The 52,881-nt window shown below is 68.1% G+C and carries 64 protein-coding genes, 1 tRNA gene, 1 other RNA gene and 1 riboswitch (2 of these 67 only partly in view); of the genes, 36 read left to right on the top strand and 30 right to left on the bottom strand.

The genetic code is table 11. The annotated features are described in order from the left end of the window. The 5 genes from ACS5Q7_RS18570 to ACS5Q7_RS18550 all read left to right on the top strand — a co-directional run. Positions 1–405: the 3' portion of a MotA/TolQ/ExbB proton channel family protein gene (locus ACS5Q7_RS18570; RefSeq protein WP_478340742.1), read on the top strand. The gene continues 285 nt to the left of window position 1, outside the view; only the last 405 of its 690 coding nucleotides appear in the window; its start codon lies beyond the left edge, outside the window; its stop codon occupies positions 403–405. A gap of 43 nt (positions 406–448) precedes the next feature. Next, entirely contained in the window at positions 449–925 is a 477-nt protein-coding gene (locus tag ACS5Q7_RS18565; RefSeq protein ID WP_478340741.1) for an ExbD/TolR family protein, read from the top strand. A gap of 4 nt (positions 926–929) precedes the next feature. Further along, positions 930–1,922: a cell envelope integrity protein TolA gene (gene tolA / locus ACS5Q7_RS18560; RefSeq protein WP_478340740.1), complete on the top strand. Its 993-nt coding sequence runs from the start codon at positions 930–932 to the stop codon at positions 1,920–1,922. Positions 1,923–2,132: 210 nt separating this feature from the next. Further along, a complete protein-coding gene (locus ACS5Q7_RS18555) occupies positions 2,133–2,459 on the top strand; it encodes a hypothetical protein (protein ID WP_478340739.1) in 327 nt (108 codons plus the stop codon). Positions 2,460–2,467: 8 nt separating this feature from the next. Continuing rightward, positions 2,468–2,716, top strand: coding sequence for a BrnA antitoxin family protein (locus ACS5Q7_RS18550; protein ID WP_478340738.1), 249 nt, complete (start codon positions 2,468–2,470; stop codon positions 2,714–2,716). 14 nt (positions 2,717–2,730) lie between these two features. Here the strand turns inward: ACS5Q7_RS18550 and ACS5Q7_RS18545 are convergent, their stop codons facing one another. Then, positions 2,731–3,810 carry an adenylate/guanylate cyclase domain-containing protein gene (locus ACS5Q7_RS18545; RefSeq protein WP_478340737.1) on the bottom strand — a complete coding sequence of 360 codons (1,080 nt, stop codon included), beginning with the start codon at positions 3,808–3,810 and terminating at the stop codon, positions 2,731–2,733. A gap of 165 nt (positions 3,811–3,975) precedes the next feature. Here ACS5Q7_RS18545 and ACS5Q7_RS18540 point away from each other — a divergent pair, with 165 nt between their 5' ends. Further along, complete coding sequence (locus ACS5Q7_RS18540; RefSeq protein WP_478340736.1) at positions 3,976–4,815, top strand: aldo/keto reductase; 840 nt, start codon at positions 3,976–3,978, stop codon at positions 4,813–4,815. A 7-nt stretch (positions 4,816–4,822) separates the two neighbouring features. Here ACS5Q7_RS18540 and ACS5Q7_RS18535 read toward each other — a convergent pair whose 3' ends face one another. Then, positions 4,823–7,015, bottom strand: coding sequence for a transglycosylase domain-containing protein (locus ACS5Q7_RS18535; protein WP_478340735.1), 2,193 nt, complete (start codon positions 7,013–7,015; stop codon positions 4,823–4,825). Positions 7,016–7,281: 266 nt separating this feature from the next. On the opposite strand from ACS5Q7_RS18535, the gene ACS5Q7_RS18530 reads away from it, so the two are divergent. Together ACS5Q7_RS18530 and ACS5Q7_RS18525 are read left to right on the top strand one after the other, a co-directional pair. Further along, on the top strand, positions 7,282–7,779 hold the full coding sequence (locus ACS5Q7_RS18530; protein WP_478340734.1) for a hypothetical protein: 498 nt from the start codon (positions 7,282–7,284) through the stop codon (positions 7,777–7,779). 36 nt (positions 7,780–7,815) lie between these two features. Then, positions 7,816–8,061, top strand: coding sequence for a pilus assembly protein PilZ (locus tag ACS5Q7_RS18525; protein WP_478340733.1), 246 nt, complete (start codon positions 7,816–7,818; stop codon positions 8,059–8,061). A gap of 6 nt (positions 8,062–8,067) precedes the next feature. On the opposite strand, the gene ACS5Q7_RS18520 is transcribed toward ACS5Q7_RS18525, so the two are convergent. Then, positions 8,068–8,439 carry an HNH endonuclease family protein gene (locus tag ACS5Q7_RS18520; RefSeq protein ID WP_478340732.1) on the bottom strand — a complete coding sequence of 124 codons (372 nt, stop codon included), beginning with the start codon at positions 8,437–8,439 and terminating at the stop codon, positions 8,068–8,070. 202 nt (positions 8,440–8,641) lie between these two features. Beyond that, positions 8,642–8,746: riboswitch (TPP riboswitch) on the top strand. Positions 8,747–8,815: 69 nt separating this feature from the next. On the opposite strand from ACS5Q7_RS18520, the gene thiC reads away from it, so the two are divergent. Then, positions 8,816–10,705 (top strand): phosphomethylpyrimidine synthase ThiC, encoded by a 1,890-nt coding sequence (gene thiC / locus ACS5Q7_RS18515; protein ID WP_478340731.1) that lies wholly within the window; start codon positions 8,816–8,818, stop codon positions 10,703–10,705. A 22-nt stretch (positions 10,706–10,727) separates the two neighbouring features. Here thiC and ACS5Q7_RS18510 read toward each other — a convergent pair whose 3' ends face one another. Then, positions 10,728–11,177, bottom strand: a complete 450-nt coding sequence (locus ACS5Q7_RS18510) for a TY-Chap domain-containing protein (RefSeq protein WP_478340730.1) — start codon at positions 11,175–11,177, stop codon at positions 10,728–10,730. A 418-nt stretch (positions 11,178–11,595) separates the two neighbouring features. On the opposite strand from ACS5Q7_RS18510, the gene ACS5Q7_RS18505 reads away from it, so the two are divergent. After that, a complete protein-coding gene (locus ACS5Q7_RS18505; protein ID WP_478340729.1) occupies positions 11,596–11,928 on the top strand; it encodes a hypothetical protein in 333 nt (110 codons plus the stop codon). 24 nt (positions 11,929–11,952) lie between these two features. Here ACS5Q7_RS18505 and ACS5Q7_RS18500 read toward each other — a convergent pair whose 3' ends face one another. The 3 genes from ACS5Q7_RS18500 to ACS5Q7_RS18490 form a co-directional block, all read right to left on the bottom strand. Further along, on the bottom strand, positions 11,953–13,086 hold the full coding sequence (locus ACS5Q7_RS18500; protein ID WP_478340728.1) for a glycosyltransferase family 2 protein: 1,134 nt from the start codon (positions 13,084–13,086) through the stop codon (positions 11,953–11,955). 81 nt (positions 13,087–13,167) lie between these two features. Further along, a complete protein-coding gene (locus ACS5Q7_RS18495; RefSeq protein WP_478340727.1) occupies positions 13,168–13,557 on the bottom strand; it encodes a thioredoxin family protein in 390 nt (129 codons plus the stop codon). Between the two features lie 73 nt (positions 13,558–13,630). Next, positions 13,631–13,924, bottom strand: a complete 294-nt coding sequence (locus tag ACS5Q7_RS18490) for a hypothetical protein (protein ID WP_478340726.1) — start codon at positions 13,922–13,924, stop codon at positions 13,631–13,633. A 248-nt stretch (positions 13,925–14,172) separates the two neighbouring features. Between ACS5Q7_RS18490 and ACS5Q7_RS18485 the strand changes: the two genes are divergently transcribed. The 5 genes from ACS5Q7_RS18485 (at position 14,173) to ACS5Q7_RS18465 (ending at position 17,604) form a co-directional block, all read left to right on the top strand. Beyond that, on the top strand, positions 14,173–14,793 hold the full coding sequence (locus ACS5Q7_RS18485) for a TetR/AcrR family transcriptional regulator (protein WP_478340725.1): 621 nt from the start codon (positions 14,173–14,175) through the stop codon (positions 14,791–14,793). 81 nt (positions 14,794–14,874) lie between these two features. After that, positions 14,875–15,345, top strand: coding sequence for a DUF2852 domain-containing protein (locus ACS5Q7_RS18480; protein WP_478340724.1), 471 nt, complete (start codon positions 14,875–14,877; stop codon positions 15,343–15,345). Positions 15,346–15,480: 135 nt separating this feature from the next. Continuing rightward, positions 15,481–16,116: a uracil phosphoribosyltransferase gene (gene upp, locus ACS5Q7_RS18475; protein WP_478340723.1), complete on the top strand. Its 636-nt coding sequence runs from the start codon at positions 15,481–15,483 to the stop codon at positions 16,114–16,116. Positions 16,117–16,179: 63 nt separating this feature from the next. Next, a complete protein-coding gene (locus tag ACS5Q7_RS18470) occupies positions 16,180–17,193 on the top strand; it encodes an NAD(P)H-quinone oxidoreductase (RefSeq protein WP_478340722.1) in 1,014 nt (337 codons plus the stop codon). Positions 17,194–17,301: 108 nt separating this feature from the next. Next, positions 17,302–17,604 (top strand): hypothetical protein, encoded by a 303-nt coding sequence (locus tag ACS5Q7_RS18465; protein WP_478340721.1) that lies wholly within the window; start codon positions 17,302–17,304, stop codon positions 17,602–17,604. A gap of 7 nt (positions 17,605–17,611) precedes the next feature. Here the strand turns inward: ACS5Q7_RS18465 and ACS5Q7_RS18460 are convergent, their stop codons facing one another. From ACS5Q7_RS18460 to ACS5Q7_RS18430, 7 genes are all read right to left on the bottom strand, one after another. After that, positions 17,612–18,493: a 3-hydroxybutyryl-CoA dehydrogenase gene (locus ACS5Q7_RS18460; RefSeq protein ID WP_478340720.1), complete on the bottom strand. Its 882-nt coding sequence runs from the start codon at positions 18,491–18,493 to the stop codon at positions 17,612–17,614. Positions 18,494–18,691: 198 nt separating this feature from the next. Further along, on the bottom strand, positions 18,692–19,636 hold the full coding sequence (locus tag ACS5Q7_RS18455; RefSeq protein WP_478340719.1) for an electron transfer flavoprotein subunit alpha/FixB family protein: 945 nt from the start codon (positions 19,634–19,636) through the stop codon (positions 18,692–18,694). 73 nt (positions 19,637–19,709) lie between these two features. Continuing rightward, the gene (locus ACS5Q7_RS18450) at positions 19,710–20,459 is read right to left on the bottom strand and encodes an electron transfer flavoprotein subunit beta/FixA family protein (RefSeq protein ID WP_478340718.1); all 750 of its coding nucleotides are present in this window, start codon (positions 20,457–20,459) and stop codon (positions 19,710–19,712) included. 167 nt (positions 20,460–20,626) lie between these two features. Next, positions 20,627–21,199, bottom strand: a complete 573-nt coding sequence (locus ACS5Q7_RS18445; RefSeq protein WP_478340717.1) for a cob(I)yrinic acid a,c-diamide adenosyltransferase — start codon at positions 21,197–21,199, stop codon at positions 20,627–20,629. Positions 21,200–21,241: 42 nt separating this feature from the next. Continuing rightward, positions 21,242–21,874: an acyloxyacyl hydrolase gene (locus ACS5Q7_RS18440; protein ID WP_478340716.1), complete on the bottom strand. Its 633-nt coding sequence runs from the start codon at positions 21,872–21,874 to the stop codon at positions 21,242–21,244. A gap of 129 nt (positions 21,875–22,003) precedes the next feature. After that, positions 22,004–22,189 (bottom strand): twin transmembrane helix small protein, encoded by a 186-nt coding sequence (locus tag ACS5Q7_RS18435; RefSeq protein WP_243929391.1) that lies wholly within the window; start codon positions 22,187–22,189, stop codon positions 22,004–22,006. A 104-nt stretch (positions 22,190–22,293) separates the two neighbouring features. After that, positions 22,294–23,070, bottom strand: a complete 777-nt coding sequence (locus ACS5Q7_RS18430) for a zinc-ribbon domain-containing protein (RefSeq protein WP_478340715.1) — start codon at positions 23,068–23,070, stop codon at positions 22,294–22,296. Positions 23,071–23,271: 201 nt separating this feature from the next. Between ACS5Q7_RS18430 and ftsE the strand changes: the two genes are divergently transcribed. From ftsE to ACS5Q7_RS18415, 3 genes are all read left to right on the top strand, one after another. After that, entirely contained in the window at positions 23,272–23,964 is a 693-nt protein-coding gene (ftsE, locus tag ACS5Q7_RS18425) for a cell division ATP-binding protein FtsE (RefSeq protein ID WP_243951864.1), read from the top strand. Then, complete coding sequence (locus ACS5Q7_RS18420; protein WP_478340714.1) at positions 23,961–24,923, top strand: cell division protein FtsX; 963 nt, start codon at positions 23,961–23,963, stop codon at positions 24,921–24,923. The genes ftsE and ACS5Q7_RS18420 overlap by 4 nt, the downstream gene beginning before the upstream one ends. Positions 24,924–25,077: 154 nt before the next feature. Next, entirely contained in the window at positions 25,078–25,875 is a 798-nt protein-coding gene (locus ACS5Q7_RS18415; RefSeq protein WP_478340713.1) for a YdcF family protein, read from the top strand. A 62-nt stretch (positions 25,876–25,937) separates the two neighbouring features. Here ACS5Q7_RS18415 and ACS5Q7_RS18410 read toward each other — a convergent pair whose 3' ends face one another. The 4 genes from ACS5Q7_RS18410 to ACS5Q7_RS18395 form a co-directional block, all read right to left on the bottom strand. Next, positions 25,938–26,219, bottom strand: coding sequence for a hypothetical protein (locus tag ACS5Q7_RS18410; RefSeq protein ID WP_478340832.1), 282 nt, complete (start codon positions 26,217–26,219; stop codon positions 25,938–25,940). 50 nt (positions 26,220–26,269) lie between these two features. Beyond that, positions 26,270–26,737, bottom strand: coding sequence for a PTS IIA-like nitrogen regulatory protein PtsN (ptsN, locus tag ACS5Q7_RS18405; RefSeq protein ID WP_478340712.1), 468 nt, complete (start codon positions 26,735–26,737; stop codon positions 26,270–26,272). A 143-nt stretch (positions 26,738–26,880) separates the two neighbouring features. Continuing rightward, complete coding sequence (locus tag ACS5Q7_RS18400) at positions 26,881–27,477, bottom strand: ribosome hibernation promotion factor (protein ID WP_478340711.1); 597 nt, start codon at positions 27,475–27,477, stop codon at positions 26,881–26,883. 134 nt (positions 27,478–27,611) lie between these two features. Continuing rightward, positions 27,612–28,307 carry a hypothetical protein gene (locus tag ACS5Q7_RS18395; protein WP_478340710.1) on the bottom strand — a complete coding sequence of 232 codons (696 nt, stop codon included), beginning with the start codon at positions 28,305–28,307 and terminating at the stop codon, positions 27,612–27,614. A 329-nt stretch (positions 28,308–28,636) separates the two neighbouring features. On the opposite strand from ACS5Q7_RS18395, the gene ACS5Q7_RS18390 reads away from it, so the two are divergent. From ACS5Q7_RS18390 to ACS5Q7_RS18370, 5 genes are all read left to right on the top strand, one after another. Next, positions 28,637–29,677 (top strand): ABC transporter substrate-binding protein, encoded by a 1,041-nt coding sequence (locus tag ACS5Q7_RS18390; protein ID WP_478340709.1) that lies wholly within the window; start codon positions 28,637–28,639, stop codon positions 29,675–29,677. A gap of 12 nt (positions 29,678–29,689) precedes the next feature. Further along, complete coding sequence (locus tag ACS5Q7_RS18385) at positions 29,690–30,430, top strand: ABC transporter permease (protein ID WP_478340708.1); 741 nt, start codon at positions 29,690–29,692, stop codon at positions 30,428–30,430. After that, entirely contained in the window at positions 30,418–31,176 is a 759-nt protein-coding gene (locus tag ACS5Q7_RS18380; RefSeq protein WP_478340707.1) for an ABC transporter ATP-binding protein, read from the top strand. Before ACS5Q7_RS18385 ends, ACS5Q7_RS18380 begins: the two co-directional genes overlap by 13 nt. A 40-nt stretch (positions 31,177–31,216) precedes the next feature. Continuing rightward, positions 31,217–31,648 (top strand): protein tyrosine phosphatase family protein, encoded by a 432-nt coding sequence (locus tag ACS5Q7_RS18375; protein WP_478340706.1) that lies wholly within the window; start codon positions 31,217–31,219, stop codon positions 31,646–31,648. A gap of 284 nt (positions 31,649–31,932) precedes the next feature. After that, positions 31,933–33,315 carry a family 16 glycosylhydrolase gene (locus ACS5Q7_RS18370; protein WP_478340705.1) on the top strand — a complete coding sequence of 461 codons (1,383 nt, stop codon included), beginning with the start codon at positions 31,933–31,935 and terminating at the stop codon, positions 33,313–33,315. A 9-nt stretch (positions 33,316–33,324) separates the two neighbouring features. On the opposite strand, the gene ACS5Q7_RS18365 is transcribed toward ACS5Q7_RS18370, so the two are convergent. Together ACS5Q7_RS18365 and ACS5Q7_RS18360 are read right to left on the bottom strand one after the other, a co-directional pair. Continuing rightward, a complete protein-coding gene (locus ACS5Q7_RS18365) occupies positions 33,325–33,543 on the bottom strand; it encodes a hypothetical protein (RefSeq protein ID WP_478340704.1) in 219 nt (72 codons plus the stop codon). 56 nt (positions 33,544–33,599) lie between these two features. Beyond that, positions 33,600–33,818: a hypothetical protein gene (locus tag ACS5Q7_RS18360; RefSeq protein WP_478340703.1), complete on the bottom strand. Its 219-nt coding sequence runs from the start codon at positions 33,816–33,818 to the stop codon at positions 33,600–33,602. Positions 33,819–34,062: 244 nt separating this feature from the next. Here ACS5Q7_RS18360 and ACS5Q7_RS18355 point away from each other — a divergent pair, with 244 nt between their 5' ends. Further along, entirely contained in the window at positions 34,063–34,476 is a 414-nt protein-coding gene (locus tag ACS5Q7_RS18355; RefSeq protein WP_478340702.1) for a GFA family protein, read from the top strand. 714 nt (positions 34,477–35,190) lie between these two features. On the opposite strand, the gene ssrA is transcribed toward ACS5Q7_RS18355, so the two are convergent. Both ssrA and ACS5Q7_RS18345 read right to left on the bottom strand, forming a co-directional pair. Then, positions 35,191–35,362, bottom strand: a transfer-messenger RNA (tmRNA) gene (ssrA, locus tag ACS5Q7_RS18350). A gap of 782 nt (positions 35,363–36,144) precedes the next feature. Continuing rightward, positions 36,145–36,858, bottom strand: coding sequence for a hypothetical protein (locus ACS5Q7_RS18345; RefSeq protein ID WP_478340701.1), 714 nt, complete (start codon positions 36,856–36,858; stop codon positions 36,145–36,147). A gap of 315 nt (positions 36,859–37,173) precedes the next feature. Between ACS5Q7_RS18345 and ACS5Q7_RS18340 the strand changes: the two genes are divergently transcribed. The 9 genes from ACS5Q7_RS18340 (at position 37,174) to ACS5Q7_RS18300 (ending at position 42,461) form a co-directional block, all read left to right on the top strand. Beyond that, positions 37,174–38,058: a hypothetical protein gene (locus tag ACS5Q7_RS18340; protein ID WP_478340700.1), complete on the top strand. Its 885-nt coding sequence runs from the start codon at positions 37,174–37,176 to the stop codon at positions 38,056–38,058. Positions 38,059–38,063: 5 nt separating this feature from the next. After that, positions 38,064–38,249 carry a hypothetical protein gene (locus ACS5Q7_RS18335; RefSeq protein ID WP_478340699.1) on the top strand — a complete coding sequence of 62 codons (186 nt, stop codon included), beginning with the start codon at positions 38,064–38,066 and terminating at the stop codon, positions 38,247–38,249. A gap of 39 nt (positions 38,250–38,288) precedes the next feature. Next, positions 38,289–38,456 (top strand): hypothetical protein, encoded by a 168-nt coding sequence (locus ACS5Q7_RS18330; RefSeq protein WP_478340698.1) that lies wholly within the window; start codon positions 38,289–38,291, stop codon positions 38,454–38,456. An 8-nt stretch (positions 38,457–38,464) separates the two neighbouring features. Beyond that, on the top strand, positions 38,465–38,824 hold the full coding sequence (locus tag ACS5Q7_RS18325) for an ATP-binding protein (protein ID WP_478340697.1): 360 nt from the start codon (positions 38,465–38,467) through the stop codon (positions 38,822–38,824). Positions 38,825–38,832: 8 nt separating this feature from the next. Beyond that, positions 38,833–40,551, top strand: coding sequence for a hypothetical protein (locus ACS5Q7_RS18320; protein ID WP_478340696.1), 1,719 nt, complete (start codon positions 38,833–38,835; stop codon positions 40,549–40,551). An 86-nt stretch (positions 40,552–40,637) separates the two neighbouring features. Next, a complete protein-coding gene (locus ACS5Q7_RS18315; protein WP_478340695.1) occupies positions 40,638–41,483 on the top strand; it encodes a hypothetical protein in 846 nt (281 codons plus the stop codon). 6 nt (positions 41,484–41,489) lie between these two features. Then, a complete protein-coding gene (locus ACS5Q7_RS18310; protein ID WP_478340694.1) occupies positions 41,490–41,618 on the top strand; it encodes a hypothetical protein in 129 nt (42 codons plus the stop codon). Between the two features lie 138 nt (positions 41,619–41,756). Next, positions 41,757–42,056 (top strand): hypothetical protein, encoded by a 300-nt coding sequence (locus ACS5Q7_RS18305; protein ID WP_478340693.1) that lies wholly within the window; start codon positions 41,757–41,759, stop codon positions 42,054–42,056. Between the two features lie 48 nt (positions 42,057–42,104). Beyond that, positions 42,105–42,461, top strand: coding sequence for a hypothetical protein (locus ACS5Q7_RS18300; protein WP_478340692.1), 357 nt, complete (start codon positions 42,105–42,107; stop codon positions 42,459–42,461). Positions 42,462–42,888: 427 nt separating this feature from the next. Here the strand turns inward: ACS5Q7_RS18300 and ACS5Q7_RS18295 are convergent, their stop codons facing one another. The 5 genes from ACS5Q7_RS18295 to ACS5Q7_RS18275 form a co-directional block, all read right to left on the bottom strand. After that, positions 42,889–43,956 carry a putative sugar O-methyltransferase gene (locus ACS5Q7_RS18295; RefSeq protein ID WP_478340691.1) on the bottom strand — a complete coding sequence of 356 codons (1,068 nt, stop codon included), beginning with the start codon at positions 43,954–43,956 and terminating at the stop codon, positions 42,889–42,891. A 40-nt stretch (positions 43,957–43,996) separates the two neighbouring features. Next, on the bottom strand, positions 43,997–44,209 hold the full coding sequence (locus ACS5Q7_RS18290; protein ID WP_478340690.1) for a hypothetical protein: 213 nt from the start codon (positions 44,207–44,209) through the stop codon (positions 43,997–43,999). A 220-nt stretch (positions 44,210–44,429) separates the two neighbouring features. After that, entirely contained in the window at positions 44,430–44,699 is a 270-nt protein-coding gene (locus ACS5Q7_RS18285) for a hypothetical protein (protein WP_478340689.1), read from the bottom strand. Positions 44,700–44,827: 128 nt separating this feature from the next. Then, positions 44,828–44,904 (bottom strand) — tRNA-Pro (locus tag ACS5Q7_RS18280). 78 nt (positions 44,905–44,982) lie between these two features. Then, on the bottom strand, positions 44,983–45,687 hold the full coding sequence (locus tag ACS5Q7_RS18275) for a 4'-phosphopantetheinyl transferase family protein (protein WP_478340688.1): 705 nt from the start codon (positions 45,685–45,687) through the stop codon (positions 44,983–44,985). A 47-nt stretch (positions 45,688–45,734) separates the two neighbouring features. Here ACS5Q7_RS18275 and ligA point away from each other — a divergent pair, with 47 nt between their 5' ends. Both ligA and ACS5Q7_RS18265 read left to right on the top strand, forming a co-directional pair. Next, complete coding sequence (gene ligA, locus ACS5Q7_RS18270) at positions 45,735–48,155, top strand: NAD-dependent DNA ligase LigA (protein ID WP_478340687.1); 2,421 nt, start codon at positions 45,735–45,737, stop codon at positions 48,153–48,155. Positions 48,156–48,171: 16 nt separating this feature from the next. Beyond that, complete coding sequence (locus ACS5Q7_RS18265) at positions 48,172–49,026, top strand: 3'-5' exonuclease (RefSeq protein ID WP_478340686.1); 855 nt, start codon at positions 48,172–48,174, stop codon at positions 49,024–49,026. A gap of 4 nt (positions 49,027–49,030) precedes the next feature. On the opposite strand, the gene ACS5Q7_RS18260 is transcribed toward ACS5Q7_RS18265, so the two are convergent. Beyond that, positions 49,031–51,229, bottom strand: coding sequence for a 3-hydroxyacyl-CoA dehydrogenase NAD-binding domain-containing protein (locus ACS5Q7_RS18260; protein WP_478340685.1), 2,199 nt, complete (start codon positions 51,227–51,229; stop codon positions 49,031–49,033). Positions 51,230–51,344: 115 nt separating this feature from the next. Here ACS5Q7_RS18260 and ACS5Q7_RS18255 point away from each other — a divergent pair, with 115 nt between their 5' ends. Then, positions 51,345–52,124: an EAL domain-containing protein gene (locus ACS5Q7_RS18255; RefSeq protein ID WP_478340684.1), complete on the top strand. Its 780-nt coding sequence runs from the start codon at positions 51,345–51,347 to the stop codon at positions 52,122–52,124. 43 nt (positions 52,125–52,167) lie between these two features. On the opposite strand, the gene ACS5Q7_RS18250 is transcribed toward ACS5Q7_RS18255, so the two are convergent. Then, on the bottom strand, positions 52,168–52,668 hold the full coding sequence (locus ACS5Q7_RS18250; RefSeq protein ID WP_478340683.1) for a DUF2059 domain-containing protein: 501 nt from the start codon (positions 52,666–52,668) through the stop codon (positions 52,168–52,170). 113 nt (positions 52,669–52,781) lie between these two features. Beyond that, positions 52,782–52,881: the end of an acetyl-CoA C-acetyltransferase gene (locus ACS5Q7_RS18245; protein ID WP_478340682.1), read on the bottom strand. Its footprint extends 1,109 nt past the window's final position; the window shows 100 of its 1,209 coding nt (coding positions 1,110–1,209); the start codon falls outside the window, past its right edge — the gene reads right to left on this strand; the stop codon is at positions 52,782–52,784.

Genomic DNA, 52,881 nt, shown 5'->3' with positions numbered 1-52,881 from the left:
GCGAGCGAGACCCGCGCCGAGCGCCGCGAGCGCATAGAGCGAGCGATGCGCGGGGCGCTGGGCATCGAGATGAAGCGCCTGCGCACCGGCCTGTCGCTTCTGGCGACCTCCGGGTCGACGGCGCCGTTCGTGGGCCTGTTCGGCACCGTCTGGGGCATCATGAACTCGTTCTCGTCCATCGCCCGCAGCCAGGACACGTCGCTGGCCGTCGTGGCCCCGGGCATCGCGGAGGCGTTGTTCGCCACCGCCATCGGCCTCGTCGTCGCGATCCCGGCGGTGATGGCCTACAATAAGCTCACCGCCGACGTGGGCGGAATCCAGAGCGCCTTCGGCTCCAGCATCTCGATCCTCGGCAACCGCCTCGCCCGTGACCGGGCGGGCCAGCACCGCGCCGCCGCCGAATAGGCTGGGCCGTGCGACGCAGGACGGGAGCGAAGGAGAGAATCCCATGGCGATGGTGACGAGCCGGGCGAGCGACGGCGCGGACGAGGACGGCCTCGACGAGGCGCCGATGGCGGACATCAACGTCACGCCGATGGTCGACGTGATGCTGGTGCTGCTGATCATCTTCATGGTCGCGGCACCGCTGATGACGACCGGCGTGCCGGTGCAACTGCCCAAGACCACGGCGTCGAAGGTGGCGCAGGCGAAGAAGCCGCTGGAGATCACCGTCGACAAGGACGGCAACCCGTCCATCGCGAAGGAGGTCTTCACGATGGAGAGCATCGTGCCGCGCCTGCGCGAGATGGCCGCCGACAACAAGGACCAGGTGATGCTGGTCCGCGGCGACCGCGACGTGCCCTACGGCAAGGTCATGGAAGTGATGGGCCTCGTTGGGCAGGCGGGATTCTCCAAGGTCTCGCTCATCGCCCAGTCGCCGGGCGCCGCCCCCGCCGCGCCCGCATCCGCCCCCGCCGCTCGCTGAGCCGATGACCGCGCTGACCTCGACGTATCTGCCCCCGCGCCGCCCGTCCGGGCTCGTCGCGGCCTTCCTCGTGGCCCTGGGGCTGCACGCCCTCGCCCTGGTGGCGGTGATGTTCTTGCGGCTGACGCCCCCGGCGCCCCCCGGCGAGCAGCAGGTCACGGTCGACCTCGCTCCGTTGATGACCGAGGCGCCGACCCAGGCCCCCGCCGAGCAGCAGGCCGTCCAGGAAACGCCGCCCGAAGCCAAGCCGGTCGAACAGCCGGTCGAGGAGGCGACGCAGCCTCCCCCGCCCCCGGAGATGACCGAGATCGCCCCCGAGGAGGCGCCTCCCGTCGCCGCGACGGAGGTCGCGCCGGTCCAGCCGCAGGATCAGGTCGTCACCTCGACCGCCGAGCAGGCCGAGCCCCTGGCCGCCCCGCCGGAGCAGGTCGCCAAGCCGGTCGAGGAGAAGCCCGTCGAGCCCGAGAAGCCGAAGGTCGACCTCGCCAAGTTGAAGGCCGAGAAGGAGGCCCGCCTGCGCAAGATCCGCGAGGAGAAGCGCAAGGAGGAGGAACGCCAGGAGCGCCTGGAAGAGATCCGCGAGGCCAAGGAAGCGAAGCTGAAGGCCGCCCGCGAGGCCAAGGCGCGGGAAGTGAAGGCTCGCCAGGGCGCGGAGCGCGCCTCCGCCTCGGCATCGCGGCAGAACGAGGCGGGCCGGGCGGCGGCGGGCAGCGATCCCAGCGCGCTCCGGCAGTGGACGGGCGCCATCAGCGCCGCGATCCATGGTCGCATGAATCCCGGCGCCGCCGTCGGAACGTCGGGCGGAACGGCCGTGGTCCGCTTCACGGTGATGCGCTCGGGCTCCGTCACCGGCGCTGGCCTCGCCCGGTCGAGCGGGGTCGGGCAGATCGACAGCGCGGCCCTCGCCGCGGTGCGCGGCGGGCTCCCGGCGGCGCCGGCCGGCGTCACGCAGCCGAGCCTATCCGTGACGATCCCGCTGAATTACCGGGTGCGTTGAGCAGTCTTCGGGGCTGGCGGATTCGCCAGACCCGGTTCCGGCATGCTAAAGGCCTTAACATTCTGGCTTGAACGGGCCGCCACCCGGCGGTTCGATCCGGCCGGGACATCCGGCCCTTCCTCTGCCCTCCTCGAACCGGCCGGACCCGCCCCGACCTCCGCGTCTTCGCCGATGCGGCCGGCAGCGCCGGCGCGGGACGAAAGGGAAACAATGAGCGACGACATCGAAACCGACCTCGACGAGGCGGAAGAGGTCCGCGCCGCGGAGACCGAAGCTCGTCTGAAGGCCGAGAACAAGGCGGAGCGGGCCGAGCGGGCCGAACGCATGGCGCGCGAGGGCGCCCAAGCGATGGCCGAGCATCTGGCCGCCCAGGTCGCTGTGGACGAGCGCACGAAGCGCCTGCGCTCCCTGCGTCTCGCCAAGGAGGCGTCCGACGCCCAGGCTGCCGCCACCGCCAAGCAGGAGGCCGACGAGGCCAAGGCGGCCAAGGATCGCGCCCGCAAGTCGGCCGCGCGCAAGACCGCCAAGAAGGATTGAGCCCCGCCATGGTGGACACCCGCGACCGCCGCCGTCCCACGGATGCCCGCGCGAACGCCGAGGCGGCGTTCCGCAAGGCGACCACCAAGCCGGTTGCGCCCGCGCCCGTGGCGGCTCCCGCTGCGGCGCCGGGCGTGCGCGAGAGTGTGACCCTGCGCCTCGACAGCGCCGTGCTGGCGCATTTCCAGAAGGACGGCCCCGGCTGGCAGGACCGCATCAACGCGGCCCTCAAGGACCTCGTCGCGCGCCAGGGCTGAGGGCGAGGCGGCGCCTACCGCGCCCCCGCCACCCGCAGGCCCGCCGGTGACGGGGCGTTCGCCGGCTCTCCCACCACGATCCCCCGTTCGAGGGTCGCGACCGCCAACGTCGCGCCGCGACCCCGCAGGGCGTGCGAGCCGAGCGAGCGGGCCCGGATCCCGGCCGGCAGGTGCCCGAGGCGATCCAGCAGATCCTGTGAGATCAGGATACCGACCCCGAGCGGACGGCAGAGCGCCTCGATGCGCGAGGTGACGTTCACGGCATCGCCGAAATACGCGATCTTGTGCCGGTCGACCCCGACTTCCGCCGTCACCACCGAACCGCCATGCAGCGCGGCGCGGAGGCGCGGCACCGTGCCGAACCGGGCCATCCACGCCTCGGCATCGGCCTCGATCCGGTCGAGCACGGCGAAGAGGCAGGCGACGCATTTGGCATCCGCCAAGCCACGGTCCATCGGCCACGTGATCATGGCGAGGTCGCCGATGTAATCGTCCACGGAGCCGCTGTGGCGCCGCACCGGCTCGGCCAGCGCGGCGAAGACGGCGCCGAGATATTCCTGCGCCCGCAGGTCGCCATGGGCCTCGGCGAAGGCGGTGGAGCCGACCACGTCGAGGAACAGGAAGATACGTTCTTCCTCCACCGGCCGGTGGTATCGGCCGATCATGAAGTTCACGAACACCTCGCCGCCGATCAGGTCGCGCATGCGGATCACGAAGACCAGCAACGCCGAGACGCCGAGCGAATAGGCCAGCACGCGCGGCGTCAGCCGTGTCGCCGTGGAGAGGTTGTCCTCCGTGAGGCCCAGCGCCCACACGACCGCGCCGCCGAGGGCGCAGCCGGCCGCGATCATCAGCACGTAGGCCGCCTCGGCGGCCGGAACGTAGGCCCAGGCGGGCCAGCGGCGGATCTTGGCCTGCAACCCGGCGAGGATCAGCCCCCGGTCGAAGGCGAGCACGGCCACGCCCATGCACAGGCCGTAGGTGAGGCCGGCGAGCGGCGAGGCCCCCGCCGCGAAGATGAAATTGTAGAGCAGCCCGGCCGCGCCGGCCGCAAGCACGATGAGCACCCAGAACAGGCGATGAGGCGGCAGCATCAACGCACCTCGCGATTCGCGTCGAGCGCAGGGGACACGGGCACGAGCCTAGCCTAAAGTCTACGAACGCGCGTGGCGTCGGGGTCTTGCTCACCCGGCCATGATGGCGCGAGTAAGGCGTACGGCGAGCCGCCAGCTGAGCGGTAGGACCGGGGAGGCGGCGGTATGCACGCGAGGGGCTTCGGGGCGGCGCGCGTGGCGGTGCCGGTCATCGGCCAGGGCACGTGGCGGATCGACAGCGGCGAGCGGGCCGAGGCCGTTCGCGCTCTGCGGGCCGGGATCGATGCCGGCATGACCCATATCGACACCGCCGAGATGTACGGAGAGGCGGAAACCCTCGTCGGCGAGGCCATTGCCGATTGCCGGGAGGAGATTTTCCTCGTCTCCAAGGTGGTGCCGAGCAACGCCACGCGGCGCGGCGTGGTGCGGGCCTGCGAGGCCTCCCTGCGCCGCCTGCGCACCGACCGGCTCGAATGCTACCTGCTTCACTGGCCGGGCAGCCACCCCCTCGCGGAGACGGTGGCGGGGTTCGAGGATCTGCGCCGGGACGGCAAGATCCTGTCCTGGGGCGTGAGCAATTTCGATGTCGACGACCTCGAACGCCTGCTCGCCATCGCGGGGCCGGACCGCATCGCCTGCAACCAGGTCTATTATTGCCCGACCGAGCGCGCGATCGAGCATGCGGTGCTGCCCTGGTGCACGGCGCATGGGGTGGCGCTGGTGGGCTATTCGCCCTTCGGCAGCGGAGATTTCCCGGAGCCGGCGAGCCCCGGCGGGCGTGTCCTCCAGGGCATCGCCGAGGCGCACGGCACGTCGCCCTATGCGATCGTGCTCGCCTTCCTGCTGCGCCTGCCGAACGTCTTCACCATCCCGAAGACGATACGGGCCGAGCGCGCGGTGGAGAACGCGGCGGCGGCCGAGATCCGTCTCAACGCGGCCGAGATCGCCCTGATCGAGAGCCATTTCCCGCGCGGGCCGCGCCCGCGCATCCTGCCGATGCTGTAGCGGGCGGCTACTCGCCAATCCCGAACAGTTTCTCCAGGAAGTTCGGCTCGGCTCGCTGCTCGCGCCTGCGGCGGACGGGGGCCTCGGCCTGCGGCGCCGGGGTGAGCCCATCGATGATCTGGTTCAGCACCTCGCCGGGGCCTCCGGTGGCGACCGATGCGGTCGTCTCCGGCGCCCGGCGCCAGCGATTCAGGTTGGGCAGCGGGACCGGGTTCTGGCCCTTGAGGGCCTGGGTCATGTAGCTCTTCCAAACCTCCGCCGGCAGGCCGCCGCCGGTCACCTTCTTGGTGAGTTCGCCGTCGTCGTTGCCGAGCCAGACGCCGGTGACGAGGCTTCCCGAGAAGCCGATGAACCACGCATCCTTGTAATCCTGGGTGGTGCCGGTCTTGCCCGCGAGCTCCCAGCCGGGGATGTCGGCCTTCTTGGCGGTGCCGCTCACGAAGGTCTCGTGCATCATCGCGTTCATCATGCCGTCGGCGTCGGGGCTGATGACCCTTCCGAGCCCGCTGTCGGCGCGCTTGTAGAGGAACTTCCCGTCCGACCCCTTCACCGAGGCCACGACGTAGGGGATCACCCCCGTGCCCCCATTGGCGAAGGCGCCGTAGGCTCCGACCATCTCGAGCAGCGTCACCTCGGAGGTGCCGAGCGCGATGGAGCCGTTGGCCTGCAGCGGCGAGGTGATGCCGAGCTTCTGGGCGGTCTGCACGACGGCCTTCGGGCCGACCTCCTGCCCGAGGCGCACCGCCACGGTGTTGAGCGAATGGGCCAGCGCGTTGCGTAGGGTCACGGGACCTTCGTAGCGGTGGGAATAGTTCTCCGGCGCCCAGGTGCCGATCTTGATCGGCGCATCGTCGCGCACCGTGTCGGGGGTCAGGCCCCGCTCGACGGCGGCGAGGTAGACGAAGGGCTTGAACGACGAGCCGGGCTGGCGCTTCGCGGTGGTCGCGCGGTTGAACTGGCTCTGCGCGTAGTCGCGTCCGCCGATCAGCGCGCGGATCGCGCCGTCCGGGCGCATCGAGACCAGGGCGCCCTGGCCGACATTGAAGCGCGCGCCCTGCTTGTTCAGCTCATCGACCAGCGCCCGCTCGGCCGTCGCCTGAAGCGAGGTATCGACGGTGGTCTGGACGGTGATGTCCTGCTCGAACTTGCCGACGTAATCGTCGAGCACGTCCATCACGAGGTCGGCGACGTAGTTGGCCGAGCCGCCGCCCCGGATGCTCGCCGGCCGGGCCGGCTGGGCGAGAGCGACCTTCACGTCCTGCGCCTGCGCGAAGCCCAGCTCCTGCATCGCCGCCAGCACCTGCGCCGCGCGGGCCTGGGCCGCCGGCAGGTTGCGGTTCGGCGCCAGCCGCGAGGGCGCCTGCACGAGGCCGCCGAGCATCGCGGCCTGCGCGAGGCTCACGTCCTTGGCGGGCTTGCCGAAATAGCGCTGCGCCGCAGCTTCTACGCCGTAGGCGCCCGCGCCGAAATAGACCCGGTTGAGGTAGAGTTCGAGGATCTCGTCCTTCGTGTACTTGTGCTCCAGCCACAGGGCGAGGATCGCCTCCTGGATCTTGCGCGAGGCCGAGCGCTCCGGCGTCAGGAACAGGTTCTTGGCGAGCTGTTGCGTCAGCGTCGAGCCGCCCTGGGCGACGCCGCGCCGGGTCAGGTTCTGGCCGATGGCGCGCAGGATGCCGACCGGATCGACGCCGAAATGCTGGTAGAACCGCCTGTCCTCGATGGCGACGAAGGCGCGCGGCAGGTAGGGCGGCAATTCCTTGATCGAGACCACCCGGCCGCCGGTCTCGCCCCGGTTGGCCAGGAGCGAGCCGTCGCTCGCCAGGATCGCGATGTTCGGCGGCCGCTTCGGCACGGCGAGCTGGTCGATCGGCGGCAATTGCGAGGCGTGATAGGCGATGAGCCCGGCCAAGCCGATGACGCACCACAGGCCGAGCACCACGCCGCCATAGACGATGCGGCCGAGCCAGGAGCGCCGCCTCTTGGCGCCGCGGCCACGGCCGGACGAGCCCCTGCCCCCGGAGGATCCGCGGGACGGGGAGGAACGCTTCGCCGTCTGCCTGCTCACGCGTCCGTCGCTCCTTGCCTCGGCGCCGCCGGCCCGGTCCTCTCGCGAGAGGCGCAGGTCGAGGTCGCCGCGCTGGCCGATGCGCCCTTCCGGCACATCGAAATTCGGCTCGGCCCTGCCACGCTTCTGCGCCATCGACACCCGTCACGAAGCTGTTCGCCCGCGCGCGAGGCCGCGCAACCAGACGTTGAAATGACGTCTCGGCGGCCCTGCGGACGCGTTCTGAGACGCTGTAAATGCGGCGGTTTAAGGGGCCGTTAAGATACACGGCACCACACCTTAGCCAGAACACCTCGCCAGGACGCGAGGGTGGCCCCAAAGCACTATTTCCGCCTTTCGCCCCTGGTTTCGGCGGGGGTCCATCCGTAAGGTGCCGGCCGATTCTGGGGGAGAATACGATCGTGCGGGTAGCCATTCTCGTCGCGGCGGCCGGGTTCGGCTTCGGGAGCGTTTCGGCAAGGGCCGAGATCCGGCTCGATACGGTCAATACCGTCGCCTGTGCCGAGGAAGGTGGCATCTGCCGGATGCCCTATCCCACGAACGTGTATTTCGGCGTGCCGGGCAAGACTCACGGCCGCCCCTTCCCGCAGGGCGGCGCGATCCCCTGCAACGTCCAGAGCTTCGGGGATCCGGCGCCCAACCAGCGCAAGGCTTGCTGGTACGCACCGCGCATCACCGGCAATGACGGTGGCGGATACCGCGACCGCTCGCGTCGCGATGACGGGGATGGATATCGCCCGCGCGGCGATGATCGCTACCGCGACGATGATCGTGCCCGCCGCGACGTGGACCGCGACTACGACCGTCCGCGCCGGGACGATTACGACCGTCCCCGCCGCGATTACGACGATGACCGGTCGGAGCGCCGCCGCTACCGCAGCGTTCCTGACGACGAATAGGCCGGCACGCCGATTGTGGGTTGAGAGGGACACGGCATGTCCGAGGACCGGCGCGGCGCCTATCGCCGCAATGCCTTCACCTTCGGGGCCGTCGAGACCGAAGAGGGGGAGGTCGGCTGTCTCGTCTGGGACGTGAACGAGACCGGCGCCCTGATCGAGATCGAGCAAGCCGTGGACTTGCCGAAGCGGTTCCGGCTGCGCCTTGCGCCGGAGGCCGCGATGCGCGAGGCGAGCCTCGCATGGCAGCGGGGCAAGCGCGCGGGGATCGCCTTTCCGCCCTGAAGCGCCTCACTCCTTGCGCCGGCCCGTCCGTCGGTCCCGGGTCATGCGCGTCGGGGCATGGAAATCGTCGGGCTTGGTGCGGACCCAGGCCACGAACCGGGCCAGTTCGGGGTCGGCTCGCAGGGCCTCCACGTCGGCGAGGCGCCGGGCGATCTCGGCCTCGCTGTAGCGGGCGTGGATCGCCGAGTGGCAGACCTGATGCAGCCGCACCGTGCCGCGATGGGTGCCGCCCTTCAGCTTGGGCGTCAGATGGTGCAGGCTCGATTTCGCGCCTCGTGGAATCGGGCGCTCGCAGAGCGGGCAAATGACCGGCGGCGCGGCCTGAGGGCCATGAGTCGCCGGATCGTCATCGCGCCACAGGCGCTCGCGTCTGCCCAAGCCAAGCCTCCACCTCTATCGGGCCGTCTTCGTCATTGCGAGCAAAGCGAAGCAATCCAGGGATCCGCCATACCCAGGCATGTCTCGCCGCGCTGGATTGTTTCGCTTCGTCCGAAATGACCGATGTGTGGCGAGTTTCTACCGGTTGTTGCTGCGTCACGTTTCCCGGCATTGACAACTTCCGGCAAACAACAGAGGCTTCGTCCGTTCCGAGGGGGGCCCGACGCGGGCTGAGATTGGGCGTAATGCCCTGACCCTTGAACCTGATCCGGTTCGTACCGGCGGAGGGACGGGAACCTGCGGCTTTCTTCGGGAGCCGTGTCTTTCGCCCATCGTCGTCGCGCAATTGGACCGCTCCAGCGCCAGGAGAGGCCAGATGAACGCACCCGTGCTGCCCAAGGATGTGAAGGGAAGCCCCGAGACCGTGACCACGGGACCGGTCAGCGGCTCGCGGAAGGTCTACGCGACCGTCGGCGGCCGGGAGGACATCCGCGTCCCGTTCCGCGAGATCGTGCTGACCGACCCCAAGGAAGAGCCGGTGCGGGTCTACGATCCGTCGGGTCCCTATACCGAGACCGACGCCCAGATCGACCTGTCGGCGGGCCTGCCGCAGATCCGCGCCCCCTGGATCGCCGCACGCGGCTACGAGGCCACCGAACCCCGCGCCGTGAAGCCCGAGGACAACGGTTTCGCCTCGGCGGATAAGCTCGTCGCCCCCTGCCCCGCCGCGCGCACGCTCCGCAAGGCCGCCCCCGGCCAGATGGTGACGCAGTACGAGTTCGCCCGCGCCGGGATCATCACCGAGGAGATGATCTACGTCGCCCACCGCGAAAACCTCTGCCGCGAGCAGATGCTGGAGCGCGCCGAGGCGGCCCTGGCGGACGGCCAGAATTTCGGCGCGGCCGTGCCGGCCTTCATCACCCCCGAATTCGTCCGTGACGAGATCGCCCGCGGCCGGGCGATCATCCCCGCCAACATCAACCACACCGAAGTGGAGCCGATGGCGATCGGCCGGAACTTCCTCGTGAAGATCAACGCCAATATCGGCAACTCGGCGGTGACGTCTTCGGCCGCCGAAGAGGTCGAGAAGCTGGTCTGGTCGATCCGCTGGGGCGCGGACACGGTCATGGACCTGTCCACCGGCCGCAACATCCACAACATCCGCTCTTGGATCATCCGCAACTCGCCGGTCCCGATCGGGACCGTTCCGATCTATCAGGCGCTGGAGAAGGTCGGCGGCGATCCGCTCAAGCTCGATTGGGAGGTGTTCAAGGACACGCTCATCGAGCAGGCCGAACAGGGCGTCGATTACTTCACCATCCATGCCGGCGTACGCCTCGCCCACGTGCCGCTGACCGCGCGGCGCGTCACCGGCATCGTCTCGCGCGGCGGCTCGATCATGGCGCGCTGGTGCCTCGCCGGGCACCGCGAATCGTTTCTCTACGAGCGGTTCGACGAGATCTGCGACATCATGCGGGCCTACGACGTGTCGTTCTCCTTGGGCGACGGCCTGCGCCCCGGCTCCATCGCCGACGCCAACGACGCCGCGCAATTCGCCGAGCTGGAGACGCTGGGCGAACTCACCAAGATCGCCTGGGACAAGGGCTGTCAGGTGATGATCGAGGGCCCCGGCCACGTGCCGATGCACAAGATCAAGGTGAACATGGAGAAGCAGCTTCGCGAATGCGGCGAGGCGCCCTTCTACACCCTCGGCCCGCTGACGACCGACATCGCGCCGGGCTACGATCACATCACCTCCGGCATCGGCGCGGCGATGATCGGCTGGTTCGGCACGGCGATGCTCTGCTACGTCACGCCGAAGGAGCATCTCGGCCTGCCGGACCGGGACGACGTGAAGGTCGGCGTGATCACCTACAAGATCGCCGCCCACGCCGCCGACCTCGCCAAGGGCCACCCGGCCGCGCAGCTGCGTGACGACGCTCTGAGCCGCGCGCGATTCGACTTCCGCTGGGAGGACCAGTTCAACCTGAGCCTCGACCCGGACACGGCCCGGACCTACCACGACGAGACGCTGCCCAAGGACGCCCACAAGGTCGCCCATTTCTGCTCGATGTGCGGCCCGAAGTTCTGCTCGATGAAGATCACGCAGGATCTGCGCGCCGAGGTTCTGGCGATGGAAGAGGCCGGGCAGGTGATCGGCCAGGCCCCCGCCATGTCGCAGGCCGAGGCCGAGGCCGGGATGCGCGAGAAGTCGCGTGAATTCCTCGCCGAGGGTGGCAAGCTCTACGTCGACGCGGCCGAGTGACGAGACGACGGCGCGCCCCCTTTCACCGGGCGGGCGCGCCGCATTGTCGATGGGCATCCCCTCCCTTGGGGGCGTCCATATCCAGATCGATGTCGCGCCGGGCGCCATAGGCCTCGTAAAGCGTCGTGAGCATCAAGTCGGCGGCGACACGGACATCCGGTGGCGAGCCAAGGGGTACGGTCTGCGAAAAGTTCTTCTCGGGATCGTCCTGAGTGAAGCCCAGCTCGTTCAAGGTGTTCTGTGTTTCCTCGGTCGGCACGAACCGGACGAGCGAAAACTTGCCGGTTCCGTAGGCCCCGGACGAGGCTTCGCAGAACATCGCCGTATCGTCATCGATGAAGATGCACTGGACGTAGCGCTGGAACAGGCCGTTCATGGCCAGCGAGACGAAGCGGTTCCGGGACGTCTCGACCGGGCCGGCTCGATGAATCTCTTGAAGCGCGGCGACGAGCGGGCACCGATAGCGGGCCATGAAGGCCGATCGCGGTGAGGCCTGTGCGCCCCCCGGGACCGAAAACAGCGCAACGGCCACCAAGACGGCGGACAGGAACGGGGGAATAGACCCGCAGGTCTTCGATCTCGCGTCGGGGAAACGCCGTTGAAGCAGCGATGCTGCGGAATGCATGGGCCGGTGTCCGGTTGGTCGTCGGCCCACCCTTAAGCTTTTGTTATGGATCAGAAAATCCATAGCAGAAGTTGTTTTGCTCGCTACCCACGCGCATACCATGGTGGGAGCGGTGCAATTCTTTCAATTTTCCCATTCGCGGTAACGGAATATTTAGCGCGACTCCGAGGTGCGCGGTCAATAAAGGGCCACGGCATGGTCCTATTAAGAGCTGCTTAACGGCGCGATGGTGCTATCGGCCATCACAGGATCGAAGGAGCCTGTCATGGAGATACGGAGCATACCTGCCGTCGCGCAGGGGCCGCAGGGCCTCGACGCCATCGGCGCCACGGCCGCGCCACAGGCGCAGACCGCCGAGTCGAGCCCAACGCCCTCGAACAATCTCGAGCCGGCGGTGAAGGTCGATATCGGCGCGGGCTCGCACCAGGCGCGGTTCGTCCGCGACGTCGATACGAGCGCGATCGTGTTCCAAGTGGTCGATCAGACGTCCGGCGATGTGCTTGCGCAGTTGCCGAGCGAGAATGCCCTGCGCAACCGCGCCTATGCGAATGCCGGGGCACCGAACGGCGCCAACGGCGCCTTGTCCCGCGTGGCCTGACCGTCCGGGTCAGGCCGTTCGGGCTCAGGCGGTCTTGCCGATGCCCTGCGTGAGGTTGGGCGCTGTCCGGCCCGTCCGTCCCGCCGTATCCCGCAGCCCGGTGACGGCGCGGATCACCACGAGTCCGATCCGCGCGAGGCGGATCTGCCCAGGCAAGTCGCGCGGGCCGATCGGCCTGTAGGCCAGACGCGGGCTGATCTTCTCCGCTTCGGAGATCGCATGCCCGAGGGGCAAGGCGGCGATCCTGGCTGCGTCCTGCGCCGGGATGCCGAGCCAATCGGCCCAGGCCGTCTCCCGCGCCAGCGATCCCGCATCGTGCATCCGGCGGAACTTCGCGCGCCACAGGTAGCGCCGCACGCAGCGGACGAAGGTTTCCATCCGCGCGTCGCACAGGGCGTCCGGCTCCTCACAGCGTGAGCGGATCGTGTCCGCGACGCCCCCCGGCGCACGGCCGGTGAGGCGCGCCGAGATCGTCACGCAGACATCCGGCGCGTGGCGCACGCGCTTCCCGTGGGCGATCAGCCGCGCGATGAAGGCGCCGTCCTCGCCCAGCGGGATTTCCGGCATGCCACCGACCGCGACATAGGCGTCGCGGGTCACGGCCAGCGTCGCGCCGATGGTGGTGCGGTGGCAGGGCCAGGGATCGTGCGGATCGAGATCGATCCGCGCCTCGGCTTCGGTGATGAGCGCGTCGTAGATGTCTTCGAGCCGGGCGCGGGCATGGAGCATGTCCGGCAGGAGCTTGCCCTCCTCGACATCGAGCTCCACCCGCCCGGCAACGGCATCCGCGCCCGCGTCGATGGCCGCGAGAATCCGCGCCACCCAGTTCGGCGGAACCCGGCTGTCGGCGTCGGTGGAGAGGATCGCCCCGCCCGCTTCGCCGAGCCACGCGGCGGCCTCGTCCATGGCCTTGCGGCGTGCCCAGCCGGCATGGGCGCCGGCATAATCCTCGTTCAGCACCCGCACGGGGACCGACAGCGACGGAACGAGGCCGGCGACGATCTCGCCCGTGCCGTCCGTGCAGTTATTGAGGAAAAGCACCACGCCGAGGGCGCCCGGCGCGAGCCCTTCCTGGGCGTCGAGGGCGCGCAGGCAGGCGGTGATACGCTCGGCCTCGTTGCGCACGGGGACCGCGACGATGGCGGCGGGACTCGTCATGATGTGATCTCGTCGGCGCCGGAGGATGGCGCGCGACGGCTTATCGGCCGGGCGACCTGAACGGAAACCGAAGGGCGGATCTCAGAGGGTCTTCTCGACCAGCCCCTCGATCCATTCCGGTTGTGTCTCACCCACCGAGCGGCCCACCTCCGTCTCGCCCTTGTAGGCGATGAGGGTGCTCTGCATCCGCGCGTTCAATTGCTTCAGCACATCCTTTCGGCTGTCGAAATCGACATCGAAGACCTGCAGGTCCTTGAAACGCGGATCTTGCACCAACTTGGCGATGGCCGGCTTCTGCGCCTTGCAGATCGGGCACCAGGGCGCGCTCACCTCCACGAGGATCGGCTTGCCGGCCTTCTGCGCGGCCTGAAACGCGGCGGGATCGAAGGGCACCGGCTCGGCGGCGAAGACCGGCCCGGCATTCAGAACGGCGAGTGCGGCGAGCGCGATGATGGCGCGGCGTGTGGTCATGGGATGATCTTCCCTCGGACTCTGGCGGTCCGTCCCGCAACCTACACCAGTCGCGACGCCCGGCGCAGGGCCATCACGCCGCACCGGGGCTCCGCTCCTCCTCCGCCAGGGCGGCGATATCGGTTTCGTCGACAGCCTCCATCGGCTTGCGGATGCGCAAGGCCCGTGTCGGCTGGCCGGCGCGCATCACGAGGACGATGGTCTCCATGTCGGGGCAGCCCGGATCGGCGCATGCGATCTCGTTGACGGAGAGCGCGTCGTCATCGCCAAGGCTGAGACGAGGCGCGATCATCTCCTTCAACCGCGCGGCCAGGGCGGATCGCTCGGCCGAACGGGCGCGCCACGCCTTGAGGCTCACGAAGGCCATGGGCGATCCTTTTCCTGGATCCGGGTTCCAACGCGGGTGTGAAACGATGTTGCATCGCCGCCGTCAAGCCGAAGCGTTCGCGCGGGTGGATGCGGAGAAAAGGCGCGTTGTCCCCTGTTCCCTATGGCGTTCGGTAGGTTCTGTTGCAACGAACCCGCCGCTCGCTCGTAATGCCCATCGGGTCTGACGGGCTTGGGGCCTGCCGGGCTTGTGGCCAGGACCGGGAATCGAGTGGGAGTATCGGTGTCTTGCGACACTGGCGGGACGGGCCGGGCGACCGGCGGAGCTATCACCACGGCAACCTGAAGGAAGCTCTCGTCGAAGCCGCGAGGCGATTCATCGCCGAGCGCGGCATCGGGGGCTTCACTCTGGTCGAGGCCGCGCGCCTTGTCGGCGTCACGCCGGCCGCCCTGTATCGCCACTTCCGGGGCCGCGAAGCCCTCCTCGAGGAACTGGCTGGGCGCGGCTTCAACGAGTTGGCGAGCCGGCTGGCCCGCGCCCTCACCTCGCGCGGCAGCCCGCTCGAACGCTTCACCCGCATGGGCGAAGTCTACCTCGCCTTCGCAGAGGAGGAGCCCGCCTATTACGCGGCGATCTTCGAGACGCGCGGCATCCACGCGGCGCCCCTGCCGGAGGGCCGCCCCAGCCCCTTCGACCTTTTGGTCGAGGCCTTGCAGGCGACCTTCACCGATGGGTTCGGCGGGGTAACGCCGCGCTTCATCGCCCTGGAAGTGTGGGCGCTGGCCCATGGGCTCGCCACCCTTTCGGCCGCCGGGCAATTGCCGACCGGTCCCGGCATCCCCGACAAATACGAATTGCTGCGCGCGGGCGTCCTCGCCCTCGTGCACGGTGCTGCCCGGCGCGATTGAGACGGCCGATTCGGCGGCCCTTGAAACGCCCTCCCGCGATCCGCATGTTAACTCCGTTCACATGATATGCGGAGCTTGCCCGTGAACACGACCTCGACCCCTCCCTATGCCACCGGCCGCGCCTGCCGCTCCGGTCCCTTCCCTCGCCGCTCATTGGAGATCGGTGCCATCGTCCTTGGCTTTGTGTATTGGTGGCCGGTCGGCCTCGCGTTGCTCGCGTGGAAGCTGACGGGCTACCCGGCCGTCAACGAGATGCGTGACGCCGCCCGCCGGAACTTCGGCAATTTCGGAAGCGGGGACGCAACCCGCCCTGCCTCTCGCTTCGCCCGCGCCTTCGAGGCCGCCAATCGCGGCACCGGCAACGCGGCCTTCGACGAGTACCGTCGCGCCGAACTCGATCGGCTGGAAGCGCAGCGCCGCGCCCTCCAGGAAGAGAGCCGCGCCTTCGCTGCCTTCGTGGAGGAACTGAAGCGCGCCAAGGATCGCGAGCAGTTCGATGCCTTCATGGCCCAGCGCCGGGCCGGCGGCACGGATGGACCGCGCACGGTCTAAGGAGGACAACCCGGCCGCGCCCTGCCTGACCGGGCTGGGCGCGGCGGCTCGATTTCCCCTTGTCCCGACGGCCCCGGCCGTTGCGCCCTGCCCGGCCCTCCGGCATGACTCGCCCGTCACGGCACGGGAGGGGCGATGTCGAGCGGGGCAGTCACGGTGGTCGATCACCCGCTGGTGCAGCACAAGCTCACCCTGATGCGGGACAAGGATCGCTCGACGCAGGGCTTCCGCCGGCTGCTCAACGAGATCGGCATGCTGCTCGCCTATGAGGTGACGCGCGATCTCCCCCTCGAATCCGTCGATATCGAGACGCCCGTCGGCCCGATGTCCGGCCGGCAGATCCAGGGCAAGAAGCTGGTCCTCGCCCCGATCCTCCGGGCCGGCGTCGGCTTTCTCGATGGGATGCTGTCGCTCCTTCCCTCGGCCCGCGTCGCCCATGTCGGGCTCTATCGCGACCCCGACACGCTGGAAGCGGTCGAATACTACTTCAAGGCGCCGTCCGACCTCGCCGACCGCACCGTTCTGGTGCTCGATCCGATGCTGGCGACGGCGAATTCGGCGGTGGCCGCCCTCGATAGGTTGAAGGCGCGCGGCGCCGTCGATCTGCGCTTCGTGTGCCTCCTCGCGGCACCCGAGGGCTTGGCCCGTCTGGCCGCCGCGCATCCCGACGTGCCGGTCTGGACGGCCTCGATCGACAGCCATCTCAACGAGCATGGCTACATCGTCCCCGGCCTCGGTGATGCCGGCGACCGGATGTATGGCACGCGCTGACCCGGCCTTGCCGGGCGCCATTCAGCGCGCAGATAAACCCGACCGAGCCAGCGGAGACCGATGATGGGAAGCGCCACCCTGCCCGAGACGATGCGCCGGATCCGCTACGACGGGACGGGCGGCCCGGAGGTCATCGCCGTCGAGACGGCGCCGGTGCCGAAGCCGGGTCCGGGCCAGGTGCTCATCGAGGTTGTCGCGGCGGGCGTGAACCGGCCGGACGTGGCACAGCGCGCCGGCAGCTACCCGCCGCCGCCCGGCGCCACCGAGATTCCCGGCCTCGAAGTCGCGGGCCGCATCGCCGCCCTCGGCGAGGGTGTGCAGGGGCTCTCCGAAGGCGATGAGGTCTGCGCCCTGGTGATCAGCGGCGGCTATGCCGAGTATGCCGTGGCCGAGGCCGGGCATTGCCTGCCGCGCCCCGCCGCCATTGCGCTGATCGATGCCGGCGGCCTGCCGGAGACGTTCTTCACCGTCTATTCCAACGTGATTCAGCGCGGGCGCCTGACGGAGGGCGAGACCTTCCTCGTGCATGGCGGCTCCAGCGGCATTGGCGCCACCGCGATCCAGATGGCGAAGCTGTTCGGTGCCAAGGTCTTCGCCACGGCCGGCTCGGCGGAGAAGTGCCGGTTCTGCGAGGAACTCGGGGCCAGCGCCGCCATCGACTACAAGCAGAGCGACTTCGCGGAGGAGATCCAGCGCCTCACCGACAAGCGCGGCGTGGACGTGATCCTCGACATGATCGGCGCGAGCTACTTGCAGCGCAACCTCAAGTCGCTGGCGCAGGATGGCCGCCTCGTGATGATCGCGCTGATGGGCGGCTACAAGGTCGACGGGCTGAACATCACCCCGATCATGCGCAACCGCTTGACCTTCACCGGCTCGACGCTGCGTCCGCGCTCGAAGGAGGACAAGGCCGCCATCGCCGCCGGGCTGCGCAAGGACGTGTGGCCCCATCTCGACAGCGGGCGCATCCGCACGGTGACGCACGCCACCTTCCCGCTGGAGCGCGCCCGCGAAGCGCACGAGCTAATGGAAACGAGCACGCATCTCGGCAAGATCGTGCTCACCACCGGCCGCTGAGGCGCCCCGACCGGAACCCCCACCCTACCCTCGCGTTGGCGACCGATAACACAATCGTGTTGCGGCCGCTTCAACGGCGCGTCGCGTAACGTCAGCGAGGAATGGTCGATGGTCGAGAAACTCACGCCTCAGGAAGGCCGTCAGGGCGAGCGCGGCAAGTCCGTCCTGTGGGTGCTCGTGGGCAGCCTCGTGCTGCTCGCGGTGGCGACGGTCGGCCTCCTGACGTGGAACGGGGCCAACTCGCCGAAGGATTACGCGTCCCAGAGCCAGGATGCCTCCCGCAAGGAGATCACCGGCTCGGTGAACGGCACGTCGAACACGTCCACCTCGAACTCGAAGGCCGTGCCCGGCGGCAACCCGTCCTACCCGCAGCCGGCGCAGCAGAACGCCAACGGCGGCACCCCGAAGTAAGCCGCGCTCAGCGCGTCGGGACGGGGTTCACGCCCCGGTAATCGTAGAAGCCGCGCTTGGTCTTGCGCCCCAGCCAGCCGGCTTCGACGTACTTCACCAACAGCGGGCATGGCCGGTACTTCGAATCGGCCAGCCCCTCGTACAGGACCTGCATCACCGAGAGGCAGGTATCGAGGCCGATGAAATCCGCCAGTTGCAGCGGACCCATCGGATGGTTGGCACCGAGCTTCATCGCCGTGTCGATCGACTCGACCGAACCCACTCCCTCGTACAGCGTGTAGATCGCCTCGTTGATCATCGGCAGCAGGATGCGGTTGACGATGAAGGCCGGGAAATCCTCCGACATCGTCGCCGTCTTGCCGAGCTTGGCGATGAAGCCCTTGGCCGATTCGTAGGTCTGGTCCTCGGTGGCGATGCCCCGGATCAGCTCCACGAGCTGCATGACCGGCACCGGGTTCATGAAATGGATGCCGATGAACCGCTCGGGCCGGTCGGTCGAGGCCGCGAGGCGGGTGATCGAGATGGACGAGGTGTTGGTCGCCACCATCGCCTCGGGGCTCAGCACCGGGCAGAGATTGGTGAAGATGTCCCGCTTGGTCGCTTCGTTCTCGGTGGCGGCCTCGATCACGAGATCGCAGGGTGCCAGTTCCGCGAAGCTGCCGACCGCCTTGATCCGCTCGCGGGCGGCGTGGCTGTCGTTTTCTTCCAGAGCGCCCTTCGACACGAGACGGGCATAGCCCTTCTCGATCGTGTCCATGCCGTTGGCGAGCCGCGTCGGGTCGCGATCGTTCAGGTACACGTCGAGACCCGCGACGGCGCAGACCTGCGCGATGCCGCTGCCCATCTGGCCCGCGCCGATGATGCCGACGCGCTTGATCTCGATGCCCATGTGAAGCCCTTGCCCTCGCTCCGTGCCCGCCCCGCCGCCGGCCTGCGGCTCGGCCGAGACCGCGAGGTGGCATGGTGAACTCAGTGCCGTCTCAGCTTTCTAGACCAATCGCAAGGGATGACGGAACCCAAGCAAGGCGTGCACTGCAATATTCCGGCCCGCGCGTCGCCTCGGCGGCGTGCGCGGGCCTCGCGCGGCTCACTTGGCCTTGGCGATCTCGGACTGGAACTCCGGCACGATCTGGAACAGGTCGCCCACGAGGCCGTAATCCGCCACCTGGAAGATCGGCGCGTCCTCGTCCTTGTTGATGGCGACGATGACCTTCGAATCCTTCATGCCGGCGAGGTGCTGGATCGCGCCCGAGATGCCCACGGCGACATAGAGATCCGGCGCCACCACCTTGCCGGTCTGGCCGACCTGCCAGTCGTTCGGGGCGTAGCCCGCATCGACCGCCGCGCGCGAGGCGCCGACAGCAGCGCCGAGGGAATCGGCCAGGGGCTCGATCAGCTCGTGGAACTTGTCGGCCGAGCCGAGGGAGCGACCGCCCGAGACGATGATCCGCGCCGAGGCCAGCTCCGGCCGGTCCGACTTGGCGATCTCCTCGCCCTTGAAGGTCGAGCCCGAGGCGCCGGCCGCAGCCGAGACCGGCTCCACCGTGCCGGCCGAACCGCCCTCGCCCGCCGCCTTGAAGGCCGCCGTGCGCACGGTGATGACCCGCTTCGGGCCGGGCGCCTGAACGGTCTGAATCGCGTTGCCCGCGTAGATCGGCCGCTCGAACGTGTCGGGCGAGACGACCTTGATGATGTCCGAGACCTGCGCGACGTCGAGGCGGGCCGCCACGCGCGGCAGCACGTTCTTGCCCGTGGTGGAGGCCGACGCGATGATCGCGTCGTAGGCGCCCGCGACCGACTCGATCAGCGCCGAGACGGGCTCGGCGAGGTCGTGGTCGTAGGCGGCATCTTCGGCGAGAAGCACCTTCTCGACGCCTTCCAGCTTGGCGGCCGCCTCGGCCGCCGCCTTGGCGTTGCCGCCGGCCACCAGGGCATGCACCGGCGCGCCCATCTGGTTGGCAGCGGTGAGCGCCTTCAGCGTCCCATCCTTGATCTGACCGTTGGCGTGCTCGACGTAGAGGAGCGTTGTCATGTGCGGGTATCCCGATTGCGAGGGAGCCGCGCTCGACCGACCAGCGGGAGCGCGGCCATGCGGGGTGGACGCGTCAGATGACGCCGGCCTCGACCTTCAGCTTCTGGACCAGCTCGGCCGGCGAGGCGACCTTCACGCCGGCCGAACGGCCCGGGGGCTCGGCGGTCTTCAGCACGGTCAGCTTCGGGGTGACGTCGACGCCGAGCGCCTCGGGGCTCGACTCGTCCAGCGGCTTCTTCTTCGCCTTCATGATGTTGGGCAGCGAGGCGTAGCGCGGCTCGTTGAGGCGCAGGTCCGTCGTGACGATGGCCGGCATCTGGAGCGACACGGTCTGCAGCCCGCCATCGACCTCGCGGGTCACGTCGAGCGTGCCCTCGCCCATCTCCACCTTGAAGGCGAAGGTGCCCTGCGGCCAGCCGAGCAGCGCGGCGAGCATCTGGCCGGTCTGGTTCGAGTCGTCGTCGATGGCCTGCTTGCCGAGGATGACGAGCTGCGGGCTCTCCTTCTCGACGACGCCCTTCAGCAGCTTGGCGACGGCCAGCGGCTCGCAATTCACGTCGGTCTTCACGAGGATGGCGCGGTCGGCGCCCATGGCGAGGGCGGTGCGCAGGGTCTCCTGCGCCTGCTGCGGGCCGATCGACACCGCGACGATCTCGGTCGCCTTGCCCTTTTCCTTCAGGCGGATCGCCTCTTCCACGGCGATTTCATCGAAGGGGTTCATCGACATCTTCACGTTGGCGAGCTCGACGCCCGACCCATCCGCCTTCACGCGGATCTTCACGTTGTAGTCGACGACCCGCTTGACGGGCACCAGAACCTTCATGGCGGACTCGATCCTTCCCGCTGTTATCCTTGGTCGCGGGGTAGACGGTCCGGCGCGGATCGCGCGCGCGTGACGGCCCCCCGCGAATGGCGGCGGGACCGTAGCGGCCACATTTCTGCCTTGTCAACGCAGGGCTGTGAGGCCGCCGCAAAGGGCCGCAAGCCGAGTCAGCGGTTGGCGCCCGGCACCCAGAGCACGTCGTCGGCGCCGTCGCGGTTCGCGGCGCGGCTCGCGACGAAGAGGAAGTCCGACAGGCGGTTGAGGTACTGGATGGCCTCCGGGGAGACGACCTCGCCCTCGACGGCGGCGAGATGGACCGCGAGGCGTTCGGCCCGGCGGCACACCGTGCGGGCGAGGTGGAGATAGGCCGCGCAGGGCGAGCCCCCCGGCAGCACGAAGGACTTGATCGGCGGGATGGTCGCGTTCAGCGCGTCGATGTCGCGCTCCAGCCGCTCGACCTGGGACGCGATGATCCGCAGGGGTTCGTAGGGCAGCGGCTCCGGCCCCTCGGGCGTGGCGAGGTCGGCGCCGAGGTCGAACAGGTCATTCTGGACGGCGCCGAGCATCCGGTCGAGGTGCTCGTCGGCGTGCAGGCGGGCGAGGCCGATGCAGGAATTGGTCTCGTCCACCGTGCCGTAGGTCTCGACGCGGAGGTCGGCCTTCGACCGGCGCTGCCCATCGGCCAGGGCCGTGGTGCCGTTGTCACCGGTACGGGTGTAGATCCGATTCAGCTTGACCAAGGGAAGGCTCCCGCGCGTCCCCGCCGAACCGGCTCTGGGCGCTTAGAACGTGTAACCGATCTTGCCGCCGTAATTCGTCAGGCCGCGGTTGTTGGCGCAGAGACCGGCGTTCGACATGTGCTCGACCGTGGCCATGATGCTCCAATGTTCCGTCAGGCGATAGCCGAGCGCGGCGGCCTCACGGAAGAGCGGCGAGCAGCCCAGGGTGTTGAAGCCGTAGGGCGTCAGGACCTTCGGGCCGGTGTAGCCGTTATGGGCGGCGCCGCCGAAGAAGCCGTCGATGAAGATCTTGCGGCCCAGCGTCTCCGGGAACACTTCGACGGTCCAGGTGGCGCCGAGATAGGCGTAGCTGGTGCGACCGCCGGTGTTGTAGCTGCCGCCGACGGTCGGGCGCGGGATGAACGCCTGCCAGAAGGGATCCTGGAAGATCACCGGCTTGGCGAACAGGATTTCGCCGTTGATGTTTTCCTTGGAGAAGCCGCGCGCCTTGCCCTCGGCGCTGCCGGGGTCCTGCACCGCGCCGCCGATGCGCAGCTCGGACACGAAGCTCAAGGGCTGTGCCGGGGCGGCGTAGTAGGCCGGGGCCGGCGCGGCGCCGAGATCCGCAGCGGAGGCCGGCACCAGGGCCGTGGCCGTGAGAAGGCCGGCAAGGAGGGCGCGAAGGGTGGCGGTCATGCGGGCTCGGCGGACGTAGCGGGGGTCGAAACGTTTGCCGACCCTACCACGGAGCTCGGCCGTTGAGCCCGGTTTCATCCGGTTCCGCCGGCAAAACCCCGACGCTGCGGCGCCAGGGTCACACTCGCCTCAGGCGGAGCGCCACCACACGACGCCCATGATCAGGACGATGGCGACGAATTGCAGGAGGACGCGCAGGCGCATCAGCCGCTGGGATACGCTGGCGCTGCCGCCGCGCATCATGTTGGCGAGGCCGAGGGCCAGGACCACCGCCACGGCGAGGCAGGCGACGAGGACGAGGGTATTGGACGACATCGCGGCGGATCCCGGTCGGCGCGGCCCCATCGCGGGGCGCAACCGCACCTATAGCCGGCACGGCGTTGCCGCGCAGCCCGGTCCGCGACGCCGAGTGTCGCGGCTCAGCGGGCCGCCTTGCTCTCCGGAGCCGACGCGTCCGCGAAAACCAGCACGACCGAGCGGCCCTGCGCCGGAGGGTCGGTGAGCTTCGCCCGGAACCGCGCCGCCTCTCCGGTGCCGAGGCTCGCACGCGGCGCCGGGGCGGGAAACGACTTGAGCGGCTTGCCGGCGGCGTCGCTGATCTCGATCCGCAGGCCGGGCACCGGAACGCCGGCCCCGCCGACCCCGACGAGATCGCCCTCGATCACGAGTTCGGCGGAGCGGTCCTCGCCGGCCGGGTTCTGGAAGGCCACGACGTTGCGGATCTCCAGCCCCCGCCGGTTCACCGGCAGGCCGATGGTGGCGAAGAGCGATGCCGTCTGGGGGACGAGACCCACCACCGTGGTGCGGGCCAGGCAGGCCATCGGAACGGCCGCGAGCAGGCCGAGCCCGCAGATCATGGGGGCCGACAGGAAGGCGCCGGCAGCGGGCAGAGGGCGACGCTTCGGCTTGGCTTTCTTCGCCACGGGCTTGCGCTTGCGCGGCGGCGGCTCCTCGGCCGGAGCCGCGTCGGGTTCCGCTTCGTCGCGGATCGCGGCGGCGGCCTCGGCCCAGGCGGCATCCGCCACCGGATCGGCCTGCGCGTCGGGGGCCGGCTCCTGCGGCTCCTCGACGGCGGCGTCGGGGGTGAGGAACCACGTCTCCCGGCAGGCGGCGCAGCGGACGGACCGGCCCTCCGGCCCGATCTTCGCCGCATCGATGCGGTAACTGCTGGCGCAGGTCGGGCAGGTGATCAACATCGGCGGCTGACTCGACGCGGCCGGTCAGGCCAGGCGAGTGGACCGAACGGCAGAAAAACTCTTGAGAAATGGTGCCCGAACGGGGTTAACCTCGCGTGAAGCGGCGGGCCGCGCTCCGCCTCCGCGCGGCGCGGCCCGCCGGCGTTATCGTGAACCAGCCTTCGGGCCAGCGGCGGGACGGCGTTGAACGTTCAGGCAACCATGAAGAGCCTGCTGCCGGGTGCCGAACGGCCCGTGGTGCAGTTCGAGCATGTCGGGATGCGCTACGGCCTCGGGCCGGAGGTGCTCTCCGATGTGAGCTTCCGCATCGCGCCGCATTCGTTCCAGTTCCTCACCGGCCCCTCGGGCGCGGGCAAGACGACGCTCCTGCGGCTGATCCTGCTCTCCGTCCGGCCGACGCGCGGGACCGTGTCGATCTTCGGCGAGGAAGTCTCGGGCATCTCCAGCGAGAAGCTCACCCTGCTCCGGCGGCGGATGGGCGTGGTGTTCCAGGATTTCCGCCTGCTCGACCACCTCACCACCTACGAGAACGTGGCCCTCCCCCTGCGGGTGCAGGGTCGCTCCGAGACGAGCTACCGCGCCGAGGTGGTGGAATTGCTCCGTTGGGTCGGGCTCGGCGAGCGGATGCATGCGCTCCCTCCCCTCCTCTCCGGCGGAGAAAAGCAGCGCGCTGCCATCGCCCGCGCGCTCATCGCCCGGCCCGACCTGCTGCTCGCCGACGAGCCTACCGGCAACGTCGACCCCGCCCTCGGGCGGCGGCTCCTGCGACTCTTCCTCGAACTCAACAAGCTCGGCACCTCCGTGATCATCGCCACCCACGATTTCGGCATCATGGATGCCGTGAACGCCCGCCGCATGGTGCTGAACGCCGGGCGGCTGCGGATCGAGGAATGAGCATCACGGCCAAGGCCCGAGCGCGCGCAGCGGCAGCGTTTCCAGTGGATCCGACCCTTCCCGCCAACCTCCGGCGCAACGCGCCCCTCGTCCCGACGGACACCGCCGCCGGGCGCTCGCTGGCGGCGGTGATCGCCATCCTCACCTTCCTGGCCGGACTCTGCGCGGGCGCCGCCGAGATGGTGGCCGCCAATGCCGGCCAGTGGCAGACCAGCGTCGCGCAGGAAGTGACGATCCAGGTCCGACCCGGCCCCGGGCGGGATGTCGATGCCGACGTCGCCAAGGCGGAAGCGCTCGCGCGGGAGGAGCCGGGCATCGCGCAGACGCGCATCTTCTCGAAATCCGAGTCGGAACGGCTGCTCGAACCCTGGCTCGGGTCCGGCCTCGATCTCACCGATCTGCCCGTGCCGCGTCTCATCGCCCTCAAGATGTCGGGAGACCGCGCCGATCTCGGCCGCCTTCGGACCAAGCTGACCGACGCGTTGCCCGGCGTCGCGAGCCTCGACGACCACGCGCTCTGGCTGCAGCGCCTCTCGACGGCCGCCAACGCCTTCGTCGGGGCGGGCGTCGGCTTGGTGGTGCTGGTGCTGGTGGCCACCGGCCTCGCGGTCACCTTCGCGACGCGCGGCGCCATGGCCGGAAACAAGGAGGTGGTGGAAGTGCTGCACTTCGTCGGCGCGGGGGACGATTACATCGCCCGCGCCTTCCAGGCCCGCTTCTTCGGACTCGGCCTGCGGGGCGGCGGCATCGGCGCCGCCTGCGCCATCCTCGCCTTCCTCATCGCCGGATTCATCACCGGTTCGGCGTCGTCCGGCCCGGCTGGCCAGGAGATCGAGGCGCTGTTCGGTGCCTTCCAGATCGGCTGGCGCGGCTATTTCAGCATCGCCCTGATCGGGGGAATCGCTTCCCTCGTCACGGGTGCCGTCTCGCGCATTACGGTGCGGAGATACCTCGCCTGATTGCGACGGACCGCACATGGGCTACCTCTACTTGCGAACCGCCGCCGTTTCTTAAGAGTTTGGCAACCAGTTGGGAGAGTGATCTGTGGGCAGCCGGGATGGCTGCCTCCACGTCGCCGTAATCGGCGCTAGGCTCCGGAGGATGAACACGCGGATGACGCGCGCTCCCGTCTCTCTCGCGACCGATGCCATCGGCTGGGTCTGGAACGAGCAGGCGCCCGCCTCCCCGGCCAAGGGGATGGGCGACGGGTCCGGCAGGTTGCCGGGCAGGACGAACCGGGAGTTGGCCCTGCAGTGCGGCGCCGCCGCGGCCGGACTGTGCTTCGTCGCCTTCGTCGCGGGCTTCTTCGCCTTCGTCTCCCACCTCGCCCGCCAGGAACGGACGCCCGAGGGCCGAACCGACGGGATCGTCGCCCTGACCGGCGGCGCGCAGCGGATCGGCGATGCCATCGATCTTCTGGCGGCCGGCTATGGCCGGCGCCTTCTCATCACCGGAGTGAACGAGCGGACGAGCCGCGAGGAGATCGCCCGGCTCAACCCGACGCAGCGGCAGCTCATCGCCTGCTGCGTCGACCTCGATTACCGGGCGCGCAACACGATCGGCAACGCCATCGAGACGCGCCGCTGGATGCGCACGCACCATTTCAGCACCGTGGCCGTGGTCACGTCGAACTACCACATGCCACGCACGCTGGTGGAACTCGATCATGCCTTGCAGGAGAGCGAGCGGATCGTCCCGCACCCGGTGGTGACGGAAGGGTTCGATGCCGATTCGTGGTGGCGCCATCCGCCGGCCGCCCGCTTGCTGGCGTCGGAATACGTGAAGTTTCTCGTGAGCTGGCTGCGCACCCGCTTCGAGCAGGACCCGGAGCGCTCGCGGGTGGCCGTGGTGCTCGGCCGGCGCAAGCCCGTGAAGATGGTCGCCGAGCCGCTGATGCGCAGCCTCGACTGATACCGCTTTCGGCCGGACAGTCCGGCGCGATCCCACCGCCGTCAGCGCGAGTGTGAGCGCCGTTACAGGCCCTTGCAACGGTCGCGGATCGCCTCGGCGAATTCCTTCTCGGAGCCCTGGACCTGGGCGAGCCCCGTGTTCCGCTCCGTGCCGGAGAGGCAGCGGCCATAGACGGCGGCCACCCGACGCATCGTATCGACGTGCCGGCGCCAGACCCGGCAGCTCTTGGCCGTGTCGTTGATGTCGGCCTGCTCCAACTGGTCGATGGCTTGGCGCTGCATCGATTGCGCCACCACCACATCGCGCGCGCAGGTGGAATCGCCGCCCTGCGCGAGGGCCGGCATCGCGACGAGGCCGAGGGCGGCGAGGGTCGCCAGCGAACGTCGAAGTGGCATCAGGCAGCCCGGGACGCGGCGTTGCGGGTCAGCAGCGCGAACAGGGCCGCCTCGTCGCGGGCGGCCCGGATGCTGGCGAGCATCCCCGGCTCACGCAGGACGCGCGCCACCTGCGCCAAGGCCTTGAGGTGATCGGCCCCCGCTCCTTCCGGGGCGAGGAGCAGGAAGGCGATATCGACGGGTTCGCCGTCGAGCGCTTCGAAATCCACCGGCCGGTCGAAGCGGGCGAACAGGCCGAACAGCCTGTCGAGCCCCGCGAGCTTGCCGTGGGGGATGGCCACGCCCTCCCCGATCCCGGTCGAGCCGAGGCGTTCGCGCTGAAGCAGCGTCTCGAAGACGGCCCTGTCCGCGAGCATCGGCAGATGCCGCACGGACTGGGCCGAGAGATCTTGCAGCACCTGCTTCTTCGAGCGGGCGCGCAGCGAGCAGACCACCGCATCGGGGGCCAGAAACTCGAGAAGTGGCATGGAACGACCGTTGCCCCGCCTAGCTCCCCCGGGGAGCCGGCCCCCTCAAGATCGCCGTACCCGCCCTGAGATGGAAACGCCCCTGTCCAATGGTCGGACATCGTGGACGGTTCCGGCTCTGTTCCGCGCGCGCCCGGTATGAGTCAGGCGCCGCCCGCCGGAGGATCGACCCAGCCGATCGCCCCGTCGCTTCGCCGATATACGATGTTGACGCGCCCGGTGCCAGCGTGGACGAAGACAACGACGGGTGATCCTGTCATGTCGAGGGCGGTCACCGCCTCGCCGACGGTGTGGCGCTGAAGGGTCTTGGTGCTCTCGGCGACGATCGGCGGATGGGCGTCGCCCTCCTCCTCCGGCTCGGAATCCTCCTCGTCCGGCGGGGCGAGGACGGCGTAGGCGGCTTCCATCGCGGAACCGTCCCGGGCGGCGCTGGCATGTTCCTTCAGCCGGTGCTTGTAGCGGCGAAGGCGCGTCTCCAGCCGGTCGGCGGTCTGCTCGAAGCTCGCCCTCGGATCGTGTGCGGCGCCCACCGCCTCCATCGTGAGGCCGGAGACGAGATGCAGCACGCAATCCGTTCGGTACGCGCTCCCGTCGCGGCGGAGGGTGACGTGTCCGGTGCAGCCATCCTGCATGTGGGTATCGAGATACTTGGAGAGCGTCGCCGCCATCCGTTCCTCCACCCGGGTGCGCAGGCTCTCACCGAGATCCACTCCGTGGCCGGTGACGCGCAGAGACCTCATGCTCCCTCCTGTTTCTATGTGGACGGGGGAATTAGAGACCCGATTTCGCGCGAGTCAACGGAGCCCGGCCGCTTTCATGAGCCGGCATAGCGGCGGTGGGGGGCGGAGGTTGCGATCCGTTAACCATTCCGAACCTACGGTCCTCGCCAGCCGGATGGGACTTCACGATGACCGCTCTGTTCGTCTTCGCCGTCATACCCCTCACGATCGCCATCGTCCTGGCGCGCGGCGAACCCGTGCGGACCATCAGCTGCCTCGGCGCGATGAGCGTCGGTTGCCTCATCGCCTGCTACAGCGTCTTCGGCTTCCTGCGCAGCCGGATTTTCGGCGTCGTCCGCTGAGGCATCGTTCCGGGCCTGGCGCCCGGCGGCGTGCGCGGCCGTGAGGGCGACGCACCCGCGCATGGCCGAGACCGCTTCGCGCAACGCCCGTTCCAGTTCGTCGACACGATCCGTCAGGCTGGCGGCGGCGGCCTCGGCGGCGTCGGCGGCCTCACCCTGCTCCTTCAGCGACGCCAGAATGCCCTGAGCGGTGGCCCGCGCCTCGTTGCGCTCGCGCTTCAGGCGCTCGATCTCGCCCTCGGCCTCCTCCGCGCGCTGCTTCCAGCCGCCGGCCAGGGCGGCGGCTTCGAGGGCCGAGACCCGCTGACGGGCATCCTCGAGCTGGGATCGCAGCCGAATGACATCCGCCTCGGCCGAGGTGGCGCGGAACTCGGCGTCATTGGCGGCGGCCAGGGCGGCGCGAATGTTCAGGGCATCGACGAGGATGCCGTCTTCGGCAAAGCATTCCGCCAGCGCCACGAGCGCCTGCCGCTGCGCTTCGGTCAGCACCGCCCCATCCCTGGAGAAGACAGCATGGGAAAGGCAGACATCACGCCGCCCGCGCGATGTCGAGTGCGGCGGCGACGAATGCGTGACGTTGCTGTGGTTCGCGCCGCGATCCCATCGCCATCCGCCCCGAAGCGACGGTTGATAATGACCGTTTTCGCCCCGGCGACCGCTTGAAGAAGCGGCCGGATCACAATCTATGGAGGTCCGCGCCCCTCGCCAGGGAGCCGATCCGCGCGTGCCCGGTGGGGCTCGCCGCGCGGTTCTCCGCTTCCGCCCTCCGGCGGGTCGCCCCTCCCGCCTTCGTCTGACACCTCTCGCCGGCCGCCATCATGTTCACGAGACGTCGCATCCTGACCGCCGGTTCGCTTCTCGGAGCGAGCGCCCTCACGCGTCCGGGCCGCTCCCTCGCGCAGGGCCGCACGACGCCGCTCACCGTGAAGGTCGGGCTGATCCCGATCCTCGCCGCCGCGCCGATCTACGTCGCGGAGAAGGAGGGCTGGCTGAAGGAGGCCGGGCTCACGCCCGCCGTGACCACCTTCGAATCCGGCCCGAATGCGATCCAGGCGCTCGCCTCCGGCACCCTCGACGTCTACGTCGCGGGCGTGGCGCCCCTGGTCGTCGCGCGGTCGCGGGGCCTCGACATCAAGGTCGTCGCCTCGACCGCCGTGGAAGAGAACGTGTTCGTGGCCGCGCCCAAGCTGGCCCAGCACGCCGAAAAGGGCCTTCCCCCCGCCGAGGTGTTCAAGCGCTTCCGCGCCGCCACCGGCGTTCCGGCCCGGCTCGCCACGCAGCCGCTGGGCTCGGTGCCGAACACGACGCTGCAATATTGGCTCTGGGAGGTCGCGAAGGCCGATCCGAAGGACGTCACCATCGTCTCGATGGGGATCGACGCCACCCAGCAGGCGATCCTGGCCGGTGCCGTCGATGGCGGCACCCTGCGCGAGCCGGCCGTCTCGATCGTGACCGGCCGCAACCCGGCGATCCGGCTGCTGGCGCTCGGCGGCGAGATGTTCCCGAACCAGCCGGGCACCGTGGTCGCCTTCACCAAGGCGTTCCTCGACAGGGAGCCCGACGCCGCCCAGGCGATCGTCACGGCGATCGTCCGCGCCATCGATCTGATCGGCCGCGATCCCGCCCGCGTCACCCCCGCCATCGAGGGGGCGCTCGGAAAGGGGCTGATCGACTCCGCCACGATCCAGCGCGCCCTCGCCTCCCCGGCGACGCGCTTTTCCGCCGACCCGCGCGCGATCGTCGAGGCCACCGCCGCCATGCAGCGCTATCAGGTGAAGATCGGCGCCCTCGACCGCGACGTGCCCCTCGACGGCCTGTTCGAGCCGCGCCTCTACGAGCGCGCCGTGGCGGCCAAGTGAAGTCCTGACAGCGTGAGAATCCTGCTTCCGCTCGTCGGCCTCGTCGCTTTCTTCGCCCTGTGGGAGGCGGTGCCGCTGACGGGGCTCGTGAACCCCGCCTTCCTGCCGCCGCCTTCGGTGCTGCCGGCGGCGTTCCTGCGGGAATGGAATTCCGGCCAGTGGGCCGCCGCCATCGGCGGAAGCCTCGGGCACTACGTCCTCGGCCTCGGCATCGGCGTCTGCCTCGGCATCGCGGCGGGCACCGTGACGGGCCTGTTCCGGACAGCCGAGGGGCTGACTGCCTGGGTGGTGCGGGTGCTCCGTCCGGTGCCCGGCCTCGCCTGGGTGCCGTTCGCCATCATCTGGTTCGGGGTGAGCCCGGCGGCGGCGGTGTTCATCATCGCCATCGGCGTGTTCTGGATCGTCTATTTCGCGAGCCACGGCGCGATCCGGGGCGTGGATCGCGACCTGCTGGAACTGGCCGAGGCGTTCGGCTTCCGCTCGGCGCCCGAGCGGCTGATCAAGGTGGTGTGGCCGGCGGCGATGCCCGGCATCCTCGTCGGCGTGCGCACCGCCCTGGGGCAGGCCTGGATGGCGGTCGTGGCGGCCGAGATCTTCGGCGTCCCCGGCCTCGGCCAGCGGATGATGCAGGCCTCGACCCTCCTCGCGACCGACATCGTCGTCATTTACATGCTGACCATGGCGCTCCTGTACGGGCTGATGGACGCCGTCTTCACCTTCCTTCAGGGGCGGCTTCTGCAATGGCGGGCCTGATCGGCATACGGGGCCTCGCCCTCACCTTCACCCGCGACGGCACCCGCACCAAGGTGCTCGAAGGGCTCGACCTCGACATCGCCTCCGGCGAGTTCCTGGCCATCGTCGGCGCCTCGGGTGTCGGCAAGTCGACGCTGCTGCGGGTCATCGCCGACCTCGTGCGCCCGAGCGAAGGCACGGTGACGGTCAGTCCGCCGGAGCCGGGGCGGCGGTCGGTGGCGCTGGTGTTCCAGGATTCCCGCCTGCTGCCGTGGCGGCGGATCCTCGACAACGTCGCGTTCGGCCTCGAAAAGCTCAGGATCGGTCGGGCCGAACGACGGACGCGGGCCCAAGCCGCCCTCAACCGGGTGGGCTTAGGCGACCTCGGGCACCGTTGGACGTTCCAGCTCTCGGGCGGCCAGCGCCAGCGGGTGGCGCTCGCCCGCGCTCTTGCCGTCGAGCCACACGTGCTTCTGATGGACGAGCCCTTCTCGGCCCTCGACGCCCTGACCCGCGAGTCGTTGCAGGACGAACTGATCCGCCTGTGCCGCGCCGCCGGCCAGACGGTGCTGTTCGTGACCCACGACATCGAGGAGGCCGTCTACCTCGCGGATCGCGTCGTGGTCCTGGCGGGGGCGCCGGGCCGGATACGCGCCACGCACCTCATCGATGCGCCGCATCCGCGCGACAGGTCGGCGCCGGCGCTACAGGAGTTCGCGCAGCAGATCCGGGGCGACCTCCTGCTGACGGACCGGATCGCGGCCTGACTCTTCGCCGAACCATTCACCCGCCGGCATGAGGCGTCCCGTGAAGCTCATCCCCGTCACCGATCTCCTGTCCGTTGCCGGCCAGCCCGATCTCTCGGAGATCGAAGCCCTCGGCCATGGAGGCACGCGGCTTCTCATCAACAACCGGCCGGATGGGGAGGAAGCGGGCCAGCCGGGTAGCGTCGCGGAGGCCGAGGCGGCCGAGCGCGCGGGCCTGACCTATCGCCACATCCCCGTCACGGGCGCCACGATCAGCCGGGACGACGTCCGCCGCTTCCAGCAGGCCGTGCGCGCGGCCGAGGGTCCGGTCGTGGCCCATTGCCGAAGCGGCACCCGCTCGCTCACCCTCTGGGTGATCGGGGAAGTCCTGGACGGCCGTCTCTCACGGGGCGAGGTAGTCGAGTTCGGAGCCCGGCGCGGCATCGATCTCTCCGGTGCCCTCCGCTGGCTTCAGGAGAACGATCCAGCCTGAGACACGCCCATCAGGACGCCGCCGTCTGGTTCTTCCGGCGGATTGCCAGCGACAACGAACGCTTCGGCATGGCGATGGTCTGGCTTGGCCAGCGGGATCGGCGTCCGCATGATCTCGGCGCGACCCTCCGCGGCAGGCTGCCCGCCACCCCGTGACGCGGCAGGGGCGGCGACCTACCTCGGCTTAGGCGACACTCCATCTCCGAACCGGAGCGGCGTCACCCGGCCCGGCATCGCTCACGATGCCATGGGGATCGGTCGTGCGTGCGAGGCGGGAGAGCGGTGATGCGTGTCAGGATATCCAAGGTCGGGTGCGCGCTCTCGATCGTCCTGCCGGTCGCGCTCGCGGCGGCGCCGAGTGTCGGGACCTGTGCGCCGGTACAAGCGAAGGCTTGGCGTTTCCCCGTGCCGGATGCCGACGGGACGGTCCGCAGCCGCGACCTCGTGCAGCGCATTGCCGGCGAGGCCCCGTCGCCGATGGTGAACGACCCGGCGGTCTCGGTGGGGGATGTTTCGGTCGGGCCTGGCCAACGCTCCGTTCAGGTGCCGATCACGCTCTCGGAGCCGACGAACCATACCATCGTCCTGAAATGGGGGACACAGAACGGCGACGGGACGTGGAGCGGAGGGCAATACAACGCGGTTGCCGGATGGGTGATCTTTCAGCCCGGCGAGGCCCGCAAGGCCGTCACCGTCGCGCTGACGAAGGATCTGGCTCCGACCCAGACGATCAAGGTGGCGATCATGGCGCGGCCCAACGTGCCGCCCGCCACCATCGCCCAGGCCACGGGCCTGATCCGGGGCGGCGGTGCGAGCAACGCCCAGCCGATGGCGGCGAAGGGCACGCCGCTTCCGAGGCGCCCATCCGGCAAGGCCCTGGCATGGTCGGTCAATTTCGCGGATCCGCGTTTCTGCGTCACCGACACGGGGAAAAGCCGGGACGGCAAGCCCTGCTGGCAGGGGCGGCCGACGCACGGGCTTTCCCAATCCGGAAACAAGGAGACGGGCCTCTACGCCTCGCCCGACCGTTTCCCCGCCGTGACGATGACCGGCCTCGGACCGGACGGGAAGCGCTTCATTCAACTGGAGCGGCATCCGGATGGGCTCAGCGAGGGCGGCAAGCCCTTCCTCCATCCCTGGGACCAGAAGCCCTTCGTCTATTCATCCGCGATGCTTCAGGCATCGAAGCTGCCGGCGGTCATTCGCTCCGGCTCCTATGTGGAGGCGCGGCTGAGGATCGATCTCGTGCAAGGCCTTTGGCCCGCCTTCTGGCTGTTGCCGACCGACGGCTCGTGGCCCCCCGAAATCGATGTGCTCGAAGGCTTCTGGAACAAGGGCAAGGTTGCCCCCGACAACCTGACGATGACGGTGCATTGGCGGCTGGCCGATGGGAGGCGAGGCGGCTACGGCACGGATGTTCCGATCGCCACCCTGGTGCCGGGCTTCGATGTCCGCGACTGGCACGTCTACGGCGTGTTCATCGAGGACGACCGGCTGACCTACTATGTCGATGATGTGCCGGTGTGGCAGGCTCCGAACGGGGCCCGGCGGGGCGTATCCTGGTATCCGCTGTTCGACGTGACGACCGGCGGCGCCGTGGGAGAGCCCCCGCCCGACGCGCCGCTGCCCGCGAAGATGGGGCTCGACTGGCTCAAGGTCTGGAATTGAGCGCTCGGCTCACCCGAAGAGCGCGACGCCGAGGACGTAGACGGTGCTGCCGACCAGATCGAGGGCCGCAAAATCGCCCACAGCCTTCCCGGAAGCGACATGGTCATGGGTGAGCAGGTGGACCACCGCCGCGACGGCGAGGGAGCACACGAACATCAGGGCCCAGATCGCCTTGGTCGACCGAAACATCAGTGCCGAGATCGAGACCAGGAGGGAGGACTTGAGCATGGTGCGCCTGCCAGTTCCGTCAGGCCCTCGCATATAGGTCGCGGCTCGGCGATCGATCACTCCGAGACCGCGACGCCCACCACGTAGGTGAAGCTGCCCACCACATCGAGTACGAAGAGCATCAAAGCCGCTTCGGCCATGGTGAGTCCTTCGATCGTCGTGACGTGCAGGGTTGCGCCGACGGACAGCACGCAGATGATCATCAATGCCCACAGCGCCCGGGTCGAATTCATGACCAAGGCAGCGATTGCGAGGACCAGTGCGGATTTCAGCATGACGGCGCAGCCCTATTAGATTGCGCGCAAAAGACACGGTGCTTGCGGCGAGACAAGGACATGGTAGTTCACCGAAGCACAAATTTTAGTGATCGCGCTGACAAGATCAGTCGATCGATCACCGGAATGTGTCTCTCCGGAACGATTATGGTCGAACCGGATGTATTCAGGCCGGATCACGATCCCGGGGTCTTCGGCGTGATTCGTGCAAGACGCAATGGACGATAGGAGCGAAAAAGGCGCCATGACCGATCGAACAGGGCAATGCCATTGCGGTGCGGTTCGATTTACGGTGACGCTCGTCGACGGCTTCAGCACGATCCGCCGGTGCACCTGCTCCTACTGCCGGATGCGGGGCGCGGTCGTGGTCTCGGCGGAAATGGGAAGCATCCGGTTTTTGAAGGGTGAAGACGCGCTGACGAGCTACCGTTTCAACACCGGAACGGCGCAGCATTTCTTCTGCTCACGCTGCGGGATCTACACCCATCATCAACGGCGTTCCAACCCGAACCTCTACGGTGTGAACGTGGCCTGTCTCGACGGCGTCAGCCCATTCGATTTCACAGACGTGCCCGTGGTCGACGGCGTCAATCATCCGAGTGATACCGGGCAGGAGACGCGGCGCGTCGGGACGCTCCGCTTCGAACCAGCCCCCTGACGCGGTGTCATGTGGGATTAACCCTGAAGATGCTGGCCGGACCGACCGGCAAAAAATCCGAGGGATCGTCCGGCACGACACTTTGAGCGCCGCCCGCCAGCGGCACGACCAGCCGATTGGATTGAATCACCGGCTCGCAGATCCCTTGGCAAATCGGCGCGACCAGATCGGTCGGTGGGCACACTGCCCGCATCTGCCCACCGACGCATGCACACTGGCATCGCGCCCAAGCGGGCGATGCCAGTATCAGAAGAGAGGCGGCGAGCATCAGCGATCGCATGGGAGGGCTACCTTCGCCTCACGTGGGCATCGTGTTCCAGTACCACAGCGGGTGCGTCATCCGGCTGAGCGGCCCTTGTATCATCGAATGCGTCGGCGTCGGCTTGGTACACGGTCTTTCGCGCTCAGCGCACCTTGCGCCCAGGCTCGGCCCTCGCTCCCTTCGCGCGCGGGAGGTGCCGCGCGGGTAGAATCCCACGTCGCGAACTACCATTGCTTGCGATTGAAGATGGGCCCCAGGGCCGAAGCCCTGGGTTCTGTTTCTACGGCTGCCCTGCCGCAAGATGCTTACGCCGCGAGGCGGGCATCCATGACAACGTTATCGTTGGCATTTAGAGTTTTGGTCAGGTGCCCGGAACAGGGGTTGCCTGCGCCAGACCGGTCGAGTCCTTACCGAAAGCCGCATCTTATCCTGCCGAAGCAGGGTAGAACTCGCGATCCCTTTACCGTCCAGTCGATCCTGTTTCGCCCCCAGCAGAAGCACCCTGGCAGCGCGCGACCCGCAACGCCGGGCGCTCGCTCTACCCCCGTGCGGTATCCGGGGCAGGATGCTTTTGGTGGAGGCGCCGGGTACCGCCCCCGGGTCCTGAAACGTTATTATGAACCGGTCATCAACCTCACGGGTATCATACGCCGTGGCGAGCGATAGGTCCACCGTCCCCCGGGGGGATCGCGATCTGCGCCATCAGTCGACTCGGCCGGGATGACACGCGCATGCGGTGCGACCGACCCGCCAAAGGCGAGGAATGTTGCGGCATCAGCTTAGGCAACGGGGATTTGGGCTTTGCAGATCGGAGTTTCTATCGGAATGCCTGTCGGGACAGTCATTCCACACCGATCTCAATAATGGTCGGAGTGGCGGGATTTGAACCTGCGAATCCCACGTCCCGAACGCGTTTCCGCTCGACCTTGCTGTCGTCGTTTGAAGTGAAACAAGGATGATCGGCCCGCTTTGTTCACGTTCAGTGGACGGGAAAGTGTCCTGGTTGGCGTCCCGGCACTGTTACGTCCGCCGATCGCCGTGAGCGTCCCCTGGAAGTGCTCGGGGCAGTGGTGGCCATAGACTTAATGCAGGGCTTCCAGCGTCACGCCGAAGTAGATGCAAGCCTCCTACGGCGGACAACCGCCGCGCAGCGCCAACGTGATCGCGGTGTGGCGGAACGAGTGCTGGATCACGTCGGCATCGAAGGCCGGTCTTCTCTCGCCGCGCGGAAGGCGTTGTTGATCCGCCCTACCCTCTTGCCCTGCCACTCGACGACGAAGCGCTCGGCGATGCCGGTTCGCTCCCATCGGCGAAGGTGCGCGAGGAGCCTCGGGTGCAGCGGCGCGGGCGGTTGCCGCTTCGTGGTCTGGCGTGAGCCCGGCGCGCGTCGATAAAAGATGCCGTGCTCAGGTCGACGTAGCCGCTGCCAACGATTGGCCGGATGGCGGCACCACAGATCGCGCCGGCCCTGTGCCTGTGTAGAGCGCGATGAGGATGAACCGGGCGACAAGCTGACGCGAGCGGCGACCCGTGGCGTGCCCCTTCTGCACCTCGCGTAAGCGCCATACCGCCCAGAGCAGTTGGGCGACCTCAGACCTCGTGAGCCAGCGCTCGCGGGCAGAGCCGCGCTTCGGCACCACCACCGGCACAGGCGAGGCGAGATGGCCCTCGCGGTGGTAGTAGTTGATCGCCGCCCGGAAGTCCTCCAGCTCGAGCCGGGCGACGGCGAGTCCGCGGTGCTCGGCATAGTCGCGGCAAGCGCGGCCGGTCACGGTGGACAAACGCTTCCCCCCGAAGAACGAGAGGACATTGCCGAGCCGGCCCGCGATCTCCTTCGGCCGGGCCTTCTTGCTGGCGATGTCGTCGAGGTAGACCGAAACTACGTCGGAGACCCAGACCTGAGCGAGGTCACGGTCGCTCTCGCGCGCGGGTTCGTGCTTTTCGGCGATGTAGGCGGCGAGCCGCTTTTCAGCCGCTCCAGCCTCATCACCGCGGCAGCCTGTGCGGACTTTCCGTCTTCCGTCTCGGATGATCCAGGACGCGTGCCGGGTGATCCGACCTTGGGAATCAGTCTCCGCTCCTTCGAGCTTGAGATGGGGGCCTTCGGAGCGGCGCTGCATAGCTCGATCATCTCCGCAATCGCAAGTAGCGTAGTCCGGTCTTTCCCCGCCACGCGCGAGACAGCAAGTCGCTGGCGGGCCGCCTCGCTGCGCAGGCCGGCGCCGGTCATCGCGCCACCGGGAAAGGCGATGGCTGCGGCTACGTCGAACTGCAGCGGCGTGTCGTCATCAATCTCGGCCCGGTCGGGGATTCGCGCGCTACGGGGCATCAGCGCGGACCCTCCAGCAGCAAGGGCTCGGTCGGCACGCCGAGGAGATCCTCGGCACCTACGGGGCAACTTGCTCCGGCGCGACGATGATCTCAGCGAGCCGGTCGTGACCGATACCGGCGAGCCCCCGGCGACGGTCGACCCGAACGGCGTCGCGCAGACCGGCGATGTGAACTGGCGGATCGATGCCGCGACCCCGCCCGGTTGGGTGCGGATGAACGGCCGCACCATCGGCGCGTCAGGATCCGGGGCCACCGAGTTCGCCGACGCCTCGGCCGCCGCCCTCTTTGCCTTCCTCTGGTCGACGTTCGCCGATGGAATCGCCTCCGTCGTCGGCGGGCGCGGCCAGTCCGTCAGCGCCGATTTCTCGGCCGGCAAGCAGATCACCATCCCGACGATGCAGGGGCTCACCGCCGCCGGCCTCGACGATATGGGATCGAGCCCCTCCGGTCGGATGCAGACGATCACAGCCCTCACCCTGACGGCAGGCTCGACCACCGCGCAGGTCGCCGACGCGTCGCGCCTCGCCCCCGGGATGCAGGTGATCGCCGACGGGATCTTGCTCGGGACGTTCATCGCGGCCATCATCCGAACGACGATCACGCTCTCCCAAGCCGCTGCAGCTGGGTCCACGGGTACGGTTTCGGCGCGCTTCTCACTGATGGGCGATGCGCAGAACCCCGGTCAAACGCGCGGCGACTGCATCGTCGGCCTGTCGGTCGATCAGCTCGCGCCCGTCACGCCCAGCGGGACGATCGACGCAATCCCGGACCACCAGCACCAGGTCAACTTCAACTTCGAGCAGGCCTACACTGGCGGTGGGACCAACGGTGCCGTTGGATCGGTCGGCCAGCCCGCATCGAACCAGAACGGCCTCAGTCAACCCGCAGGCGGGCAGACCCTCGCCTTCCACGGCCAGTCCTTCGGTCGCGGCCAAGCCCACCCCAACATCCAGCCGACCCGCTTTGGCGCCTTCTACATGAAGGTCTGATCCCGATGCCGTCCTTCATAAACACGCTCGGCGCCCGTCCCCGGCGTGGACAGTGGCGGTTCCGGCACATCTTCCGCGCGAGCGACGCCCTCAGGCGGCTCGACGTCACCGACGCGGGGCTGATTGACTTCTCGTCCTGCCCTGAGGTCCTGCTCACCGTGACGCTGCGCGACCCCTGGCTTCGCCGCTGATGCGGGTACTGGAACGGGTCGTGTTCCGAGCCGCAGCCCGTGCTTTCCGCCGGCACCCTCACGGTCGCCAACCCCGGCATCGTCGAGGCGGTTTTCCCGGCCGGCTCGCTGCTCGCCTTTCCCCCCGGCCTCTACGACGTGCGCGTAGCGGTCACGATCGGCCCGAAGACGGAAGAGATCCTCTGCGAACCGGTCGAATTCGCCTGAGGCCGTCCATGTGGAGCTATCCCATCCGTCCGACCTTCCCCATCGACGTCCGCGCGCCGAGCGGCGCGGTGAAGGTCGGACGACAGGGCGCGTCCGTCACCCTCGACATCGACGGTGCCGGCGTGGCGTCCACGCTCATCACGCCCGCGCAGTTCTATGGCGCGCTGGAGGCATTCTCGCCGGGCGCCTCAGGAACCATCCAGGCCGCCGTGCCGAGCGATCCGACAAATGCGACCAACCGAGCCTTCCGCCTGACGAGCTTCATAACGCCCGGCTGCGCGCTTCTCGTCTTCATCGCCTCGACGCTCGGGCTCACCGCGTCGCAGGACACGTATCTGCTCGCCCAAGCCGCCCTCAAACCTAAGTGACAGGCGCAATGCTCCGACTGATCTCGAAGGCCCTCGTCGCGCTCGCGCTTTTGGCCGGGCCCTTGGCGGCCCAGACCTTCACGCTGCCCGAGCTTGGGCTGCAAAACTCCGGCGCCTGCCGCCAGCCCGCGCCCCGCAACCGTGCGAGCGGCGCCATGGTCGCGCTCGGGTGCGTCGACACGACCTCCAGCGCCTGGAAGCCGCTCGGCGACGGATCCCGGATGAGCGTCCCGACCTCGCTGCCCGGTGGCATCGCCGGGACGCTCGGCCAGATCAACGGCGCGACGCTCAACCTCGCACAGGATGGCACGTGGGGCGCTTCTCAGGCCGACAACGACCGGATCTTCGCGTCGGCCTTGACATACAGCAGCAACCCGATGCTGCCCCCGGTGACGATCGATATCCCGATGGGGACGCAGCGGCTCACCGTGCCGCGCAATCTTGTCACCACGAAGCCGTTCAAGCTCCGGTGCGCCGGTCGTGGCGACAGCAAGATCATCGTCGACACCGGCTCGGCCAACCTGCTGACGATCACCCAGCGGACGGTGGGTGCGCAGGTCGCGATCGAAGGCTGCGAGTTCCAGGCGGCGGCACCCGGCGTGGCGACGCCCATCGTGGTCAAGTACGCCGGGACGGCCGCAGGGCCGTCGCTGTTCTACCAGTACAGCAGCCTGACGATCCGCGACGTTTCATTCGTCGGCCTCGGCAACACCGACACAGCCGGCGTCAATTATTTCCTCAACGGCGCCGAGATATTCAATGCGTGGCAGCCGATCATCTCGGGCTTCCACTTCACGGGCGCAGTCGGGAGCCGCCGCGCTGCCCAGAACGGGCTGATCTTCCATTATAGCTTCGCGGCACAGGTCCACGACTACTTCGCACAGTACGCGGTGCGCGGGATCTATGATCCAGGGGACGCGACCAACGGCCAGAACAGCGAAGGGCTTGCCGTCCACAGCGGCGAGATCGTCGATGTCGATTACGGCATGGAGCTAATCGGCACGGACGCCGATCCAGGCCTGATCGTCGGTCCTGTCCATATCAATGCGGGCAAGTCTTGCATCCGGACGGTCTACAAGAGCCAGTTCGATATTGGCCGGGTGCTTTGCTACAAGCTCGCGGGCGACGCGAACGACTTCAACGGCTTCGACATCTCAAACGCCGCCTACGGCAACATCTCGTCCGTGCAGATCGGAGATAGCCGCTCTTCGAACACCGGAGGGGCATTCACCGGGATCAAGCTGACGAATAGCTTTGGCGTGACGGTTAACGGGGTGCAGGCGCAGAATTGGCAGAACACCGCCAACTCGCTTCTCTACCTCGCCGGCACGACGAACGGCACGCGGATCAGCAACCTGGACGCCTCGCTGGTGCCGGGCCTGACCGCAATCGGCTTTGATCCCAGCATCGGCACGAACAACCTCTTCACCAATGTGCTCCCCGCCGTGGTGCAGGGGCTCGCGATCAACAGCGCCACGCCCTCGGTCGGTAACGACCGCTCGGGGATGTGGACCACCGCAAACACGGCGGCGACCTCCATCACGAACCTCACCAACGGCGTTCCCGGTCAGCGCATCGTCGTATTCTTCACCGATGCGACGACGACCGTCGTCCACGGCGGCCCGATCCGACTGAAGGGCGCGACCAACGCGTCGCCCCCGGCGGGCGGAACGATCACGCTCCAGTATTTCGGGGCCTACTGGGTCGAACTCTCGCGCAGCTTCTAGCTGCCGCGACGGCTCGCCCCCTCCTGAAATGTCCCCCGTGCTGGCCGCCCTGTGCGGCCTTTTCCCTTTTGCAGGGATGCCGCGACATGGCCATCGACCTCGACCGCGCGGCGTTCTTCGACGCCGTGCGCCGCCAGCCGTTCGCCGGGCAACTGACCGCGCCGCAGGTCGCGGGCATGGAAGCGATCCTCGACGCCTGCCCGCCGGATCTCGGCGTCGAGACGACGGCCTACTGCCTCGCCACCACGTTCCACGAGACGGCGCGGCGGATGCAGCCCATTGAAGAGATCGGGCGCGGCCGGGGCAAGAGCTACGGACCCACGGGCTTCTGGGGCCGAGGCTACGTACAGCTCACGTGGCAGGCGAACTATGCCCGGGCGACGAAGGAACTGCGCGCACGCGGTGTCCTGAAGGCGACCGAGGACCTGGTGAAGACACCGGCCCTCGCGATGCGGCCAGACGTGGCGGCGGCGATCCTGTTCTACGGGATGATCGAGGGCTGGTTCACCGGCAAGTTGCTCGCAGACTTTTTCGGCCCCGGCCGCTCTGACCCGAAGGGCGCGCGGCGCATCATCAACGGCACGGACTGCGACGCGCTGATCGCGGGCTACCACGCTCAGTTCCGGGTGGCGCTGATCACCTCGGTGCGGATCGCGGACCCGGCGCCGCCGCCGAAGGTGCCCGATCCGCTCGCGCCGATCACGGCGCCGCAGCCCGCTCCGAGCCTGCCCAAGCCCACCCCCTCCGGCGGGCTTTCTTCTGCGCCGAGCCCGGCTTCTGGTCGCGCGTCCACACCCTCCTCTCTCGGAAGGCCGCCTGAGATGAACCTGCTTCAGCGCGTTAACGCGCGCCTCATCGGCGTCCGGCTCTACTCGCTCGCCATCCTGTTCGCCCTGCCCGACGCGCTGAACGCGGTGGTCGGCTTCGATTGATCGTCCGTGCTGCCCCCCGCATATGCTGGCTACCGCGCCCGGATCGGCTCGGCCCTGGCGCTCGCCCGCCTCGCCCTGCCCCCGGTGCTCAAGAACATCCGCGAGGCCGCGCGACCGCCCAGCTCGCCGCCCTGACGGGGGCGCGCGCTGATCGCCGCCCTCGCAGCAATCGGCGGCTTCCTCTCGAAGCTGTTCGGCCCCGGCTTCGCTAGCGCGGTCGTCGCCTACCTCGACAAGCGCTCCGACAATGGGGTGCTGACGAACGGGCAGAACGTGACCAAAGACGTCACGGTCTCGCGGGCGAAACTCTCCGCCTACGTCGAGGAGCGGAAGTTCGTCGCGCAGGAGCGCGCGGACCAGCACCTCTCGCCGTGGACGGCCTGGATGATCCCGATGGCGTTCGGGTTCTGCATGATCCACTTCGGCGCGATCGTGCTGGACTCGACCTTCCTGTTCCACTGGCAGGTGGCGAAGCTGCCCGAGCGCTACGACGCGATGGAGAACGCCATCGTGCTCTCGGTGATCGGCGTCGCCGGCATCGCGCCGACCGTCCGCCGGATCTTCGGCAAGTAGCTCCTCACCCTCCCCCAGTGAGTGGGAGGCTCGGCCTGGAGGTCAGACATGGATACCTCGTTCCTGTCGCCCGGCGCGATCACCTGGGCACAGGTGGTCGCCTTCGCGATCTTCCCCTCCAGCCTGGGCAGGACCGTTGATTGTCTGGTCGGGAAGCTGCTGATGGGCATGAAGGAGGCGGTGTCTCCGCTGACCATCGACATGGCGGCGGCCAAGATCGAGATCCGGGCGCTCGACGAGAAGCTGAACGCCTTCAAGATCGAGGTCGCCCGAACCTACATCACCGCCGACGTGATCGCTCGCCTCGAACGGCGCATCGACGACTTGGTGACCTCGGTGCGGGAGCGGATGGAAGACACCCGGGAGACGATGCTCACGGCCGTCACGGGGCACCGACCACGCTGACGCCGTTGACGTCCGTCAACACCCGCGCGCGCCCCTGGCTTCGGCCGGGGGCGCTCTTTTCGCGTTTCAGAGACCGTCGCGCCGGGGCCACACGGGCTCGGTCTCCGGGCCCTTCCGCCCGCAGGCTGTGCAGCGCAGGTACAGGCCGACGTCTCTCACGGCCATTGTGCTCGGGAACCGATCCAGTGCGACTTCGCCCTCGTGCCGGCAGGGTGGCGGGCAAATTGCGCGGATGGCTCAGGCAATCACGTGGAAAATCATTTTGCTCTTCGTGACTTAGTCTTGGAGCGCGGCCAGTCGGATTATCAACGCCGGCCATGCTAACTACGAACGGGCTACTTAAAATAAGTTGGTGCCTCATAGCATTTCTAGAAGATAGACAGATGTCATATTATATATGGAGAGCTTATAAATTCGATTTTTGCCCTCAAGATTTTCGACTCCACAATGTTTCGAAGAATTTATCTTGAACAAAATCCGTGCGATCAACGTATTTGAACCAATTGTTGCTCATATTAAAATCTTCTCGCTGGTATGAAATTCCATCAAGGTTGTTATTACTTTCGATCCACTGTTTGATGTAAACGTAGTTTGCTACTTTTTCATCAAACAAACTCAAATACAAATCGACTTGTTCTTTCGTCATTTCAGCTAAATTACTTATAGCAATCCCTGCGTCGAAGGATTTATTCGGCATCTTGGCGAATTGATCCGGAGTGAGAAAGGCAATATCCGCTTTCTGAAATTCATCAATTATACCAGAAACCTCTTGCCAGCCTGAAAACGGAAAGATTTTCCTTTCATCAAATATTTGGGATAAATACCATTGAGCAATAAACAGTGCTGGAGGAATATCTACAATGGTATATTTTACGTGAGCACTTTTTAGCATTACATAAGCAAGTCGACCATATCCTGCGCCAATCTCAACAAACGAGACGCGTTTTCTTTGTTCAAATGCTGTCTCCCAAGGCCAAGAAATTACGTTTCTCTCGCGTATCGAATTTGCTAAATCTTGTGATACCAGCTTTCCACGGAGATATGTTGGTATTGGGTTTCCAATTCTAGGCTCTTCCAAAGCTTCAGCCAAGCCATTTGGGTATGATAACGATGTATATTGCCATAGCAATCCAACGAACAGTTTGTATAGCAGCTTACCATCGGGCGTACTCAACGGATTTTTGAGGAAAAAACTTTCAGCCTCATCGTCTCCGATAAGTTCAACCCTAAAAGCGTCCAAAGACGGGTATTCAGATGTCAATTTTAGCAAAGATTTGAACTGGTTATCGTCAGGACCACTAAGTATCCAATTATAGTAATTTTGATTAATAGATCTCTTGAAATTCTGAAGACCTGTATCTCGCAGCTGGGCAAGATTTGCCTCCTTAAATGTCGACCAAAAAACAGAAGGTCTAAAAATCTCATCTACGCTATCAATATGACGGATCATTTCGGACAATATTTCGTCTTCGGCTTGCGTAAGACCACGTCCCATAGAAATATCCTTCGAATCCGTTACTAGATTCATTGCTGACTTAATCGCAGTATGTCAATTGTGGGAAGCTTCTCTGCAGCGGGAAGATCGCGCGGATGGCCTGGACGCCGTTCCCCACCGCGTTGGCCAGATCCATCGGCGCGATCTCCCGGCCCTCGCGGTCGTCGGCGCGGCGGGGATTGCGGCGGTTACGCGGGACGGGATCGCCTCGACCGTTTGAGTAGGCGGTAGCTGAGTATTGGGGCTCGCTCATCGCTAATCCGCCCGGCAAGCCCTAAGCACAGCTCGCCCCTTAGCTGTCAGAAACCATGTCCGTCCATACGGGTCGCTGATACGAGAAGCGGCCCGCTCCTGCGCTAGGCCCAACTCCACCAGTAACGGCATCGTGCCCGGGTAGGCGTCGAGGCGCAAGCCGACCCGCGCTTCGCCACTTGCACGCCGGGCGTTTAGATCGCGGCCTCGGATCGGAGGCCTCATCTCGCGGTCGGCGTCGCCAGAATCACGGCGGTGCGCACCATCGTGCGCCGTAACGTCTCGATTGTGCCCTTGTCGGCAAGCGCTGCCTTCGCCGGTCGGTGCTCTCTTACTGCCGCCCCGACATCAAGCACATGGCTGCGGGCGAACTCGAAGGGCTCGGCCTTCGGCTTGGCGATGTAGGCCTCGACCGCCGCCGAGATCTCCGCATCGGTGCCGACCGCCTTCCTGCGCAGGTCGCCAATGGTCTGGGACGGTTCCATCGCCATGCCAATGCACTTCTCGCTCGACCGGGGAGCGCCATGCTGCATCGCAATAATTTGACGTTGGCGTCCCGGTAAACGTCCCAGCACGGCGCGGTGTGCAGGTCGGCGGGTGGCTGAGTCTCGGGAAAGATTGGTCGGAGTGGCAGGATTTGAACCTGCGACCCCCACGTCCCGAACGTGGTGCGCTACCAGACTGCGCTACACTCCGAAGGCCGGCGGGCGCTGTGGCGCGACCGGCGAGCCGGCTTATAGCGGCGCCCTTCCCAGGCCGCAAGCGTCCTCGCCATCATTTCGCATCGTTCATGTCCGCCCAGGTTGCAGGAAGGGGTCTCACGGTGATGTTCACCCCGGCGGCCATCACGGCGATCGTGGCGAAAGCCCCGTGCGCGGGCTCGATCGTCGCCAGCGTCCAGGGCTCGGTGCCTCCGGCGATCCTCAAGAGCCGGGCCGGATCCGGGGGAACCGTGACGGAAAAGCTGGAGAGCGGCTGCGAGAAGCCGGCGCCGAGGGCCTTCACCACCGCCTCTTTCCGGGTCCAAAGGCCGAAGAAAGCCGCCTCCCGCGCGCCGGCCGGCAGGGCCGCCAGGGCCGATTCCTCGTCCGGGGCGAAATGGCTCCGGGCGATGCGCAGCGCGTCCGGCAGCGGTCGGCGGATCTCGACGTCGACGCCGATCCGCGTGCCTCGGACCATGCCGATCACAGCGATGTCGCCGGAATGCGAGAGATTCACGTCGAGGCCCGTATCGGCCGGCTCGGCGATGTAGGGCCGTCCGGTGGCTTCCCGGCCGAAACGCAGGCGCTCGGGCGTCACCCCGAGCTCCGCCCCGAGCGTGAGGCGGAAGGCGGCGTGGCTCGACAGGAATCGGTCCCGGTCGGCCGGGCGCAGGAAACGATCCGCGCGGGCTCTCTCCTCCTCGCTGAGCAGCGCGGCGCATCGGGCGAGCCGGCCGGCATCGCGGGCGAGCGCGGCGATGACGACATCGGCGATCACCGCATCCGCCCCTCTCCTCGCCCGCCATGATGCGCTAGAAGCCCGGCATGGCCGCCGCGCAGACCGAACCATCCCCCATGACCGCCGAGGAGGCGCGTGCCGAGCACGCCGACCTCTCGGAGCGGATCGCCGAGGCCGACCGCCTCTACCACCAGGACGATGCGCCGGAAATCTCCGACGCGGATTACGACCGCCTGCGCCGCCGGCTGGAAACCATCGAGGCCGCCTTTCCCGAACTCGCGGGCACCGGCGCCGCCAGCGTTTCGGTCGGCGCCAAGCCGTCCGAAAAGTTTGCCAAGGTCCGCCATGCGGTGCCGATGCTCTCCCTCGGCAACGCCTTCGCCGATGAGGAGGTCGCGGATTTCGTCGCCCGGGTCCGGCGCTTCCTGAACTGGCCGGAGGACAAGCCTCTCGCCTTCACCGCCGAGCCGAAGATCGACGGCCTGTCGCTCTCCCTCCGCTACGAGAAGGGCGCCCTGGTCACGGCGGCGACGCGGGGTGACGGGGAGGTCGGCGAGAACGTCACCGCCAATGCGCTGACCGTGCACGACATCCCCCGCACACTGAAGGGCAGCGGCTGGCCGGATGTCTGCGAGGTGCGGGGCGAGGTCTACCTGTCCCATGCGGATTTCGCCGCCATCAACGCCCGGCAGGAGGCGGCCGGCAAGCCGCTCTTCGCCAACCCGCGCAACGCGGCGGCGGGGTCGCTGCGCCAGCTCGATCCGGCGGTCACCGCCTCGCGCCCGCTGCGCTTCTTCGCCTACGCCTGGGGCGATGTTTCCGATTCGCTGTCGGAGACGCAGACGGGCGTGCTCGAACGCTTCGCTTCCTGGGGCCTGCCGGTGAACCCGCGGACGCGCACCTTCACGGATACGGACGGGATGCTCGCCCATTACCGGGGGATCGCCGCCGAGCGCGCGGACCTCGGCTACGATATCGACGGCGTCGTCTACAAGGTGGACGACATCGCCCTGCAGAAGCGCCTCGGCTTCGTCTCGCGCTCGCCGCGCTGGGCGCTGGCGCACAAGTTCGCCGCCGAGGAGGCGACGACGGTGCTGGAGGAGATCGTCATCAATGTCGGCCGCACCGGCTCCCTCAATCCGCTGGCGAAGCTGAAGCCGGTGACGGTGGGCGGCGTGGTGGTGTCGAACGCGACGCTCCACAACGAGGGCTACGTGAAGGGCGTCGGGGCCGATGGCGAGCCGATTCGCGAGGGCCGCGACATCCGCGTCGGCGACACGGTGACGGTGGTCCGCGCGGGCGACGTCATCCCGAAGGTGATGGACGTCGATCTCACCAAGCGCCCGGCCGATTCGCAGCCCTTCGAGTTCCCCGACCATTGCCCCGCCTGCGGCAGCCGGGCGGTGCGGGCGGTGAACCCGCGTACGGGTAAGCTGGATGCAGTGCGCCGCTGCACGGGCGGGTTGATCTGCCCGGCGCAGGGCGTCGAGCGGCTGAAGCACTTCGTCTCGCGCAACGGCTTCGATATCGAGGGCTTCGGCGAGACCTATATCGAGGTGCTGTTCGAGGCGGGGCTGGTGCATCAGCCCGCCGACCTGTTCCGGCTGGATTTCGACAAGCTGAAGGAGGCCGTGGTGGCGCGGCGCGAGGCGCTCTCCGCCGAGCGGCGGGCCGGGGCCGAGCCGCCGAAGAAAGCGGCCAAGAAGAAGGGCGACGACGAGGACAAGGCGATCAAGAACCTGCTCGCCGGGGTCGAGGCGCGCCGGCCGCTGCCGCTGAACCGCTTCGTGTTCGCGCTGGGCATTCCGCAGATCGGCGAGGCTACCGCCAAGGCGCTGGCCAAGCGCTTCGAGGACATGCCGGCGCTGATCGCGGGGATCGAGGCTGCGTCCGAGGCCCAGGGCGGGCCGGACTGGATCGAGTTCACCTCTGTGCCGCGCATCGGCCCCACCACCCGCGACCGGCTCATGGTGGCGGGGCTTCCCGTCGAGGGGGCCGAGCCGACGCCCGGTGAGCGGGTGCGGCTGACGTCGAGCCAGCGCGAGAGCCTGATCGCCCATTACGGCGACCTGGACGCGGCCCGCGCGGCCCTGGAGCGGGCGGCGGGCCAGCGCCCCGGAGATGCCTACCGCGCCTTCGCCGACGATAGCGAGATCGGTCCCGTGGCGACCGACGCGCTGATCCAGTTCTTCGCCGAGCCGCACAACGCCTCGGCGGTGCGGGAGCTTCTGAAGGAAGTCCGCACCGAGCCGATGGAGCGCGCCGGGTCCGCCAGTGCCTTCGCGGGCAAGACCGTAGTCTTCACCGGCAGCCTGGAGCAGATGACCCGCAACGAGGCGAAGGCCATCGCCGAGCGGCTCGGGGCGAAGGTGTCGGGCTCGGTTTCGGCCAAGACCGATCTCGTCGTGGCCGGGCCGGGCGCGGGCTCCAAGCTGAAGGACGCCGAGAAGCACAAGGTGAAGGTCGTCAGCGAGGCCGATTGGCTGGCGATGGTGGCGGAGGCGTAAGGCGGGGCATGGCGGCATGATCACCCTCGCCCTCGACTTCGAGACCGCCAACGAGCGGCGCGACAGCGCCTGCGCGGTCGGCCTCGCCTGGATCGACGGCGGCCGGGTCGTGCGCCGGGAGAGCCATCTCATCCGGCCGCCGGAGATGCGCTTTTCCCCCGGCAACATCCGCGTCCATGGCATCCTGCCTGCGGACGTCGCGAACCGCCCCGTCTTCGCGGAGGTGATGGCGCCGTTCCTCCCGGATCTCGCGGGCGGGGTAATCCTGGCTCACAACGCCACCTTCGACATCGGCGTGCTGCGCGCGGGGCTGGGCCGCGCCGGCCTGCCCGTGCCGGATCTCGCCTATCTCTGCACGGTGCAGGTGGCCCGGCGGGTGTTCCCGGCGCCGGAGGGCTGCGGCCTCGGCAAGGTCGCCCGGCGCCTCGGCATCACCTTCGAGCACCACGATGCCGGCGAGGACGCCTATGCCTGCGCCCGCATCGCGCTCGCTGCCATGGAGGAGACCTCGGCCACGGACGTGCACGGCCTCGCCGCCGCCATCGGCGTCGCGGTGACGGCGGTGCCGGGGGAATCGGCGCGCTTCGCGCCGGGCCTGGGGCCGATCAGCGGGCGCGCGATGCCGGCCGTCCCGCCGCCGGCTTCGGCCTCGCTAAGCTTCCTGGTGCGCGGCTCCACGGGCAACCGCTACACCGTGACCCTGGAGGAGCGCCGCAGCGGCGTTGTCCTGCGCTGCACCTGCATGGCGGGGCGCTTCGGACAGCGGTGCCGGCACGTGAAGGCGCTGCAGGCCGGCGACATCACCGACCTGCTGTCCGACAACCACGCCGACCTCGCCACCCTCGCGACGCGGCTGGCCGGCGCGGCGTGAGCCGTCAGGCGGCCTGCCTCGCCTCGCCGTAGAAGGTGCCGCCCCGCTGGGCCATCGCGGCGAGGCTGTCGGGCACCGCGAAGCGGGCGCCGTGCTTGGCTTCGAGCCGCTGGGCGAGGGCCACGAAGGCCGGCACGCCCATGAAGTCGATGTAGGACAACACCCCGCCCGTGAACGGCGCGAAGCCGAAGCCGAGGATCGAGCCGACATCCGCTTCGCGCGGGTCGGTGACGACGCCCTCCCCCACGGTCCGCGCCGCTTCCAGCGCCTGAACCACGAGCAGGCGGTTCTTCAGCTCGGGGAAATCGACCTCCTCTGGGTCGAGCCGGTGCGGCTGAAGCTCGGCAAGGCCCGGCCACAGGCGCTTCGGCGCGCCCTCGGGGTAGTCGTAGAAGCCCTTGCGGTTCTTGCGCCCGAGGCGTCCCTGCCCCTCCACCATCCGCGTCAGGATGTCCTTCTGCGCCGGATCGACCGCATCCGCCCCGACCTGGGCCTCCGTCGCATTGGTGATCTTCAGGATCAGGTCGAGGGCAACCTCGTCGTTGAGGGAAAGCGGGCCGACCGGCATGCCCGCCTGCCGCCCGGCGCTCTCGATCATGGCCGGCGGCACGCCCTCGGCCAGCATCTTGTGGCCTTCGAGGATGTAGGCGCCGACGCAGCGGTTGGCGAAGAAGCCGCGCGAATCGTTGACGACGATCGGCGTCTTTTTAATCGCGCGGACGTAATCGAGGGCCACCGCCACGGCCCGGTCGCCCGTGGTGCCGCCCTTGATGATCTCCACCAGCATCATCTTCTCGACGGGCGAGAAGAAATGGATGCCGACGAACAGCTCCGGCCGCCGGGAATGGCGGGCGAGACCGGTGATCGGCAGGGTCGAGGTGTTGGAGGCGAAGACCGTATCCGGCCCGATCACGGCCTCGATCTTGCCGATCACCTCGGCCTTGATCGCCGGGTCCTCGAACACCGCCTCGATCACGAGGTCGCAGCCTTCGAGCGCGGCGTAATCCGCCGTGGCGGTGATGCGTGCCAGCAGGGCGTCGCGGTCGGCGGTCTTGGCGCGGCCCTTGTTGATCTGGCCGGTGATCAGGGCGTGGGCATGGGCCTTGCCCTTCTCGGCGGCCTCGATGCTCCGGTCGATCAGCACGGTCTCGAACCCGGCCTGCGCGGTGACGTAGGCGACGCCCGCGCCCATGAAGCCGGCGCCGACCACGCCGACCTTGCGCAGGCTCGCCGGCGGCACGTCCTTCGGCCGCCGCGCGCCCTTGTTCAACTCACCCATGGAGAGGAACAGGGTGCGGATCATCGCCGCCGCCTCCTTGGTGCGGAGGATCTGCGCGAAGTAGCGGCTTTCGACCTTGAGGGCGAGGTCCATCGGCAGCTGAAGCCCCTCGTAGACGGAGTTGAGGATGGCCTTCGCGGCGGGGTAATTGTCGTGCGTCTCGCGCCGGTAGATCGCGTTGGCGGCGGGCCAGACCTGCATCCCGGCCGGCGAATAGACCTTGCCGGAGGGCGCCTTGAACTTCGGCGCGTCCCAGGGCGCCACGGCCGAACCGCCGTCGCGGATCCAGGCCTTCGCCTGCGCCACGATGTCGGCCACCGGGGCGACGGCGTGGATGAGGCCCATGCCCTTCGCCATCGGCGCGCGGATCTGCTCGCCCTTGAACAGCATCTGCAAGGCGTCGCCCGTCTGCATCAGCCGCGCGACCCGCTGCGTACCGCCGCCGCCGGGGAAGAGCCCGACCTTGATCTCGGGGAGGCCGACGCGGGTATGGGGGGCGTCCGACGCGATCCTGTAGTGACAGGCGAGCGACAGTTCGAACGCGCCGCCGAGGCAAAGGCCGTGGATCGCCGCCGCGAAGGGCTTTCCGCAGGTCTCAAGCCGCCGGAACAGCAGGGTGAGCCGACGCGATTGCTCGAAGAAGCGGCGCATGGCCGCCTCCTCGCCCTCCTCCGCGCGCAACGTCTCGTAGGCCGCGCGAAGGCCCTGGAGCATGGTGAGATCGGCGCCCCCGGAGAAGTTCTCCTTGCCGGTGGCGATCACGCAGCCCTTGATCGCCGGGTCCGAAGAAACGGCGTCAACAATGGCCGACAATTCGTCCATCACCGCCTCGGTGATGACGTTCATGGAACGGCCCGGCATGTCCCAGATGGCGAGCGCGATCCCATCGGCGTCTGCTTCGAAGCGAAAGTAATCTAGATTCATTGTGACGCTCCTGAGAGAGTATCGCCATTCGAATACATGCCAGCCGTCTTTAATCGACTGGTGAGAGTTTCCCGGTCATGATCGCCGTCGGCGGGGGCAGTGGCTGGATCTAAGTATGACATCGACCCAAGGATGCGCCGCCTGCCGGGATGGCGCGCCGCTCCCCTTCACCTTCACCATGGCGTTCCAGCCGATCCTCGACCTCGCGACGGCGCGGATCTGGGGTTACGAAGCCCTCGTGCGCGGCACCAATGGCGAGCCGGCGGGCGCGATCCTCTCGCAGGTGAACGACGAGACCCGCTACCGCTTCGATCAGGCGGCGCGGGTGAAGGCCATCGAACTCGCCGGGCGACTCTTCCCGGCCGATGACGACGTGCGCCTGTCCATCAACTTCATGCCGAACGCGGTCTACGAGCCGAATGCCTGCATCCGCGCCTCGCTCGAGGCGGCCCGGCGCGTCGGCTTCTCTCACCGCCGGATCATGTTCGAATTCACCGAGAACGAGCGTTTCCGGGACATCGAGCATGTGAAGCGCATCGTCGCCGCCTACCGGAAGCAGGGCTTCATGACGGCGCTCGACGATTTCGGCGCGGGCTTCGCCGGCCTGAGCCTCCTGGCGAATTTCCAGCCGGACCTGATCAAGATCGACATGGACGTGCTGCGCGGCATCGACGGCGACGCCCGCCGGCAGGGTATCGTGGCGGGCATCGTCGGCATCGGCCGCTCGCTCGGCGTCGCGATCCTCGCGGAGGGGATCGAGACGGAAGCCGAGCTCGACGCGGTGCGGTCGCTCGGCATCGATCTGGTGCAGGGCTACCATTTTGCCCGTCCCCTCATCGAGGCGCTGCCCGTGGTGCCGGGCATGGCGCCGGGTTCCGTCGCGCAGGCCGCGTAACGGTACGCCGGAGCCCGCCCGGTCGCCATGGGCCGGGCTGACCTTATTTCGGCGCGGGCGCCGGAGGCGGGACCGGCACCGGCGGCGAGCCGGGCGGCTGGTTGTCGGTCGCCGAGGCCACGGCCAGCATGTTGAGCAGCTTGGTGACGGAATTCTGCGAGATCGCCGTCACCGCGGAATTCGGGTCGGCGTTCATGGTCTGGAACTTCTCGTAGACCGGATCGGAATAGATCTCGTCGAGATGCTTCAGCTCGGTGAGGCTGAACTTCTGCGCGTATTCCTTCGACAGCCCCTCGACCATCAGGGCGCGCTGCTTCTCGAACTCCGCGTTCAGCTCCTTGCGCACCGACTCGGCGCGGGCCTCCGGCATCGCCGCCGTGGTCTTCTGGAGGGCGACGTTGAAGCCGGTCTGCAGGTTCTTGATCAGGGTCTTGTTGACGAGCTTCGTCGCCTCCGCGACCCGGTCGCTCATGTCGTCGGCGCGGGCGGCGAGCGGCGCGGAGAGCGCGACGCCGAGGCAGAGGGTGGCGATCAGGCGGTTCAAGGTCATTCCTCCCGTTTGATGTCGGATGCCGGCGAAGGGTCGAGCGACTCGCCGGGGCGCGGCGTTCGTGTGGGTCGAAAACGGTGCAGCCGCAAGTCCTTGACCTGCTGCGTTCAGACGCGCTCGATGATCGTGGCCGTGCCCATCCCCGCGCCGATGCACAGGGTGATGAGGGCGCGTTCCTTGCCGGTGCGCTCCAGCTCGTCGAGGGCC

Source organism: Methylobacterium sp. Gmos3, from assembly GCF_056430985.1.
Note: the sequence above shows the minus strand (reverse complement) of the source record. Positions and strands in the feature narration are given on the sequence as shown.

Coding starts and splice junctions, on each gene's coding strand:
- ACS5Q7_RS18565 (WP_478340741.1), top strand. CDS start 449: ATGGCGATGGTGACGAGCCGGGCGAGCGACGGCGCGGACGAGGACGGC.
- tolA (WP_478340740.1), top strand. CDS start 930: ATGACCGCGCTGACCTCGACGTATCTGCCCCCGCGCCGCCCGTCCGGG.
- ACS5Q7_RS18555 (WP_478340739.1), top strand. CDS start 2,133: ATGAGCGACGACATCGAAACCGACCTCGACGAGGCGGAAGAGGTCCGC.
- ACS5Q7_RS18550 (WP_478340738.1), top strand. CDS start 2,468: ATGGTGGACACCCGCGACCGCCGCCGTCCCACGGATGCCCGCGCGAAC.
- ACS5Q7_RS18545 (WP_478340737.1), bottom strand. CDS start 3,810: ATGCTGCCGCCTCATCGCCTGTTCTGGGTGCTCATCGTGCTTGCGGCC.
- ACS5Q7_RS18540 (WP_478340736.1), top strand. CDS start 3,976: ATGCACGCGAGGGGCTTCGGGGCGGCGCGCGTGGCGGTGCCGGTCATC.
- ACS5Q7_RS18535 (WP_478340735.1), bottom strand. CDS start 7,015: ATGGCGCAGAAGCGTGGCAGGGCCGAGCCGAATTTCGATGTGCCGGAA.
- ACS5Q7_RS18525 (WP_478340733.1), top strand. CDS start 7,816: ATGTCCGAGGACCGGCGCGGCGCCTATCGCCGCAATGCCTTCACCTTC.
- thiC (WP_478340731.1), top strand. CDS start 8,816: ATGAACGCACCCGTGCTGCCCAAGGATGTGAAGGGAAGCCCCGAGACC.
- ACS5Q7_RS18510 (WP_478340730.1), bottom strand. CDS start 11,177: ATGGCCCGCTATCGGTGCCCGCTCGTCGCCGCGCTTCAAGAGATTCAT.
- ACS5Q7_RS18505 (WP_478340729.1), top strand. CDS start 11,596: ATGGAGATACGGAGCATACCTGCCGTCGCGCAGGGGCCGCAGGGCCTC.
- ACS5Q7_RS18500 (WP_478340728.1), bottom strand. CDS start 13,086: ATGACGAGTCCCGCCGCCATCGTCGCGGTCCCCGTGCGCAACGAGGCC.
- ACS5Q7_RS18495 (WP_478340727.1), bottom strand. CDS start 13,557: ATGACCACACGCCGCGCCATCATCGCGCTCGCCGCACTCGCCGTTCTG.
- ACS5Q7_RS18490 (WP_478340726.1), bottom strand. CDS start 13,924: ATGGCCTTCGTGAGCCTCAAGGCGTGGCGCGCCCGTTCGGCCGAGCGA.
- upp (WP_478340723.1), top strand. CDS start 15,481: ATGTCGAGCGGGGCAGTCACGGTGGTCGATCACCCGCTGGTGCAGCAC.
- ACS5Q7_RS18470 (WP_478340722.1), top strand. CDS start 16,180: ATGGGAAGCGCCACCCTGCCCGAGACGATGCGCCGGATCCGCTACGAC.
- ACS5Q7_RS18465 (WP_478340721.1), top strand. CDS start 17,302: ATGGTCGAGAAACTCACGCCTCAGGAAGGCCGTCAGGGCGAGCGCGGC.
- ACS5Q7_RS18460 (WP_478340720.1), bottom strand. CDS start 18,493: ATGGGCATCGAGATCAAGCGCGTCGGCATCATCGGCGCGGGCCAGATG.
- ACS5Q7_RS18455 (WP_478340719.1), bottom strand. CDS start 19,636: ATGACAACGCTCCTCTACGTCGAGCACGCCAACGGTCAGATCAAGGAT.
- ACS5Q7_RS18450 (WP_478340718.1), bottom strand. CDS start 20,459: ATGAAGGTTCTGGTGCCCGTCAAGCGGGTCGTCGACTACAACGTGAAG.
- ACS5Q7_RS18440 (WP_478340716.1), bottom strand. CDS start 21,874: ATGACCGCCACCCTTCGCGCCCTCCTTGCCGGCCTTCTCACGGCCACG.
- ACS5Q7_RS18435 (WP_243929391.1), bottom strand. CDS start 22,189: ATGTCGTCCAATACCCTCGTCCTCGTCGCCTGCCTCGCCGTGGCGGTG.
- ACS5Q7_RS18430 (WP_478340715.1), bottom strand. CDS start 23,070: ATGTTGATCACCTGCCCGACCTGCGCCAGCAGTTACCGCATCGATGCG.
- ftsE (WP_243951864.1), top strand. CDS start 23,272: ATGAAGAGCCTGCTGCCGGGTGCCGAACGGCCCGTGGTGCAGTTCGAG.
- ACS5Q7_RS18420 (WP_478340714.1), top strand. CDS start 23,961: ATGAGCATCACGGCCAAGGCCCGAGCGCGCGCAGCGGCAGCGTTTCCA.
- ACS5Q7_RS18415 (WP_478340713.1), top strand. CDS start 25,078: ATGACGCGCGCTCCCGTCTCTCTCGCGACCGATGCCATCGGCTGGGTC.
- ACS5Q7_RS18410 (WP_478340832.1), bottom strand. CDS start 26,219: ATGCCGGCCCTCGCGCAGGGCGGCGATTCCACCTGCGCGCGCGATGTG.
- ptsN (WP_478340712.1), bottom strand. CDS start 26,737: ATGCCACTTCTCGAGTTTCTGGCCCCCGATGCGGTGGTCTGCTCGCTG.
- ACS5Q7_RS18400 (WP_478340711.1), bottom strand. CDS start 27,477: ATGAGGTCTCTGCGCGTCACCGGCCACGGAGTGGATCTCGGTGAGAGC.
- ACS5Q7_RS18390 (WP_478340709.1), top strand. CDS start 28,637: ATGTTCACGAGACGTCGCATCCTGACCGCCGGTTCGCTTCTCGGAGCG.
- ACS5Q7_RS18380 (WP_478340707.1), top strand. CDS start 30,418: ATGGCGGGCCTGATCGGCATACGGGGCCTCGCCCTCACCTTCACCCGC.
- ACS5Q7_RS18370 (WP_478340705.1), top strand. CDS start 31,933: ATGCGTGTCAGGATATCCAAGGTCGGGTGCGCGCTCTCGATCGTCCTG.
- ACS5Q7_RS18365 (WP_478340704.1), bottom strand. CDS start 33,543: ATGCTCAAGTCCTCCCTCCTGGTCTCGATCTCGGCACTGATGTTTCGG.
- ACS5Q7_RS18360 (WP_478340703.1), bottom strand. CDS start 33,818: ATGCTGAAATCCGCACTGGTCCTCGCAATCGCTGCCTTGGTCATGAAT.
- ACS5Q7_RS18355 (WP_478340702.1), top strand. CDS start 34,063: ATGACCGATCGAACAGGGCAATGCCATTGCGGTGCGGTTCGATTTACG.
- ACS5Q7_RS18345 (WP_478340701.1), bottom strand. CDS start 36,858: ATGCAGCGCCGCTCCGAAGGCCCCCATCTCAAGCTCGAAGGAGCGGAG.
- ACS5Q7_RS18335 (WP_478340699.1), top strand. CDS start 38,064: ATGCCGTCCTTCATAAACACGCTCGGCGCCCGTCCCCGGCGTGGACAG.
- ACS5Q7_RS18325 (WP_478340697.1), top strand. CDS start 38,465: ATGTGGAGCTATCCCATCCGTCCGACCTTCCCCATCGACGTCCGCGCG.
- ACS5Q7_RS18320 (WP_478340696.1), top strand. CDS start 38,833: ATGCTCCGACTGATCTCGAAGGCCCTCGTCGCGCTCGCGCTTTTGGCC.
- ACS5Q7_RS18315 (WP_478340695.1), top strand. CDS start 40,638: ATGGCCATCGACCTCGACCGCGCGGCGTTCTTCGACGCCGTGCGCCGC.
- ACS5Q7_RS18300 (WP_478340692.1), top strand. CDS start 42,105: ATGGATACCTCGTTCCTGTCGCCCGGCGCGATCACCTGGGCACAGGTG.
- ACS5Q7_RS18295 (WP_478340691.1), bottom strand. CDS start 43,956: ATGGGACGTGGTCTTACGCAAGCCGAAGACGAAATATTGTCCGAAATG.
- ACS5Q7_RS18290 (WP_478340690.1), bottom strand. CDS start 44,209: ATGAGCGAGCCCCAATACTCAGCTACCGCCTACTCAAACGGTCGAGGC.
- ACS5Q7_RS18285 (WP_478340689.1), bottom strand. CDS start 44,699: ATGGCGATGGAACCGTCCCAGACCATTGGCGACCTGCGCAGGAAGGCG.
- ligA (WP_478340687.1), top strand. CDS start 45,735: ATGGCCGCCGCGCAGACCGAACCATCCCCCATGACCGCCGAGGAGGCG.
- ACS5Q7_RS18265 (WP_478340686.1), top strand. CDS start 48,172: ATGATCACCCTCGCCCTCGACTTCGAGACCGCCAACGAGCGGCGCGAC.
- ACS5Q7_RS18260 (WP_478340685.1), bottom strand. CDS start 51,229: ATGAATCTAGATTACTTTCGCTTCGAAGCAGACGCCGATGGGATCGCG.
- ACS5Q7_RS18255 (WP_478340684.1), top strand. CDS start 51,345: ATGACATCGACCCAAGGATGCGCCGCCTGCCGGGATGGCGCGCCGCTC.